Annotated in this window: 46 protein-coding genes (1 of these 46 cut by a window edge); 43 read left to right on the top strand and 3 right to left on the bottom strand. The window is 57.9% G+C overall.

Translation table 11 applies throughout. The annotated features are described in order from the left end of the window. From HW273_RS00730 to lepB, 5 genes are all read left to right on the top strand, one after another. Positions 1 to 3,952, top strand: the 3' portion of a protein-coding gene (locus HW273_RS00730; RefSeq protein ID WP_179009798.1) for an InlB B-repeat-containing protein. It extends 1,622 nt beyond the left edge of the window; the window shows 3,952 of its 5,574 coding nt (coding positions 1,623-5,574); its start codon lies off the left edge, out of view; its stop codon occupies positions 3,950 to 3,952. 129 nt (positions 3,953 to 4,081) lie between these two features. After that, a complete protein-coding gene (locus tag HW273_RS00725; RefSeq protein ID WP_179009796.1) occupies positions 4,082 to 5,146 on the top strand; it encodes a DUF7601 domain-containing protein in 1,065 nt (354 codons plus the stop codon). Positions 5,147 to 5,225: 79 nt separating this feature from the next. Further along, complete coding sequence (locus HW273_RS00720) at positions 5,226 to 6,017, top strand: Spy0128 family protein (protein ID WP_179009794.1); 792 nt, start codon at positions 5,226 to 5,228, stop codon at positions 6,015 to 6,017. 196 nt (positions 6,018 to 6,213) lie between these two features. Then, positions 6,214 to 6,960, top strand: a complete 747-nt coding sequence (gene srtB / locus HW273_RS00715; RefSeq protein ID WP_179009792.1) for a class B sortase — start codon at positions 6,214 to 6,216, stop codon at positions 6,958 to 6,960. 11 nt (positions 6,961 to 6,971) lie between these two features. Further along, positions 6,972 to 7,685, top strand: coding sequence for a signal peptidase I (lepB, locus tag HW273_RS00710; RefSeq protein ID WP_179009790.1), 714 nt, complete (start codon positions 6,972 to 6,974; stop codon positions 7,683 to 7,685). A gap of 105 nt (positions 7,686 to 7,790) precedes the next feature. Here lepB and HW273_RS00705 read toward each other — a convergent pair whose 3' ends face one another. Continuing rightward, complete coding sequence (locus HW273_RS00705) at positions 7,791 to 8,714, bottom strand: LysR family transcriptional regulator (protein WP_179009788.1); 924 nt, start codon at positions 8,712 to 8,714, stop codon at positions 7,791 to 7,793. A gap of 287 nt (positions 8,715 to 9,001) precedes the next feature. Between HW273_RS00705 and HW273_RS00700 the strand changes: the two genes are divergently transcribed. The 14 genes from HW273_RS00700 (at position 9,002) to glgB (ending at position 23,377) form a co-directional block, all read left to right on the top strand. Next, entirely contained in the window at positions 9,002 to 9,688 is a 687-nt protein-coding gene (locus HW273_RS00700; protein ID WP_179009786.1) for a F0F1 ATP synthase subunit A, read from the top strand. A 317-nt stretch (positions 9,689 to 10,005) separates the two neighbouring features. Beyond that, the gene (gene atpE, locus HW273_RS00695; protein ID WP_179009784.1) at positions 10,006 to 10,221 is read left to right on the top strand and encodes an ATP synthase F0 subunit C; all 216 of its coding nucleotides are present in this window, start codon (positions 10,006 to 10,008) and stop codon (positions 10,219 to 10,221) included. 44 nt (positions 10,222 to 10,265) lie between these two features. Next, positions 10,266 to 10,751 (top strand): ATP synthase F0 subunit B, encoded by a 486-nt coding sequence (locus HW273_RS00690; RefSeq protein ID WP_179009782.1) that lies wholly within the window; start codon positions 10,266 to 10,268, stop codon positions 10,749 to 10,751. A gap of 6 nt (positions 10,752 to 10,757) precedes the next feature. After that, a complete protein-coding gene (gene atpA / locus HW273_RS00685; RefSeq protein ID WP_179009780.1) occupies positions 10,758 to 12,794 on the top strand; it encodes a F0F1 ATP synthase subunit alpha in 2,037 nt (678 codons plus the stop codon). Continuing rightward, positions 12,781 to 13,686 carry an ATP synthase F1 subunit gamma gene (atpG, locus tag HW273_RS00680; RefSeq protein WP_179009778.1) on the top strand — a complete coding sequence of 302 codons (906 nt, stop codon included), beginning with the start codon at positions 12,781 to 12,783 and terminating at the stop codon, positions 13,684 to 13,686. Before atpA ends, atpG begins: the two co-directional genes overlap by 14 nt. A 14-nt stretch (positions 13,687 to 13,700) precedes the next feature. Further along, on the top strand, positions 13,701 to 15,092 hold the full coding sequence (gene atpD / locus HW273_RS00675; protein WP_179009776.1) for a F0F1 ATP synthase subunit beta: 1,392 nt from the start codon (positions 13,701 to 13,703) through the stop codon (positions 15,090 to 15,092). Beyond that, positions 15,085 to 15,501, top strand: a complete 417-nt coding sequence (atpC, locus tag HW273_RS00670; protein ID WP_179009775.1) for an ATP synthase F1 subunit epsilon — start codon at positions 15,085 to 15,087, stop codon at positions 15,499 to 15,501. The genes atpD and atpC overlap by 8 nt, the downstream gene beginning before the upstream one ends. 23 nt (positions 15,502 to 15,524) lie before the next feature. Next, a complete protein-coding gene (locus HW273_RS00665; RefSeq protein ID WP_179009774.1) occupies positions 15,525 to 15,722 on the top strand; it encodes a hypothetical protein in 198 nt (65 codons plus the stop codon). Then, on the top strand, positions 15,719 to 16,519 hold the full coding sequence (gene proC / locus HW273_RS00660; protein ID WP_179009773.1) for a pyrroline-5-carboxylate reductase: 801 nt from the start codon (positions 15,719 to 15,721) through the stop codon (positions 16,517 to 16,519). The genes HW273_RS00665 and proC overlap by 4 nt, the downstream gene beginning before the upstream one ends. Before the next feature lie 420 nt (positions 16,520 to 16,939). Continuing rightward, a complete protein-coding gene (locus tag HW273_RS00655) occupies positions 16,940 to 17,665 on the top strand; it encodes a hypothetical protein (protein WP_179009772.1) in 726 nt (241 codons plus the stop codon). 444 nt (positions 17,666 to 18,109) lie between these two features. Then, complete coding sequence (locus HW273_RS00650) at positions 18,110 to 18,592, top strand: Lrp/AsnC family transcriptional regulator (protein ID WP_179009771.1); 483 nt, start codon at positions 18,110 to 18,112, stop codon at positions 18,590 to 18,592. Then, the gene (locus HW273_RS00645) at positions 18,589 to 19,758 is read left to right on the top strand and encodes an aminotransferase class I/II-fold pyridoxal phosphate-dependent enzyme (RefSeq protein ID WP_179009770.1); all 1,170 of its coding nucleotides are present in this window, start codon (positions 18,589 to 18,591) and stop codon (positions 19,756 to 19,758) included. Before HW273_RS00650 ends, HW273_RS00645 begins: the two co-directional genes overlap by 4 nt. An 83-nt stretch (positions 19,759 to 19,841) precedes the next feature. Continuing rightward, positions 19,842 to 21,167: an alpha-amylase family glycosyl hydrolase gene (locus HW273_RS00640; protein WP_179009769.1), complete on the top strand. Its 1,326-nt coding sequence runs from the start codon at positions 19,842 to 19,844 to the stop codon at positions 21,165 to 21,167. 245 nt (positions 21,168 to 21,412) lie between these two features. Further along, entirely contained in the window at positions 21,413 to 23,377 is a 1,965-nt protein-coding gene (gene glgB, locus HW273_RS00635; protein WP_442950856.1) for a 1,4-alpha-glucan branching protein GlgB, read from the top strand. An 18-nt stretch (positions 23,378 to 23,395) separates the two neighbouring features. On the opposite strand, the gene HW273_RS00630 is transcribed toward glgB, so the two are convergent. Next, positions 23,396 to 25,165, bottom strand: coding sequence for an ABC-ATPase domain-containing protein (locus HW273_RS00630; RefSeq protein WP_179009768.1), 1,770 nt, complete (start codon positions 25,163 to 25,165; stop codon positions 23,396 to 23,398). A 351-nt stretch (positions 25,166 to 25,516) separates the two neighbouring features. Between HW273_RS00630 and clpB the strand changes: the two genes are divergently transcribed. The 11 genes from clpB to HW273_RS00575 all read left to right on the top strand — a co-directional run bounded on the left by clpB (position 25,517) and on the right by HW273_RS00575 (position 38,010). Next, positions 25,517 to 28,105 (top strand): ATP-dependent chaperone ClpB, encoded by a 2,589-nt coding sequence (clpB, locus tag HW273_RS00625; protein ID WP_179009767.1) that lies wholly within the window; start codon positions 25,517 to 25,519, stop codon positions 28,103 to 28,105. A gap of 546 nt (positions 28,106 to 28,651) precedes the next feature. After that, a complete protein-coding gene (locus HW273_RS00620; RefSeq protein ID WP_179009766.1) occupies positions 28,652 to 29,635 on the top strand; it encodes an AAA family ATPase in 984 nt (327 codons plus the stop codon). A 16-nt stretch (positions 29,636 to 29,651) separates the two neighbouring features. Further along, positions 29,652 to 30,812: a CpaF family protein gene (locus HW273_RS00615; protein WP_179009765.1), complete on the top strand. Its 1,161-nt coding sequence runs from the start codon at positions 29,652 to 29,654 to the stop codon at positions 30,810 to 30,812. After that, positions 30,778 to 31,545 carry a type II secretion system F family protein gene (locus HW273_RS00610; RefSeq protein ID WP_330603855.1) on the top strand — a complete coding sequence of 256 codons (768 nt, stop codon included), beginning with the start codon at positions 30,778 to 30,780 and terminating at the stop codon, positions 31,543 to 31,545. The genes HW273_RS00615 and HW273_RS00610 overlap by 35 nt, the downstream gene beginning before the upstream one ends. A 2-nt stretch (positions 31,546 to 31,547) precedes the next feature. Then, positions 31,548 to 32,927 (top strand): type II secretion system F family protein, encoded by a 1,380-nt coding sequence (locus tag HW273_RS00605; RefSeq protein WP_179009763.1) that lies wholly within the window; start codon positions 31,548 to 31,550, stop codon positions 32,925 to 32,927. 136 nt (positions 32,928 to 33,063) lie between these two features. Then, on the top strand, positions 33,064 to 33,315 hold the full coding sequence (locus tag HW273_RS00600) for a Flp1 family type IVb pilin (protein ID WP_179009762.1): 252 nt from the start codon (positions 33,064 to 33,066) through the stop codon (positions 33,313 to 33,315). Between the two features lie 104 nt (positions 33,316 to 33,419). Continuing rightward, the gene (locus tag HW273_RS11705; protein ID WP_179009761.1) at positions 33,420 to 35,459 is read left to right on the top strand and encodes a DUF5702 domain-containing protein; all 2,040 of its coding nucleotides are present in this window, start codon (positions 33,420 to 33,422) and stop codon (positions 35,457 to 35,459) included. Further along, complete coding sequence (locus tag HW273_RS00590) at positions 35,446 to 36,234, top strand: hypothetical protein (RefSeq protein WP_179009760.1); 789 nt, start codon at positions 35,446 to 35,448, stop codon at positions 36,232 to 36,234. The genes HW273_RS11705 and HW273_RS00590 overlap by 14 nt, the downstream gene beginning before the upstream one ends. Before the next feature lie 13 nt (positions 36,235 to 36,247). Further along, on the top strand, positions 36,248 to 36,730 hold the full coding sequence (locus tag HW273_RS00585) for a prepilin peptidase (RefSeq protein ID WP_179009759.1): 483 nt from the start codon (positions 36,248 to 36,250) through the stop codon (positions 36,728 to 36,730). A gap of 12 nt (positions 36,731 to 36,742) precedes the next feature. Beyond that, positions 36,743 to 36,994 carry a hypothetical protein gene (locus HW273_RS00580; RefSeq protein WP_179009758.1) on the top strand — a complete coding sequence of 84 codons (252 nt, stop codon included), beginning with the start codon at positions 36,743 to 36,745 and terminating at the stop codon, positions 36,992 to 36,994. 11 nt (positions 36,995 to 37,005) lie between these two features. Next, complete coding sequence (locus HW273_RS00575; RefSeq protein ID WP_179009757.1) at positions 37,006 to 38,010, top strand: DUF6382 domain-containing protein; 1,005 nt, start codon at positions 37,006 to 37,008, stop codon at positions 38,008 to 38,010. 165 nt (positions 38,011 to 38,175) lie between these two features. Here the strand turns inward: HW273_RS00575 and HW273_RS00570 are convergent, their stop codons facing one another. Further along, entirely contained in the window at positions 38,176 to 38,928 is a 753-nt protein-coding gene (locus HW273_RS00570) for an aminoglycoside phosphotransferase family protein (protein ID WP_179009756.1), read from the bottom strand. A gap of 339 nt (positions 38,929 to 39,267) precedes the next feature. Between HW273_RS00570 and HW273_RS00565 the strand changes: the two genes are divergently transcribed. The 13 genes from HW273_RS00565 (at position 39,268) to rfbH (ending at position 57,650) form a co-directional block, all read left to right on the top strand. Next, positions 39,268 to 40,644, top strand: coding sequence for an ABC transporter ATP-binding protein (locus tag HW273_RS00565; RefSeq protein WP_179009755.1), 1,377 nt, complete (start codon positions 39,268 to 39,270; stop codon positions 40,642 to 40,644). Beyond that, entirely contained in the window at positions 40,641 to 44,318 is a 3,678-nt protein-coding gene (locus HW273_RS00560; protein ID WP_179009754.1) for a glycosyltransferase, read from the top strand. Before HW273_RS00565 ends, HW273_RS00560 begins: the two co-directional genes overlap by 4 nt. Positions 44,319 to 44,455: 137 nt before the next feature. Further along, complete coding sequence (locus HW273_RS00555) at positions 44,456 to 45,166, top strand: nucleotidyltransferase family protein (protein ID WP_179009753.1); 711 nt, start codon at positions 44,456 to 44,458, stop codon at positions 45,164 to 45,166. Then, a complete protein-coding gene (locus HW273_RS00550) occupies positions 45,156 to 46,160 on the top strand; it encodes a GHMP family kinase ATP-binding protein (protein WP_179009752.1) in 1,005 nt (334 codons plus the stop codon). Before HW273_RS00555 ends, HW273_RS00550 begins: the two co-directional genes overlap by 11 nt. Next, the gene (locus HW273_RS00545; protein ID WP_179009751.1) at positions 46,145 to 46,756 is read left to right on the top strand and encodes a D-glycero-alpha-D-manno-heptose-1,7-bisphosphate 7-phosphatase; all 612 of its coding nucleotides are present in this window, start codon (positions 46,145 to 46,147) and stop codon (positions 46,754 to 46,756) included. The genes HW273_RS00550 and HW273_RS00545 overlap by 16 nt, the downstream gene beginning before the upstream one ends. Continuing rightward, positions 46,723 to 47,376: a D-sedoheptulose-7-phosphate isomerase gene (locus HW273_RS00540; RefSeq protein ID WP_179009750.1), complete on the top strand. Its 654-nt coding sequence runs from the start codon at positions 46,723 to 46,725 to the stop codon at positions 47,374 to 47,376. Before HW273_RS00545 ends, HW273_RS00540 begins: the two co-directional genes overlap by 34 nt. A 4-nt stretch (positions 47,377 to 47,380) precedes the next feature. Continuing rightward, positions 47,381 to 48,229, top strand: a complete 849-nt coding sequence (locus HW273_RS00535; RefSeq protein WP_179009749.1) for a glycosyltransferase family 2 protein — start codon at positions 47,381 to 47,383, stop codon at positions 48,227 to 48,229. After that, the gene (locus HW273_RS00530) at positions 48,226 to 50,523 is read left to right on the top strand and encodes a hypothetical protein (protein WP_179009748.1); all 2,298 of its coding nucleotides are present in this window, start codon (positions 48,226 to 48,228) and stop codon (positions 50,521 to 50,523) included. The genes HW273_RS00535 and HW273_RS00530 overlap by 4 nt, the downstream gene beginning before the upstream one ends. A gap of 77 nt (positions 50,524 to 50,600) precedes the next feature. Then, a complete protein-coding gene (locus HW273_RS00525; RefSeq protein WP_179009747.1) occupies positions 50,601 to 52,334 on the top strand; it encodes a hypothetical protein in 1,734 nt (577 codons plus the stop codon). 576 nt (positions 52,335 to 52,910) lie between these two features. Next, complete coding sequence (locus tag HW273_RS00520; protein ID WP_179009746.1) at positions 52,911 to 54,344, top strand: hypothetical protein; 1,434 nt, start codon at positions 52,911 to 52,913, stop codon at positions 54,342 to 54,344. A gap of 2 nt (positions 54,345 to 54,346) precedes the next feature. After that, entirely contained in the window at positions 54,347 to 55,129 is a 783-nt protein-coding gene (gene rfbF, locus HW273_RS00515; protein WP_179009745.1) for a glucose-1-phosphate cytidylyltransferase, read from the top strand. Further along, positions 55,111 to 56,253: a CDP-glucose 4,6-dehydratase gene (rfbG, locus tag HW273_RS00510; RefSeq protein ID WP_243206804.1), complete on the top strand. Its 1,143-nt coding sequence runs from the start codon at positions 55,111 to 55,113 to the stop codon at positions 56,251 to 56,253. The genes rfbF and rfbG overlap by 19 nt, the downstream gene beginning before the upstream one ends. A 41-nt stretch (positions 56,254 to 56,294) precedes the next feature. Next, complete coding sequence (rfbH, locus tag HW273_RS00505) at positions 56,295 to 57,650, top strand: lipopolysaccharide biosynthesis protein RfbH (protein ID WP_179009744.1); 1,356 nt, start codon at positions 56,295 to 56,297, stop codon at positions 57,648 to 57,650. Positions 57,651 to 57,671 lie beyond the last annotated feature (21 nt).

Below are 57,671 nucleotides of genomic sequence, written 5' to 3'. Positions count from 1 at the left end.
GGAGATCGTATCGGAGGAGCCGACGCTCATTCCGAATATCGATGAGATCAAAACCAATACCACCTTCACCGCACGTTTTGTGAGAAATGTCGAGATGCCGGCATTCCGGAAGACGTGGACGGGTGATCGCCTGATTGTCACGGTCGATGTACCGGAGAATACCTTCCCGAAGGGAACCGAGCTTCGGGCGCGTGAGGTCGGGGAGGAAGCCGCACGGGAGATCGTGCAGGCGGCGGCAGGATCGGAGCAGGAGATCTCCAGGGCAGTCGCAGTGGATCTGAGCTTTTTCTATGAGGGACAGGAGCTCCAGCCGGAGAACGGAAACGAGGTCAGGGTCACGATGACACTGAGCGGCGACCGCCGGATGGACGATCCGATCGTCGTGCACCAGCATGACGGCGAGGCTGCTGAGGCGATCACGGCTGCAGCGGAGATCACGCGAAACAGCCGCACCCAGACCCTCGAGTTCTCGGCAGAGAAGTTCTCGATCTACGGCATCGGCGATGTGAAGCCGGTCATGACCTACCGCTTCCATGATGCGGACGGCGGGCTCCTTGCGGTGAGCTATACGGATGCGGAGGACAGGCAGATCTCGCTCACGGAGCAGAAGGTCAAAAAGGGCGATACTGTCTACGCGCCGCAGAGCCCGGAGAAGGAGAAGCGTGTTTTCCTCGGGTGGAGCACGACGCAGGGAAAGACAGCGCTGGATATCTCGGCAGATGAGCTGCGCGGCGACAGGGCTGCATTTTGCCGCTTCACCATTACGACGGAAATCACGAAGGATAATGCCGAAGAGCTGGACTATTATCCGGTATTTACGGAGAAGCTCTATGTATTCTTCAAGGAGAGCGACGATCCGAATGCACGGACGATCGCAACCGTAGAGGGAGCGAAGGACACGGAAGTGATCCTCATGGAGGATGCGGGCGGCTATAGAGTGAGCAGGATAAAGGGGCTTCCCCTGCAGCTCACACAGTCGGTTACAGGCTGGCATAATGCAGCGGAAAATGTGCAGGATACCCAGGACAGGATCACGCTGACAGACCATGACATCACACTCTACCCGACGATAGAGGAGGGACATTACGTCTACTTCCATACCGGAGAGGGCGCGAGCTATGTAGAGCCGGAATTCGTGGCAGCGAATGGAACGATCCGAGAGCCGAAAGCGCCGAAACGGGAAGGGTATACGTTCGAGGGCTGGACGGCGACAGAGGGATCGACGGATAAGTTTAAGTTTAACAGCTTTAACAATGACTGGGGGACGGAGAATCGACTCGACCTCTATGCGATCTGGAAGAACGGAAGCGCAGAATATAAGGTATATTTCTGGAAGCAGAAGGCAGCGGATGCGAAGACGCCGGACGATTGGTCGGATAACGACTATGATTTCGCGGGAGTAGCGCTGACGAAAAAGGCAGCGACCGGAAGTACAGTTTCTGCGGATATCGCAGAGTACAGGAACTATCAGGGTGAGAAGAAGGACTTCCAGAGGGGCTTCGAATTCAGCGGGAAGAACGCCGGATCTGCCGAAACGGTCAAGGCAGACGGTACGACAGTGCTTAATGTCTACTTCGACAGGAAGTTGCTGACGATAGAGTTCCGCTATAATGAAAAAGGGAAGTATGCTTTTGATGCAAAAAAGAATTTCTGGGGGGATTATACCCATGACGGGGAAAAAGTAGATCGCTCAAAATATATTATAGGTGAGCATATAAAGGGGAGATGGTATAGAGTTTATCATAAGAGAGTAGATACGTATACGGGTCTCTATGGCTCCGGTTTTTCCGATCCGGCAAACCGGTACAGGTGGCCGGGAGAACATCTATGGAGGTATGCTGCGAAAGGAAGCACACTACTTTTGACATTACTTGATGAATTTAACTTTGACGAGCTGGGGTTGGATTCTGACGCGCTTTTATCCTTAACCGAGGAGGAGAGCGGAACGGCAGAGATTGTGCATTATTTACAAGGAGAGGAGGAAAAACCGGAAGACCATGACGAAAATGACTTCACTCTTGTGAAGATGAGCGCCGGACACTATTTCCCTAATAATAAGTACGGGGCGGGGTATGAGCTGCTCTATTATAAAAAGAACAGCGGTAACTGGAATAAAATGACCCGATCCGAATCCAATGGAACGGTAATATACGAGGGGAAGGGGATAAAGAATGGAGCAATTTCTATAAGGGAAAGGGATACTTTGTATTTCTGGTACCAGCGGAAGACCTTCACCGTCACCTTCGACAATCAGATCCCGGCGGGAGAGGCGGGGCATCAGTCGGTATCGCCCTCGAAGTCTGTGAAGTATAAGGACAGCCTCTCGGGACTGAGGCCGCAGACCGATCCGACCCGGACAGGCTATATCTTCGACGGCTGGGCGGCGGATAAGACCGAGTCCGCAGCGCTCTTTGACTTCAGCCAGTCGATGCCGTCGCATGACCTGATCGTATATGCGAGGTGGAAGCCGGCGGAATATCCTGTCTATGTGCATGACATGGACAAAGAGGAAGCGGCGCTGGATCTCGGGAGGTATCGGTATAATTCCTCCATCAGCCAGAACGATATGCCGAATGTGAAGAGCGGAGAAATCTCGATTTTTACCGGAAGCACAGAGAAGACCATAAATGTAGCTGCCGGAATGTCATGGGCAGGATGGACGGTAAAGGAGGGGGATCACTATAAGCCCTACAGCTTTGAAACACCGATCACCGGTGAGCTGCACCTCTATGCGAGGTATGTCAATACAGCGCCCTATAGGCTGGAGTACGATCTGACGGCCGGCGTACTCGGGAAAGCCGCGAATGAAGCCGATTTAAAGACCGCCTATCCGAATCCGATAGCGGATGACACGAGATATGGAGCGGGAAGCGTAGCGAAGCTGAAGGGCAGCGAGCTGCTTGCAATGGGAGCGGATGGGAAGGAAATCCTCCCGGAGATAGCCCGTCAGGAGAATGGAGCGGACGCAGGGACGAAACGGCTTCTGTTCCTCGGCTGGAGTACGGACAAGAATGCGACGACACCGTCCTGCTACCCGAATGACAGCTTCAAGATCACCGCAGACGAAGCGGAGACAAATGCAGAAACAGGAGAGCCTTTCATCCGACTGTATGCGGTCTACGGCGAGCCGGAGGATCTCGCAGCGGTGAAGTATCTGGCGAATTATCCGGAGCCGAAGGGACTGGGAGCTGAGCCGAAGCAGGAATATGTGCAGAGCAGCATTGCGAACAATGCGAGTCTTACCGCGATAGCATACAGCGCTTCCGGCTTCGCAGAGATTTCGGCTGAATACGGATACGAATTCAAGGGCTGGACGAAGGATAAGCTAAGTGCGGATGCTTTGAAGAACAAGGCGGAGGACGAGCTGAAAATAACGCTTCTGAAAGAGGGTGACCCGTTCCAGGTCGATAAGCCGGAAATCGGTGCGGACGACAAACCGATCCCGAACCTCCTCTATGCATACTGGGAGAGGAAACCGGCGGTAACGCTGACGATCCGGAATGTCATCAAAGGTACGATGGCGAATGCCGCAGACCAGTTCGAATACACTGTGACAGTGACGAAGCCGGGAGAAGCGCCAGCAACGCTTCCGAAATTCAAACTGGACGGACAGGCGGATACAAAGAGCTGGTCGGGCGATCCGATTCCCGTGGGAGCGAAGGTAGAGGTGGTAATGACGAAGATAGACCCGAACTACACGAGCTCCGCTGTAAAAACACCGAAGACGGCCGGGGATCCGGAGAAGTATGAAGAAAACAATGGTGCGGTAACCGTTGCAGAATTCGAAATGAAGGAGAACACCACCCTCACCTTCACCCATGAGCTGGACGCGGTTACTCCGACGGGTATCGTGAAGGACAACCTGCCGTTCCTCCTGATGCTGCTGGCGGCTGGCGGTATGGGCGCATACTTCCTGCTCGGACGCCGCAGAAGGGACGAAGACGAGCTTTGATGATTTGACGAACTCCATGAAACAGTCCGCTTCTCCGGGAAGGGAAGCCGAAGCGGCGGACAGAAAATAGAAAAATCACACATCACATAGTTCTCCCGGCAGGGAGGGGAAGAAAAAAGGGGTAGGGAAATGAGAAAGAATCAGAACAGACTTGCGACACTGGCACTCAGCATGATGCTCGTCGTCGGTATGGCAATGCCTGCATTCGCGGCAATGGCTCCGGATCCGGACTTCGGATTTGATAAGGTTATCGATATGTCTGCGGCAGAGAAAGCGGATGTGCCGAATGTGAGCTACAAATACGAGATCAAGCCGGGAGCAGGCGGTGAGAAGGACGCAGAGGGAGGGAAGAAAGTTCAGGTATTTCCGGGCGTGGATCAGGGGGTCGGGATCGGAGGGAATTCGGGAGCTTCGAATACTACCGTGAGCTTTACGGCTGCGAGCCTTATCGATGGGAACAATCAATCCAAGCAAAAGGTAGCGTTTTATGTAGATGCGCCGAAGTTTGGAAAGGCCGGTGTCTATGAATATACGGTCACGGAGACGAGACTGACGGATATTGACGGCTTGAAAGAGACTGCGGAAGCGCCGGTGACGCTTTATGTCACTATTCTCAACACAGACGGTGGCGGACTTAAGTATGGAGGAGCCGTATTCTCTAATGGGACGGCAAAGACGGGAGAAGCTGATTTCAAGGCGGACTATACGACGCATTCCCTCACCATCAAGAAGGCGGTTACCGGAGATCTGGGCGATAAGTCGATGATGTTTGACTTTGCAGATGCAATCACAGCGGCGAATGGGAATGAGGAGACATATTATATTGCCGACGGCAGCGGGAAGGTGAAAGCAGCAGATAAATTCCAATTGAAGGATGGCGATGCATACACCATCTACGGACTTTCCGAGAAGGATTCGGCGGCGATCACAGAGACCGTGGATGCGGCGCTCGGCTACACGACAACGGCAGAGGCAGTCGGAGCAACGCGGGAATTTGATGCTGTGGCGACCGGCGGCGGAAAAGCTACGGTGACAAGCTTTAAAGAAAATGCTACTCTTACTGTAACGAACAACAGAGAAAATATCACCCCGACCGGCATCGTGATGGATGCTGCGCCCTATGTGCTGATGCTCGGTGCAGCCGGCGGTCTCGGCGCAGGCTTCGTATTCCGGAAGAGAGAAGACGAGGAATAAAAAGAGCGCAGGGATGCCCGTGCCCGCTGCATCCCGCCGGGCACGGAAAGAAAAGGAGAGAGCAGGAGGAGGTTCTGAAATGAAGATACGGAAAATTTTCAGAGAAGGTACAAGGGCGGCATTCGCCACACTTCTTCTGGCTGGAATTCTTTCCTTTGCCGCGGCGGCGGAGGACTACGCCGTAGACAGTGCACCGATCCGTTTCAGCGTCTCGCACAGCGCGGACGCGCCGGCGGCGGAGACCTACAGAGTCGCGCTGGAGAGGGACAGCTCCGCACCGGAGGCTCCGCTTCCGGCGAAGACGGAGATGGACATTCCCGTAGAGCCGGGAAAGACAGTGGACGTCACGGATGCTTTCGGAGACATTCATTTCACCCATCCGGGTGCCTATGCCTACCTCCTGTACCAGAAGCCCGGTACGACAGCCCGCGTCCGCTATGACGATGCCCGCTATGTGATCCGCATTCTGGTGCGGAACGGAAAGCCGGGAGAGACGCCATTGGTTGCGGAGTTTATCAGCTACACCATAGCAGGCGGGACAGAGAAGGGCAGTGAGCCCGATCCGCCCTTCCGAAACGGCTATGATAAGCCGGGCAGCGGCGGAGGCGGCAGCAGCGGCGGAGGCGGAGGTGGGAGCGGCGGACCCCGCCCGACCGGCGGTGCGGTCAATCCGCTTCCGGCCGTCCTCGGCGCAGTGCGGGACAATCCTATCGTGCAGGCGGTCAGCGAGCTGCCCCGCGTGCTCGGCGCAGTGAGAGGTGCGGTCAGAACCGGCGATGAGAGCGGCTTGCTCCTCTCCAGTGCGGCGGCAGCCGCGGCGCTCCTCGGCCTCGCGGTCTGGAACCGGAGGAGACGGAAGAGGACGGCATAGCACAGCGCTTCGGCCGGAAAGAGAAGAGATTCTGCACGGGGCAGAATCTCTTTTTGGGTGACAGCGCAGGCTGGCGCGCCCCTTGCGCGGAGGAGACACGGAGGAAATCAGCAGCTCTCTGAGAGAAACGGAAGAAATGAGAGGGACGGCAGAAAGAGGAGCAGGTCGGGAAAACGGAGATTCGGAGGGCTGCGAGATGACCTTGGAACGCGCTGCGGGGCTTGCCCGCATTGGAAACAGAATCCTGTCGGCGGTCGCGCTGATCCTGATGCTGACGATGCTCAGCTACGGCGGCTACTCGCTCTGGGACAGCTATATGATGTTCCGGGGCGCGTTCGTGTCCTCGGAGCTCCTGAAGTACAAGCCGTCCCCGGACGGTACGTCGCAGCTCTCGCTGGAGGAGCTGGCGGCGATCAATGCCGATACCCGCGGCTGGATCACGGTGGACGATACGCATATCGACTATCCGCTGATGCAGGGAGAGGACGATATGCAGTATGTTAATGAGGACGTCTTCGGCGAGTTCTCGCTCTCGGGCGCGATCTTCCTGAGCAGCCGGAATGCAGCCGACCTGAGCGACCGCTATCTCCTGATCTACGGGCACCATATGGACAATGGAGCGATGTTCGGTGATGTGATGGAGTTCCTCGATCCGGACTACTTCGAGAAGCATCGGACGGGCAGGATCTATACGATGCGGCAGTCGCGGGAGCTGGAGCTCTTCGCCTGTCTGGAGGCGGACGCCTACGACCGGCGCGTGTACAATGTCGAGTCGCTCTGTGCGGACCGCGGGGAGCTGCTGCAGCTGCTCGCGGCGGAGGCGACGCAGTACCGGGACATCGGCGTGAAGGAGACGGACACGATCGTCGCGCTCTCGACCTGCGTTTCTGCGGCGACGAATGCGCGGGTGCTCGTCTTCGGGAGACTTCTGGATGCGGCATAAAGGGGGGAGCGATGAAGTGGATCGGAAAGGGGAAACGCGGCGCGGAGACGGATCACGCGGCGGGGAACGGACAGCCGGAGCAGAGAGCTGCTCGCAGCGGGCCGGCATTGAATGGAAGGGAAGTGGAGCCTGATAGGAAGCGGGGGGCAGAGAGGGAATCGGGCGGAGAAGCGGAGAAGCGGGGGACTGCGGAGGGTACGGAGGCGGCGAAGGAAGCGCGGCGGCGCAGACGGCAGCGGCGGGAGATCCGGAGCTTCTTCCTGCGGCTTGTCTTCCTGCTTGTCTTCCTCTATCTCCTCTTCTTCGTGCTCTTCGCGGTGCGGCCGATGCCGAACGAGGACATGAAGCCGCGGATCAGCGCCGGTGACCTGCTGCTCTGCTACCGTCTGGAGAAGCGATACTATCCGAATGATGTCGTGATTCTCCGGAAGGACGGGCGGGACTATGTCGCACGGATCGCGGCGCTGCCCGGGGATGAGGTAGACATCCCGGAGGAGGGCGGGCTCCGTATCAATGGCAATACCGTCATGGAGAGTGAGATCTATTATCCTACGAGGAGCTATGACAGTGACCGTGTCAGCTACCCTGTGCGGCTCGGCGCGGACGAGTATTTCCTGCTCTGCGACTATCGGAACGGCGCGAAGGACAGTCGCTTCTACGGTGTCGTGAAGCGTGCGGAGCTCGGCGGCAAGGTCATCACGATCCTCCGGCGCTCGAATCTGTGAGCAGGGCAGTCAAATTCATGATAATCGCATAGCAATCGTGTCTGTTTCAGCGAATTGCGGATGGGTTACCCGGAAGAGGAGACAGGAAAGAGCAGGAGCCGGCGCTTAACGCGTCGGCTCCTGCTCTTTCGGACAGCTCCGCAGACTCTCAAAGCAGCTGAGCAGCTTCTTCGCTGCGGGAGAGAGCGGCCGCGTCCGGTCTGTCACGAGACAAAACGCACGCTCGGGGAGCGGTTCCGTGATCGGGATCTGCACGACCTTGCCATGCGAGATCGCCTCGCTCGCGAGCTCCTCGGGGTAGAAGCCGATGCCGAGGTCGAAGGCGACCATCGGCAGGATCTGGTCGGTGGAGCTCGCTTCCAGCTCCGGGTGGAAGGAGAGTCCGTGGTTCATGAAATACTGGACATAGAGCTCGCGTGTGCCGGTTTCCCTGCCGACGGAGATCATCGGCTGCCGGGCGATCTCCCGGAGCGGATGCACGGTTTTCGCGTAGTCGAAGTAGCGGGGACCGCCAATCGGGATTTCCCGGAAGCTGTAGAGCTCCCTGGAGACGAAGTCCCGGGAGGAGCCCAGACTCAGCGGGGAGGCGACCACGGCGAAGTCGGCGAGCCCGTTCTGGAGGCTTCGAAGCGCCTGTGTCGTCGAGTGGTTGAAGATCCGGATGGCAATGCCGGGGTAGTTCTGCTTGAAGCGGCTGAGCTCCGGCAGCACCACGAGGCGGAGCGCCGTCTCGGAGGCGGCGAGCGCCACCTGCCCGCTCTGGAAGGAGAGCTCGTTCCGAAGCTCCTCCTCTCCCGCCTGGAGCTGACGGAAGGCGACTGCGACGTGCTCGAAGAGCTTCTGCCCGCTCGGGGTGAGGCGGATGCCGCGGTTTCCGCGGAGCATGAGCTGACAGCCCAGCTCCGCCTCGAGATTGTTCATGCAGCGGGAGATATTGGGCTGGTTGTTGCCGAGCTCCTTCGCTGCCTTGGTGAAGCTCTGATAGTAGGCGACATAGTAGAAGATCCGGTAATAGTCGAAGGTAATCATGGAAGCTCCTTTCTGACAGCGGACTGATCCGCCCGTTCCGTGTTTCCGGAGAAACGGCAGGATTGTCACGCGGGAAGCGGCTCCTCTCATAGTCCGCCCGGCATCTCCGGAGAAACAGCGGGACGGTCGGCGCGCTGCCACAGGGAAGTGTAGCATGATATCTGAAATTTGTATATCTGCCATATTAAAAATACTTCTTGAATATTATAAAAAGCGTTTTATAATTATGGGTTGTCTTTTATAATAAATAAACGAAGAAAGACTAAAACGGAAAAAGGAGGAAGAGCATGCAGAAACTTGCAGCAGAGCTGCTGGCAGAGCTGAACGTAGAGACGGTCTTCACGATTCCCCTGTTCGGCGGGATCGGCGTGTCGGAGTCTGTCGTCATCAGCTGGATCGTGATGGCGATTTTGCTGGCAGCGTCTGTGTATCTGGGATCTGACTTGAAGGTACGGAACCCGGGCAGACGTCAGCAGCTCGCGGAGATCATCGTGACGAAGCTGGACAGCTTCACGGACGGGATGCTGGGAGAGGAGGCGAAGGGCTATGGGAGCTATATCTCCGTCGTGCTTCTGTTCATCGGGCTCTCCAATTTGATCGGCATCTTCGGGCTGAAGCCGCCGACGAAGGATCTGAATGTCCCGATCGCGCTGTCTCTGATGAGCATCGTGCTGGTAGAGGCGGCAGGGATCCGGCAGAAGGGACCGTGGAAGTGGATGAAGAGCTTCACCCAGCCGATCGCGATCGTAACCCCGATCAATATTCTGGAGGTATTTATCCGGCCGCTGTCTCTTTGCATGCGGCTTTTCGGAAATGTCCTCGGCGCGTTTGTCATCATGGAGCTTATCAAGCTCGTTGTGCCGGTGGGGCTGCCGGCGATCCTGAGCCTGTACTTCGACATCTTTGACGGACTCATTCAGGCATACGTATTCGTATTTTTGACCTCGCTTTATATTAAAGAGGCGGTTGAATGAGCCCCGCAGTTTCCATCGGGGAAACTGCGGAGCGAACTGGCGCGGACGAAGTCTGCGTCCGCCGAAGGCGGATTCACCGAGGTCTACAGAACCGAGGTGAACCCGGCGTAGAGATTTCCCATCAGGGAAATCCGGAGCGTACATGACTACATCTCGAAGAGATGTACCTCCCGACTGCCCCGATCTTTGATCGGGAGGTCACGCGGACGGCAATCGCTTGAGATTGCTATTCGGAGGGAGGTCAGCCGAAGTCTCCCGGACGAGGCTGAGTCCTGAAAAACATTGACGGCCGCGGAGCGGCAGAATGGAGAAACATTATGACAGCAATCGGAGCAGCAATCGCAGCACTTGCATGTATCGGAGCCGGACTTTCTATCGGCATGGCGACAGGGAAGGCGGCAGAGGCCGTTGCGAGACAGCCGGAGGCGAGCGGTAAGATCATGACCATCCTCCTCCTCGGCTGCGCCCTCGCGGAGGCGACTGCCATCTACGGCTTCGTTATCGGAATCCTGATCATTTTCTTTCTCAGATAAACGGACGGAAGGAACGGTTTCCAGCGGATAGGAAAGGGGAGAAAATGCTCAGAGTTGACATCAATATTTTATTTACCGTAATCAATCTGCTGTTCCTGTACTTTCTGATGAAGCGCTTCCTGTTCAAGCCGGTGCGGGAGATTCTTGCCCGGCGGGAGCAGGAGATCTCTGCATCCTATAAGAATGCGGAGAATGCCAATGCGGCGGCGCAGGAGATGAAGAAGAGCTACGAGGAAACGATGGCGAACATCGAGACAGAGCGGCAGCAGAAGCTCGATTCGACCCGGCTCGCCGCCTCCAAGGAGTACGACGAGATTATCGCCAATGCCCGGGAGAAGGCAGGCAAGATCATTTCCGATGCCAAGATAGAGGCGCAGAAGGAGGCGGAGGCGAAGCAGCACGAGATGCAGGAGCAGATGGCGCTCCTGGTAGCACAGGCGGCATATAAGATCGCCGCGTCCAGAGATTCCAGCGAGAATGACAGCAAGCTCTATGATACCTTCCTGAGCGATGCGGAGAAGAAGGGGTAAGGACTTATGATTCAAAAGACAGTGGAGTATGCTGCGCAGCTGAATCGCATGAAGGTGCCGAAGAGCGTCATTGAGGAGACCACGAGAATCTTCGAGGTTTTGCCGGAAACCTCCTCACAGCTCGCCGACCCGACGGTTCCGCTGGAGCAGCGGCACAGTGTGATTAACAGCGTATTCCCGACAGAGGTGCGGGACATCCTGAAGGTGCTCTGCGATGACAATACGATCGGGACATGGCGGGAGATCGCGGACGAGTATATGCGTCTCGCCAGCGCGGAGGCGACAGTGCTCCGTGTGAAGCTGCGCTATGTGACGAAGCCGTCCGAGGAGCAGCTCATCAAGATCCAGAAGTTCGTCAGTGACAAGTACCGGTCCAACCATGTGCAGTTCGATCTGGAGGAGGATGCCTCCCTTGGCGGCGGCTTTATCCTTGAGGTCGGAAACGATCAGTTCGACTGGAGCACCAGAGGACGGAGAGAGCAGTTCATGGAGGAGATCCGGAACACCCGCTCCTCCCTTACGAGCGATGCGGACATCATTACCATCCTCCGGAATTCCGTCAATACCTTCGACCTGAAGGCGGAGAAAAAGGAGATCGGCTTCGTCGAGAGCATCGGAGACGGCGTCGTGATCCTGAACGGGCTGGATCATGCGATGTACGGCGAGGTCATTCAGTTCGATAACGGCGTCAAGGGCATGGTGCAGAACATCGAGCGGGATCGCATCGGCGTCATTCTCTTCGGCGACGAGGCGGATATCATCGAGGGCAGCCGCGGCATCCGTACCGGCAGGATGGCGGGCATTCCGGTGGGTGATGCGTATCTCGGGCGCGTGATCGACGCGCTGGGCGCGCCGATCGATGGCAGAGGCTCTATTCCTGCGGACGATTATCGCGCGATCGAGCAGCCGGCACCGGGCATCATTGACCGGAAGTCGGTCAGCGAGCCGATGCAGACCGGTATCCTCGCGATCGATTCCATGTTTCCGATCGGGCGCGGACAGAGAGAGCTGATCATCGGAGACCGGCAGACGGGCAAGACCTCGATCGCGATCGATACCATTCTGAACCAGCATGACAAGGACTGCGTCTGCATCTATGTCGGCATCGGGCAGAAGGAATCGACGCTTGCCGCGCTGGTGGACAATCTGAAGAAGCACGGTGCGATGGATTATACCTGCGTTGTCGCGGCGACGGCGGCAGATCCCGCGCCGATTCAGTATATCGCGCCCTATGCGGCGACCAGTCTTGCCGAATATTTCATGTACAAGGGCAAGGATGTCCTGATCGTTTATGACGACCTCTCGAAGCATGCCGTGGCATACCGCGCGCTCTCCCTTCTGCTGGGACGCGCGCCGGGGCGTGAGGCGTATCCGGGTGATGTTTTCTACCTGCACAGCCGGCTGCTCGAGCGCTCCTGCCGTCTTTCGGACGCGCTGGGCGGCGGCTCGATCACCGCGCTCCCCATCATCGAGACGCAGGCGGGGGATGTGTCGGCATATATTCCGACCAATGTCATTTCCATCACGGACGGGCAGATCTTCCTGGAGAGCAGTCTCTTCTTCGAGGGGCAGCGGCCGGCGGTCAATGTCGGACTTTCCGTATCCCGTGTGGGCGGCGCTGCGCAGGCGAAGGCGATGAAGAAGGCGTCCGGCTCGCTCCGTATCGACCTCGCACAGTATCGGGAGATGGCGGTATTTACGCAGTTCTCCTCGGATCTCGATGAGAATACGAAGGCGCAGCTCACACAGGGCAGGGTACTGATGGAGCTCCTGAAGCAGCCGCTCGGCCGACCGATGTCGCTCGGGGAGCAGGTCGTCACGCTGGTGGTCGCGCTGGACAAGCTGATGATGGACGTTCCGCCGAAGGAGGTCAAGCGGTACCAGGGAGAGCTTCTCTCCTATTTCCATGAGAAGTATCCGGAGATTGAGAAGAACATCGAGATTTCAAGGCTCCTGACGGACGACAGCCGCGAGAAGATCCGCGCGGTCGCAGAGGAGTTCCGCGCGACATACCAGAAGGAGGCAGGCGTTGCCAACAACTAGGGAATTAAGAGATCGGATCCACAGCATTGACAATACGATGAAGATCACCAATGCCATGTATCTCATTTCCTCGACGAAGATGCGGAAGGCAAGGGCGGATCTCGCGAAGACGGAGCCGTACTTCTATACGCTGCAGGCAATGATGGCGCGCGTGATCCGTCATCTGCCCGCAGGCTACAAGCACCCGTTTCTGGATCTCAGGAAGGCGGTGAAGCAGGGGACGGGAACTGCCGCGGTGATCTGCATCACGGCGGACAAGGGGCTCGCCGGTGCGTACAACCACAATGTGCTGAAGCTGACGGAGGAGCTGCTTGCGAAGCAGAAGCGCTTCAAGCTCTTCGTGGTCGGGGAGATGGGACGCGTGTTCTTTCACAGCAGGCAAATCGAGATCGAGGAGCAGTTCCACTACACGGCGCAGAATCCGACGCTGCACCGTTCCCGCACGATTACGCGGAGAATGATGGAGCTGTATCAGAACCGCGAGATCGATGAGCTCTATGTGGTCTATACCCGCATGAAGAACTCTCTGGAGATGGAGCCCTCCGTGGAGCAGCTGCTGCCGCTGGACCGGCTGCACAGCGTCTTCACCGAGATTCCTGTGGTCTCGAACTTCGAAGAATTCCGCATTTTCCCGAGTCCGGATGCCGTGATCCAGAATATTGTGCCGGACTATGTCAACGGCTTCATTTACAGTGCGCTCGTGGAGGCGTTCTGCTCGGAGCAGAATGCCCGTATGACCTCCATGGATGCCGCGAACCGGAACGGATCGGAGCTGAAGCAGCGGCTCCGGGTTCTGTACAATCGGGTGCGGCAGGCGCAGATCACGCAGGAAATCACGGAGATCGCGGCGGGCGCGAAGGCGCAGCGGGCGGCGCGGGCGAGGAGATCCTAGAAGGGGGGATGAGAATGAAAACGGGTAAAATCGTACAGGTCATGGGACCTGTCGTGGACGTGGAGTTCGACAAGGGGCCGCTGCCGATTTTGAAGACGGCGATGGAGGTCGACAACCACGGGAAGCGTTCTGTCATGGAGGTGGCGCAGCATCTCGGCAACAATACCGTCCGCTGCATTATGCTGACCGCGACGGAGGGACTCGAGAGAGATATGACGGTCGTTTCGACCGAAAAGGGCATCACCGTGCCGGTCGGCACGGAGACGCTCGGCAGGCTCTTCAATGTGCTGGGAGATGCCATCGACGGGAAGGAAGCGCCGAAGACAGAGGAGCGCTGGGAGATCCACCGGAAGCCGCCTGCCTTTACGGAGCAGTCTCCGGTGCAGGAGGTACTGGAAACCGGCATCAAGGTCATCGACCTGCTCGCACCGTATTCCAAGGGCGGCAAGGTCGGACTCTTCGGCGGCGCGGGCGTCGGCAAGACTGTGCTGATTCAGGAGCTGATCCGGAACGTCGCGACCGAGCACGGCGGTTATTCCATTTTCACCGGCGTCGGCGAGCGTTCCAGGGAGGGAAATGATCTCTACAGTGAGATGACGGCGTCCGGTGTCATCAAGAATACCGCGCTCGTCTTCGGGCAGATGAACGAAGCGCCGGGCGCGCGGATGCGGGTAGCGGAGACGGGACTCACGATGGCGGAATATTTCCGCGACGTGGAGCACAAGGACGTGCTGCTCTTCATTGACAATATTTTCCGTTTCACGCAGGCGGGCTCGGAGGTCTCCTCCCTGCTCGGCAGAATGCCGTCGGCGGTGGGCTACCAGCCGACGCTGGCGACGGAGATGGGACAGCTGCAGGAGCGGATCGCCTCCACGACGAACGGCTCCGTCACCTCCGTGCAGGCGGTCTATGTGCCGGCGGACGATCTGACCGACCCTGCGCCGGCGACGACCTTCGCGCACCTCGACGCGACGACAGTGCTCTCCCGTAAGATCGTGGAGCAGGGAATTTATCCGGCGGTAGATCCGCTGGAGTCCTCCTCCCGTATTCTGGAGGCGGATATTGTCGGAGAGGAGCACTATGATACCGCGCAGGCAGTCCTCCAGATCCTCCAGAAGTACAAGGAGCTGCAGGACATCATCGCCATCCTCGGCATGGAGGAGCTTTCCGAGGAGGATAAGCTGACGGTGTACCGTGCGCGGAAGATCCGGAACTTCCTCTCGCAGCCCTTCTTCGTGGGAGAGCAGTTCACGGGCATACCTGGGAAATATGTCCCGCTGAAGGAGACGATCCGGGGCTTCAGGGCGATCATCGACGGCGAGATGGACGCGTACCCGGAGGCGGCGTTTTTCAATGTGGGAGATATCGAGGACGTGAAGAAGAAGGCGGAGACATTACATGGCTAAGACCGATTTATTCAGCCTGCGCGTCATTGCCACCAACCGTGTGTTCTATGACGGCAAGGCGAAGTATCTGAATATCCGTACGCTGGACGGACAGCTCGGGCTGATGGCACATCATGCGCCGATTGTCGCTGCGGTGGAGATCGGGCAGCTCGACATCCAGAAGGAGGATGACGAGTGGCTGCACGTCGCCGTCGGGCCCGGTATCCTGAACTTCGCGAACAACCGGCTGACACTGCTGGTAGACACGCTGGAGACGCTGGAGGAGATCGACATCCGAAGAGCGGAGGAGGCGAAGGAGCGCGCGATGGAGCAGCTCCGACAGAAGCAGAGCATACAGGAGTATAAGACCTCGCAGGCGAGCCTCGCGAGGGCGCTGACGAGGCTGGAGCTTCGGGAACGCTACATCTGATCGTGATGGCAGGGAACTTTCGCGTGAAATGTCTGCAGGGCGGTGCGTGGGTGCTCCATGGTATGAAGCGCCGCATAGGGAGCGCGGAATGCGGGGAGCCGTGCGGCAGCGGCTGCTGCGGGAGCATGGAATGCGGGAGGAATGCGGCGCCCTGGAGCGATCGGGAGCAGAAGGGGAGGGGGGCTTCGCCCCTCGCAGCAGAGTGGAATGGAGTAGTATGACAGAGATCAGGAATTTGAAAATCGGATTTATCGGCTTCGGCAATATGGGCTCCGGGATCGCGGAGGGGATGCTCGGCTCCGGGCGGATCGCCGCCGTACAGCTCTATGCCTGCGGTGCGCATTTTGAAAAGTGTGAGAAGCGCTGCGCGGAGCTCGGCGGGATAAATGCGCGGAAGACGCCGGAGGAGGTCGTACAGGAGGCGGAGCTGCTCTTCCTCTGCGTGAAGCCGAATCTCGCGGAGAGCGTGCTCTCCTCTCTTAAGGAGAGGCTTTCGGGAAAGGTCATCGTCTCCATTATCTGGGGCTATGAATTCGACCGTCTGTCTGTACTGCTTCCGGCGGATGTGCAGCTGCTCTGCACCTGCCCGAATACGCCGGTGTCTATCGGAAGAGGCATATTCGTGGTGGAGCGGAAGCATTCTCTCCGTGATGCGGAGTTCATGGAGGTGACAGATATTTTGTCCGCGATGAGCACGATTGTGATGGCGGAGACTGCGCAGATGGGGATTGCAGGCATCCTGTCAAGCTGCGGAGCGGCCTTTGCGGATCTCTTCATGGAGGCGCTGGCAGACGCCGGAGTGATGTACGGACTGCCGAGAAAGACTGCCTATGCACTTTCGGCAGGGATGCTGGAGGGAACTGCAGCGATGCAGGAGGCGACCCGTCTGCATCCGGGCGTCATGAAGGATGCGGTCTGCTCTCCGGGAGGTGCGACCATCCGGGGCGTGGCGAAGCTCGAAGAAAAGGCGTTCCGTTCAGCGGTCCTCTCTGCGGTGCAGGCGATTCAGGAGGACTAGGGAAAGGCTGGTCAAGTCCGGGAAGCGATGTACCAATGGGCGTGATGCTTCAGGGCGTGCGAAAGCACGGCAGAGGTGGTCTTGCGCATCCCGTGGAAATGGGGTAAAATGCAACGGTGTTATGTTCTGAGGAAATGCTGATGAAATCGGGGAAGCTGCTGTCAACGGGTGTGCGTAATAAATCAGTGTTTCTCTAATCCAAAGGGAGAGTCTTTTATGATGAGTCCGAAGCAGAAAAAAACCATATCCGCAGTTGTCGTCATTGCGATGGTTGTAGTCATGGTGCTGGCGATGGTGATCCCGCCGCTTCTGTCTATCCTGCGATAGCATGCGGCGTCACAGAGGAGAGCGGCAACGAATGTCCGAGGCGGAACCGAGGCGTGCGTTGCCGCTTTTGCTGCGAGGAGAGAGGAGGGAAGGATGGCAGTATTGTCAGGAGAGCTGGAGCTCCTGCTCGTAGGCTATGCCGGAACCCGCGGGACGGAGCGGATTCTCTCGGAGAAGAAGGAGGAGCTCCGGGCGCGCTTCGGAAGGGCGTATCTCACGGAGGAGCTCCTCGGAATGCGGGAGCTCCCACGGCTTAGCTTCACGGAGCAGGGACTCTCGGCACGCCATATCCTCCTGTTTACGGAGAGCGGAAAGCCGGTTCCGGAGGGAGAGCCGGATTTGGAGGCGAAGAGGAATGCGGGGGAGATCGTGTTTGGAGACAGCGAGGATCTGCTTCCGGATCTTTGCTGCCGCTACGGCGTCCGTAAATGGAGGTGCGTCGGGGCAGGCGGGGTACTTGCCGCGCTCTGGGATTTCCTCGAGGAGGAGAGCAGAGACGAGGAGGGCAGGCGGATCGGAAAGCCGTTCGGATGCGAGTTCCGCTGCGATTGTATTCCGCTTCGTTCGATAACCTTGGAGCTCTGCGAGCTTTTTGGGCTGAATCCTTACCGCCTCTTCTCGGAGAACTGCTATTTGCTCGCGGCGGAGCGGGGCTATGCGCTTTGCGAGGCGCTTCGCGCGTGCGGGATATGCTGCGCGCTCTTCGGACGCACCGGCACAGAGCCGCAGAGGATTCGGGTAGACGGGCGTGAACGGAGCTTCCTCGAGAAGAGCCATGAGGATGAGCTTCGGAAGCTTTTTCCGGATTCCCTTGCCTGATTGCATGAAATTCGATACAATTAGTGCATAAGTCCCTGTCAGGCGACAGAACAGCCGCCGTGTTAACACGAGCGGCTGTTCTGACATCTGACAGGACAACAGGAATGAGAGCGTAGAAGTCTGCCATTGGGCAGACTCGGAGCGCACATGACCACTTCTCGAAGAGAAGTGCCTCCCGAAGGGAGGTCGGTTGAAGCCTCCCGGGCGAAGCCGAGTCGCACAAAGTGCAGCGAAGCGGCACGAGAGTGCGAATTCCTGTCGGCACTGCGGGAGCTTCGAAGAAGCGGAGCAGTGCGAGGACTTATGCACATTTTTTGGAGCTCTAGCAGTGCTGGGGCTTATGCACGGTTCGGCGAAGCACCGGACAGACCGGCAGGCAGAGTGGTAGTGCTATAGCGCCGCGCGGATTTCCGCACGGAGAAAAATGAGGAGAAGCGGGAAGCTATGAGAGAGAAGATTCTTACCATCATTGAGAAAAATGCGAAGCTGAGCGTGAGGGATATCGCGGCGATTCTGGGAGAGGATGAGGAGAAGGTCGCGGCGGAGCTTGCGGCGATGGAGGAAGAGCATATCATCTGCGGCTACCACACTCTGATCAACTGGGACAGGACCGACGACGAGCGGGTGGATGCACTGATCGAGGTGAAGGTCACGCCGCAGCGTGGAATGGGCTTCGACTCCATCGCCGAGCGGATCTATCAATACGACGAGGTGGACGCGCTCTATCTGATGAGCGGCGGCTACGACTTCACGGTGATGATCAAGGGCAAGACGATGAAGGAGGTGGCGAACTTCGTTTCTATGAAGCTGAGCCCGATGGACTCTGTGCTTTCCACAGCGACGCACTTCGTGCTGAAGCGCTACAAGGATCATGGGACGAGCATCGAGAAGCCGAGACAGGATGAGAGAATGAAGGTATCGCCATGAGAAATCCATTGAATTCGAAGATTACAGAGATACAGCCGAGCGGCATCCGCAGGTTCTTCGATATCGTTGCGGAGATGCAGGATGCGATTTCCCTCGGCGTCGGCGAGCCGGACTTCGATACGCCATGGCATATCCGTGAGGAGGGAATCTACTCGCTGGAGCGCGGCAGAACCTTCTATACCTCGAACTCGGGGCTTCGGGAGCTGAAGGAGGAGATCTCCGCCTATCTGGAGCGGCAGTATGAGGTGCGCTATGATCCCGGCAGCGAGGTCATGGTGACAGTCGGCGGCTCGGAGGCGATCGATCTCGCAATGCGGGTCATGCTGGAGCCGGGCGAGGAGGTGCTGATTCCCCAGCCGAGCTATGTTTCCTATGTGCCCTGCGCGGTTATGGCGGGCGGCACCCCGGTGCCGATCGAGCTTTCTGAGGAGGATGAGTTCCGTCTGACGCCGGAGAAGCTCCGGGAGAAGATCACGGAGCGGACGAAGCTGCTCGTGCTGCCCTTCCCCAACAATCCGACCGGCGCGATCATGGAGTGGGAGGATCTCGAGAAGCTGGTTCCGATCATTGAGGAGCATGACCTCTTTTTGCTGACGGATGAGATCTACGCGGAGCTCAGCTATAAGGGGAAGAGCCGTTCCATCATTGAATTTCCGGGGATGCGGGAGCGCACCGTATACATCAACGGCTTCTCCAAGGCGTACGCAATGACAGGCTGGCGGCTCGGCTATGCCTGCGCACCGAAGCGGATTCTGCAGCAGATGCTGAAGCTGCATCAGTTCGCGATCATGTGTGCGCCGACGACCTCGCAGTATGCGGCGGTGGAGGCGCTCCGGAATGGCGCGGAGGATGTGGTGAAGATGCGCGAGGCGTATAATGAGAGACGGCGCTACCTCGTGTCGAATCTCCGCCGGCTCGGCATGGACTGCTTCGAGCCCTACGGCGCGTTCTATGTCTTCCCGTCCGTGAAGCGTTTCGGGATGTCGAGTGAGGCGTTCGCGACGCAGCTGCTCCGGGAGGAGAGGGTTGCGATCGTTCCGGGCACCGCCTTCGGCAGCTGCGGAGAGGGCTTCATGCGGATCTCCTATGCCTACTCGATCCAGAACCTGAAGAGGGCGCTGGAGCGAATCGAGCACTTTGTCGGCAGACTGGAGAAGAGAGATTGAGCGGCGGCAATGTGATGCGCTGAAGCGTGCTTTCGTTGGTGCCGGGAATCCGGCGGCTTTTGTCTGGGGAGAGAGGGTAGTGCATGGCATGGTATGACAGTGCGGTCTTTTATCACATTTACCCGCTGGGACTCGTCGGCGCGGAGAAGCGGAATACGCTGACGGCGCCCCGCCACCATTTCGCGGAGCTTCGCGCCTACCTTCCTTATCTGAAGGTGCTCGGCGTAGATGCGGTCTATATCGGGCCGCTGTTCCAGTCCGGCACGCATGGTTACGACACGACAGACTATCGGACGGTTGACTACCGTCTGGGGGACAATGAAGACTTCCGCAGCTTCGTACGGGATGCGCATAACTGCGGCATCCGCATCATTGTGGACGCGGTCTTCAATCACACCGGGCGAGGCTTCTTCGCCTTTCGGGACATACAGGAGCGGGGAGAAGCGTCTCCGTACCGGAGCTGGTACCGGGGCATAGACTTCGGCGGGAGATCTGCGTTTGGCGATGCCTTCCGCTACGGCTGCTGGAGAGAGTATCCGGAGCTTCCGGCATTGAATTTCAATGAGGAGGCAGTGCGGAAATACCTGATCGAGACGGTGCGCTATTGGGTTTCGGCGTTTGACATCGACGGACTGCGGCTGGACTGCGCGGACGTGCTGGATCTGTCCTTCCAGAAGTCGCTCCGGTACTTCACGAATCCGATGAAGCCGGACTTCTTCCTGCTGGGAGAGGTGATTCACGGGGAATATGCCCGTTGGGTCAATGCGGAGACACTGCATTCGGTGACGAACTATGAGCTGCACAAGTCCATTTACTCCGGCTTCAACGATCACAATTTTTTTGAGATCGCGCACAATCTGAACCGGAATCTCGCAATCGCGAGGGAGCTTTATACCTTTCTGGAGAACCATGACGTAGACCGGATCGCTTCGAAGCTTCGGGAGCCGGAGGATCTGCGGCTCTGTTATATGACGCTCTTCACCCTGCCGGGGCATCCGTCCATTTACTACGGCGGAGAGTTCGGCCTGGAGGGACGGAAGGAGGGCGGCGACGACAGCCCGCTCCGTCCGGCGATCGACCAGGAACGCATGAAGCCGAACGAGCTTACGAGCTTCGTGGCGAAGCTGGCGGAGATCCACGGCAGGAATACGGAGCTGCAGATCGGGGAGTACAAGGAGCTGTACCTCCAGTGCAGGCAATGGGCGTATGCCAGATATGACCGGAACAGCGCGGTGATCACGGCGCTGAATAACAGCAGGGAGGCAGCGGGCTTCTATGTGACGCTGCCGGTTCAGGGGCGGCTCGTCGTGGATCTTCTGAGCGGAGAGGAGCTCCGGCCGGAGGGGGACAACCGGCTCTTCATCCGCCTCGAGGCGAAGGAGGGGCGGCTCATCAAGGTGAAGATCTGACGGACTGCCGCGGTGCGGCAGAGTCGTTGGCGGAATTTTCTGGAAGCGCTGATTTCGGAGAGCCTGCGCGGGACGGAAAGCAGGGGGCATTTGCATACGTTTTCCGGAGCAAAGCAGGGGAAAGGCAGCGTTTCTTTTCGAAGAGTGCTATGGAGGAAGCGGCTATGAACAAAAGGATGGGGAAGAAGCAGGCGAAGCTTGCCGCGGGCAGGAGAGTGGCAGTGGAGAGAGAGCAGGCACCCGCGTTGGCGCAGGAGAAGCCGACGGCTTCGAAGCCGGCGCTGGATGCGGACGGCAATCCGCTGGATCCGGTTTTTCTCACTGAGCTGGATCGCTACCTCTTCGGGGAGGGACGGCATTACCGGATCTATCAGAAGCTGGGCGCGCATCCCGCCATGCTGTCGGGAAGAAAGGGGATGCATTTCGCCGTCTGGGCGCCGCACGCACGGGCGGTCTCCATCGTATCGGACCGGAACGGCTGGAACCCGGACGCGAACTATATGCTGCCGCTGGAGACGAGCGGGATCTACGAGGGCTTCATTCCGGATATGGGCTTCGGCGAGATCTATAAGTATGTGATCCATACGGGCTCCGGCGATTTGCTCTACAAGGCGGATCCCTATGCCTTCTCCGCCGAGTTCCGACCGGGGACCGCTTCGAAAACAGTGGACATTTCAGGCTATCGCTGGGGCGATTCGGCATTTCTCCGGAGGAGAGCCGAGGGAAGCACCTTTGAGAAGCCGATGGCGATCTACGAGGTGCATTTCGGCTCATGGCGGAAGCTGGATACCGAGGAGCGGAACGGCTTCATGAACTACCGTGAGCTCGCGGCGCAGCTCGCGGAATACTGTACGGATATGGGCTATACGCATGTGGAGCTGATGGGGATTGCGGAGCATCCGCTGGACGCCTCCTGGGGCTATCAGGTGACCGGCTATTATGCGCCCACCTCCCGCTACGGGGAACCGCAGGATTTCATGTATCTCGTGGACTACCTGCACCGCGCCGGAATCGGCGTAATCCTCGACTGGGTACCGGCACATTTCCCGAAGGACGCGCAGGGGCTCGCGGATTTCGACGGCACGCCGACCTACGAGTATCCGGATCCGCGGATGGGAGAGCATCCGGACTGGGGAACGAAGGTATTCAACTATTCGAAGAATGAGGTGAAGAATTTCCTGATCGCGAACGCGCTTTACTGGTACGATGAGTACCATATCGACGGGCTGCGTGTGGATGCGGTCGCTTCGATGCTTTATCTTGACTACGGAAGGAAGGAAGGACAGTGGGTGCCGAACCGCTATGGCGGAAACGGAAATCTGGATGCGATGGAGTTCTTTAAACACCTGAATTCTATCGTGGCAGGCAGGAAGGACGGTGCGATCATCATTGCGGAGGAATCGACGGCATGGCCGAAGGTCACGACCAGACCGGAGGACGACGGGCTCGGCTTCACCTACAAGTGGAACATGGGCTGGATGCATGATTTCCTCGACTACATGAAGCTGGATCCCTATTTCCGGAAGGACAATCACAATAAGATGACCTTCGGCATGAGCTACGCAACGAGTGAGAAGTTTATCCTCGTGCTCTCGCATGATGAGGTGGTGCATCTGAAGTGTTCGATGATCAACAAGATGCCGGGAGAGCTGCCGGACAAGTTCCGGAACCTGAAATGCGGCTACTTCTTCATGTTCGGGCACGCCGGCAAGAAGCTCCTGTTCATGGGACAGGACTTCGGGCAGTTCCATGAATGGAATGAGAATGTGGCGCTGGACTGGTATCTCACCGAGGAGCCGATGAACCGGAACCTGCAGAGCTTCCTCCGGGATCTGCTGCATCTCTACCGGCGCTATCCGGCGATGTACAAGAAGGACGATTCATGGGACGGCTTCCAATGGATCAATGCGGACGATGCCGAGCGCTCGATCTTCAGCTTTGTCAGAAAGGACGGCACGGGAAAGAATTCGCTTCTCTTCGTGGTAAATATGACGCCGGTGGAGAGGCCGGACTATGTGGTCGGCGTACCCGTGAAGGGGAAATATACGCTGCTGCTTGACGAGAACGGTGCGGTTTCCGCGAGGGCGCGGAGCACGGCATTCACCGCGAAGGAGGGCGAGTGCGACCGTCAGCCCTACCGGATTGCTTACCCGCTTCCGGCATATGGCTGTGCAGTGTTCGCCTTTGACGAAAAAGGGAAGGAGAAATAAAGGGGAAGATCTGTCCTGTTATTTCCCATGCCGGATCTTCAGCCCCCGGTACCGGTTCAGGGCAGCACAAAATTCCTGCTTTCTGGGGAGAGCCAGATTGCCGGGGTGCCCCGTATAGGGGGAAATGCTGTCCAGTCCCTGCTTCTCGATCTGGGAATAGAGCTTATCTGCGGCACGGGAGAGACCCAGCCTGTCATCCAGAATCTTCTTATTGAAATAATCCAGCATCACCGCCAGTGCATTGACCTGCTTCTCATCCACCAGCTGCTCCAGACAGGACACATCGATGCTTTCTCTGTCGTAGGAAATGCTTTCCTTTCCCCTTGCCTTCCAGCGATCCTCTCTTCCTCGAAGGGGAAAGCTTTCCTGCAGCGGGATCCGCTCGGCGACGGCACCGAAGTGCTCCTGCGGGGCTTCTCTTTTTTCCCCGCTTTCTGCTGCAATGGCGAGGGCTTCTTCTGTCACATCTCTCGGCATATATTCGTCCATCATAATGACCCGGTCTGCCACGGCGAAATAATCTCCGCAGCCGCCGACGATCAGTATGGTGGAGACTCCCAGATCGCGGTATAGAGCTTTTACCTTGTCCACAAAGGGTGTAATGGGCTCCTTGTCCTTTGCGATCAGCTTCTGCATTTTGCAGTCGCGGATCATGAAATTGGTGGCGGAGGTATCTTCGTCGATTAACAAAAGGGAAGCCTTGCTCTCCAGTGCTTCTATGACATTGGCAGCCTGAGAGGTGCTGCCGCTGGCATTTTCCGTGGAGAAGCGCTGCGTATCCCTTTTTCCGGGAAGGTTGTTGATGAAGGGGCTGATGTTTACCCCTTCTACACTTCGCCCGTCCTCCGCCCGGATCTTCACGGCATCCGGACAGGTGATGACAAACTCTCTGCCATCTCCGGAAATATGGTGGTATACTCCTCTTTCCAGCGCATTCAGCAGGGTGGACTTTCCATGATAGCCGCCGCCGACGATCAGGGTGATTCCCTTTTCTATTCCCATCCCTGAAATCTGCTTTCCGCTGGGCAGGGTGAAAGAAAGCTCCAGATTTTTGGGGCTCTGGAAGGGAAGCCCTTCCGGGAGGATGCTGTCGTCGACGCCGCTTTTTCTCGGCAGGACAGAGCCGTTGGCGATGAATGCGACCAGATTCCTTTCCGCCAGAGAATTCTGTATATACTCCTGATCCAGATAGAGCAGTACCTGACGCTTCAACGCCGCCTGGTCTATATTGGCATAGAGACAGGAGCTTTCCACCAGTCTTGGCAGGAGCTTCTGGAAGATCACATTGGCCTCCCTGCCCAATATTCTCCGTCCCGCAGCGGGAAGCCCTGCTTCCAGCCGGATTTCCACCTGATGCTCCTTGATCAGTACCGAGGTTCGCTCCAGAATTTCCTGCCCGCAGCGGTCAATGAAGATCTGATTGCTGTTTCCGGTGGAGGAGGGGCTGTCCTCCCCCCTTTTTCTGCCATAGGCTCTGGCATAGGGATTCTCTTTTTTTTCCTCCTTTTTCGGCAGATTCCGCAGATTCCGCCGGAAGCTTCTGGTCAGAAAGTCCGAAACCGCAATCCGTTTGGATTTGCTGTCTATCAGATCCTGCGGCAGCCCCACGGTTTTATCCTCTAAAACAATCCGGATTTTAGAGGGCGGCGCAAAGGGATCCACCTGCACATGGTCGATACAGAGAATATATTGGGGAAAACGGTAGTCTCCCTGAATTCTTTTATAAGAAGAGTAGCCCTGCTGATCCAGAGAAAGCAGTTCCCGTTCCAGCTCCTGTTCGCTTTTCAAATCACACCTCCTGTCAGGGAATCGCTGCTTTCTTCATGCTTTACGTCCATGGTACGTGCGTCATGAATCAATCAGTGTTTCCATTGGATATCGTTTTTTTGCGTGCTACCTGACAGCGTACTCATAACGGATGCGTATGTCAATGGGGATATGGATTTTGAATGGGAGGAAAGGGAACAAAAAGGAAAAGAGATTAAAGAAGGAAGGGAAAAAATTTGAAAAAATTAGCACTCAACTCTTTACAGTGCTAACAATCATGCTATAATATAATCCATAGGCCGGAAGAAAGAACCGGAGAGAGTAGGGAAGAGCAGAGCGGGTATGCAGCAGAGCCGCTGAAAGGAGTGGGTTATGAACATTAATAAATTTACGCAAAAGGCAGTGGAGGCGATCAATAATAGTCAGAAAATCGCGATGGACTACGGGCATCAGGAGCTAAAGGAGCTGCACCTGCTGTACAGTCTTATGACAATGGAGGGAAGTCTGCTCGCGCAGCTCTTCACGAAGATGGGTGTGGATCCGGAGCGCTTCCGGGGCGCAATGGAGGAGGAGCTTCGAAAGCTCCCGAAGGTCAGCGGAGCGGGGCAGCAGTATTTCTCGCAGGATCTGAATCGCGTCGTGATGCATGCGGAGGATCATGCGAAGGCAATGGGGGACGAGTATGTGTCTGTGGAGCATCTCTTCCTCTCGCTTCTGCAGGAGGCAGACAGCAGCCTGAAGGCACTGTTCAGGGAATATCATATTACGAAGGAGGCGTTCCTGCAGGCGCTTTCCGAGGTACGGGGCGGACAGCGGGTCGTCAGCGACAATCCGGAGGCGACCTATGACGCGCTGAACAAGTATGGCTATGAAATGGTGGAGCGCGCGAAGCAGCAGAAGCTCGATCCGGTGATCGGCAGAGATGAGGAGATCCGCCATGTGATCCGGATTCTTTCTCGGAAGACGAAGAACAATCCCTGTCTGATCGGCGAGCCTGGCGTCGGCAAGACTGCCGTCGTCGAGGGGCTGGCGCAGCGGATCGCTGGCGGAGATGTCCCGGATTCGCTGAAGGACAAGCGGGTCTTCGCGCTTGATATGGGTGCGCTGATTGCCGGGGCGAAGTACCGCGGCGAATTTGAGGAGCGGCTGAAGGCGGTATTGGATGAGGTGAAGAAGTCCGAGGGGCAGATTCTCCTCTTCATCGATGAGATCCACAATATCGTCGGCGCAGGGCGGACGGAGGGCTCGATGGATGCCGGAAATCTGCTGAAGCCGCTGCTGGCAAGGGGAGAGCTGCATTGTATCGGAGCGACGACGCTGGATGAGTACCGGAAGTATATCGAAAAGGATCCGGCGCTGGAGCGGCGGTTCCAGCCGGTGCAGATTTCAGAGCCGAATGTCGAGGATACGATCTCCATTCTCCGTGGGCTGAAGGAAAAATACGAGGTCTATCATGGCGTGAAGATCACAGACGGCGCGCTCGTCGCGGCAGCAACCCTGTCCGATCGCTATATCAGCGATCGTTTCCTGCCGGATAAGGCGATCGACCTCGTGGACGAGGCGTGCGCGCTCATCAAGACTGAGATGGAGTCTATGCCGGAGGAGCTCGATGAGCTGAACCGGAAGATCATCCAGCTGGAGATCGAGGAGAAGGCGCTGGAGAAAGAGGATGATGCGCTGTCGAAGGAACGTCTCACGGCGCTTCGGAAGGAGCTTTCGGAGCTGCAGGATCGGTTCAAGGCGCAGAAGGCGCAGTGGGATAATGAGAAGAGCTCTGTCGGGAAGCTGCAGGGTCTTCGGGAGCAGATGGACCGCCTGCATTCCGAGGTGGAAATCGCGACGAGAAACGGAGACTATGAAAGAGTCGGCAAGCTCCGCTATCAGGATATTCCGGCATTGGAAAAGCAGATCGCGGAGGAAGAGGAGCGGACGCAGGGCAGCGCGGCTGCGCAGCTCGTGCAGGATCGGGTCAATGAGGAGGAGATCGCAAAGATCATCAGCCGCTGGACCGGTATTCCGGTCTCTAAGCTGAATGAATCCGAGCGCTCGAAGGTGCTGCATCTGGATGAGGAGATTCACAAGCGTCTGATCGGGCAGGATGACGCGGTGGAGAAGGTGACGGAGGCGATTCTCCGTTCCAAGGCGGGGATCAAGGATCCGACGAAGCCGATCGGCTCCTTCCTCTTCCTGGGGCCGACCGGCGTGGGGAAGACGGAGCTCGCCAAGGCGCTGGCGGAGAACCTCTTCGATGATGAGAACGCGATGGTGCGGATCGATATGTCGGAGTACATGGAGAAATATTCCGTCTCCCGGCTGATCGGTGCAGCGCCCGGCTATGTTGGCTACGAGGAGGGTGGTCAGCTCACGGAGGCAGTCCGCAGGAAGCCATATACGGTCGTTCTCTTCGACGAGATCGAGAAGGCGCACCCGGATGTCTTCAATATCCTTTTACAGGTGCTGGACGACGGCAGAATCACGGACTCGCAGGGCAGGACGGTGGACTTCAAGAACACCATCATTATCCTGACCTCGAATCTGGGGGCACAGGATCTGCTGGAGGGCATCGACCGGGACGGCAACATCTCGGAGGAAGCGAAGCGGCTCGTGATGGAGCAGCTTCATGCGGCATTCCGTCCGGAGTTTCTGAATCGTCTGGATGAGATCATTCTCTTCAAGCCGCTGAGCAGGTCGGATATCGGCAGAATCATGGATCTGATTCTCGCAGACATCAATCACCGGCTCGCCGACCGCCGGCTTACGATCCGGCTGAGTGAGGAGGCAAGAGGCTTTATCATGGAAAACGGCTACGATCCAAGCTTCGGCGCGCGGCCGCTGAAGCGCTTCATGCAGAAGAATGTGGAGACGACGGTGGCGCGGATCATCCTCGAGGATCGGGTGAGGGAGGGGGATTCCATCCTCCTCACGCTGCGGGACGGGAAGCTCAGCGCAGAAGTGGAATGAAAGAAAAGCATATCCTTATGAAGACAATGTCTTCATAAGGATATTGTCTTTTTATAGGGACTATTCGCGGAGAAAAAAGAGAGTTATACTGACGGCATCAAAGAAAGAAGGTCGGCGGCGTGCATAGACGGAGCGATTCTTCTTCATCTTGTCTTTTTGGCGGCCTGCGGCTATCTGCCTCTATCTCTTTCGAAAATCCAAAGTACCTTCCTTTTCACCGCCCTTATCTTGTGGCATCAGAGGGTTCCTCGGCGGCTGCCGTCTGCGGCGGCTCCGATCGGAAACAGACCTTCCGGTCTTCAGCAGTTCTTTGCGCGCTTCTGCCGCGCTGCCGCCTTTTTTCTTTCCTTTTTCTTTTCTTTTTTTCTGAACTTTCATACTATCCCTTTAGCTTTTCGTCGACTGCGGCAGAGCCCGCAGACCTTCGGTTCGGTACTTTTCGGGGATGCCGGGAAGTGCTGTCCCTTTTTCTTCGCCGTTTCGGCGCGGTACTCATTTTTTGAAATCTCATTTTTTGCTTTGTGTTTTCTGTCAGGAGGTGTCGAGATGGAAAAGGTGCTTGCGGTCTATGATCGGGATCGGCTGTATATAGAACGGCTGGGAAATTTTCTTCGGCAGCGAAGGGAGCTTCCCTTTCAGGTCTACGGCTTTTCCGAGGCAGAGGCGCTCCGGCAGTTTTCCAGGAAAAAGGAGATCGATATCCTGCTCTATGCGGAGGAGGAGCCGAGGCTTCTGAACGGAATCCCCGCGGCAGATCGAATTCTGCTCTCGGAGGAGGGGACGCAGGATATGGAGGGAGGTGCGATCTATAAGTATCAGGCGGGAGACAGCCTGGTTCGGGAGCTGCTGCAGCGCTATGGAGAGGTGCGCGCCGAGGCGGGAGGGCAGGGCGCAGGGGGCTCGGAGCTCTATATGGTGTTCAGTCCGATCGGGCGCAGCGGGAAGACAGGCTTTTCGTTGGCGCTCTCGAGGGTACTCTCCGAGGACCGGCGGATCCTTTTCCTTTCACTGGAGGAGACAGGCATGCTTTTTCCCGCGCCGGCGGGGGAGGGCAGGAAGGGACTTTCCGAGGCGCTGTATTATTTCAAGGAAGGGAATCTCGATACGGCGAAGCTGCTTCCGCTGCTTCGGGAGGAGCAGGGATTCTGTGTTCTGCCGGGGATGAAGAACCCGGATGACCTTTCCATCCTGAGTGCACAGGAGCTGGCCCGGTTTCTCCGGCTTCTATCCGAGCTTGCGCCCTGCGACGCGATTGTAATCGATACCGATCCGGTGATTTCCCGTTTTTATGAAACCTTTTCCCTTTGCCGCAGGGTTTTCGTCCCGATACGGGAGGATGCGGCGAGCAGCAGGAAGCTCGCAGTATTTCAGCGCTTTCTGGAAAAAGAGGGGACGCAGGACGCGGCGGGCTTCGTAAAGCTGCTTCTGCCTTGCCCGGACAGGGATATTTCGGAAAGCGGATTCGGTGACGGTGCGGACGGTGGACTGCGGGAATATACGGAGGCGGTTGTGCGGCGGTATATTTTGTGAGAGGAAAAGCAGGAAAATGAATCTGAAGGAGCTGAAAAAGCAGATCAAAACAGAGGTACTCGATGGAATGTCCGCGGAGCAGCTTTCGGATCGGAGTCTCTATGAAAAAATCGACGGGATTCTCTTTTCCTATGAGGGACTTCGCCTGAAGGAGCGGCTGTATCTAAGGGATGCGGTCTTCAACAGCTTCCGGAGGCTCGATCTCCTGTCGGAGCTTCTGGACGATCCGTCGATTACGGAGATCATGATCAACGGGAGCCAGAATATCTTCGTGGAGCGAGAGGGACGGACGGCGCGCTGGACACATGGCTTCGAGAGCGCGGAGCAGCTGGAGGAGCTGATCCAGCAGATTGTATCCCGGATCAATCGGGTGGTGAATACCAGAAGCCCGATCGTGGATGCCCGACTGGAGGACGGCTCGCGGGTGCATGTCGTACTGCCGCCGGTCAGCCGGGAGGCGACGGTGACGATACGGAAGTTTCCGGAGCCGATCACGATGGAGCGCCTGATCGCCTATGAGTCGCTGACAGAGGAGGCGGCGGAATTTCTGAAGGGACTGGTTCGGAATGCTTACAATATCTTCATTTCAGGCGGCACGAACAGCGGGAAAACCACCTTCCTGAACGCCCTTTCCCAGTTCATTCCCGAGGAGGAACGAGTGATCACGATCGAGGATTCCGCAGAGCTGCAGCTTCGGGGGATTCCGAATCTGGTCAGTCTGGAGACACGCAATGCCAATGCGGAAGGGGAAGGGGAGGTTGGCATTTCCGCGCTGATTCGGGCGAGTCTCCGGATGAGCCCGAATCGTATCATCGTGGGAGAGGTACGGGGCGGGGAGTGTCTGGATCTCCTGAATGTCCTGAATACGGGGCACAGCGGAAGTCTCTCCACCGGCCATGCCAATTCCGGCAGGGACGCGCTGTCCAGAATGCTGGTCATGGTACTGCAGAGCGGAGCGGATATCCCGGTGGAGGCGATCCGCGGGATGATCGCCTCCGCAGTACAGGTCATCGTGCATCTGGGACGGACGAAGGATCACAGACGGAGAGTGCTGGAGATACTGGAAATTACGGGGATGGAAGATGGAGAGATTCAGACGAACTGTATATTCGCTTATAACGGCACAAGGCTGGAGAAGGTGGGTGCGTTGGAAAATACGAGAGGATTTTCCCATTGACTACCGGAGCTACCGGCTCTCGCCGCCGGAATACCTGCGTTATCTTCTGCAGGGAATGCTTGCCGCTGCGGTCTTCGTATTTACCTTTTATCGGAGCCGGACACTTTTTCTTGCGAGTCTGCCGCTTATGCTCTTTTATCCATTTTTGCAGTGCGGGAGGCTTGCGAGACGGCGGCAGCAGCGGCTTCTCCGGGAATTTCAGGAGGCGCTGGGCGTACTGCATTCCTTTCTTTCCGCAGGCTATTCCGTAGAGAATGCCTTTCGGCGCGTCCGTCCGGAGCTTTGGCAGCTTCTGGGGGAGGATGCGCTCCTTCTCGGAGAATGGGATATTTTTCTGAAAGCCATGGAGCTGAACCAGCCGCTGGAGAATGCACTTCGGGATTTCTCTCTCCGCTCCGGACTGGACGACATTCAGAATTTCTCGGAGGTCTTCCTGCTTGCCAGGAGATCCGGCGGGGAGCTGTCACGGATACTTGGAAATACGACCGGTATCATCCGGGAGAAGCTCATGGTGGCGGAGGAGGTTTTGACGATGAACGCCGATAAGCGCTATGAGCAGAAGATCATGAATCTGATCCCTTTCCTGCTCATCTGGTATATGAATCTCTCTTCACCGGACTTCTTTTCGGTGCTTTATTCGACATTGGCGGGACGGATCTGCATGACGCTTTGCCTGCTGCTCTATCTTCTGGCGTGTTATCTTTCCGAACGGATTCTGGACATTGAGGTATGAGAATGAGAGGAAGGACATATTTGCGGACGCTCTGCGGGAAGCTGCAGAGGCGGCTTCGCGGCGTGAAAAAGAGGCTTCTGCGGCAGCAGTTTCTCGCCGTACTGCTTTCTCTTCTGCTCTCTGCCCTGCTGTATTTACAGGGGCTTTCGGAGACGGACATCCTACCCGGGATGCGCCTTCTCAGGGAAGAGCCGGGGCGCTCGGAGAAGAGCTATCAGCTGGAGGTGAGCGGTCTTTCGGAGAAAACGCTTCCGATGGAGGTCAGGGTCTCGCCGCGGCGGTACCGGGCGGAGGAAGCGGAGGCGGTTTTTACGGAGCTCTATCAGAGCATGGAGCACCGGATCACCGGAGAGACAGAGAGTCTGGATGCAGTTACGGAAGACCTGCATCTGCCGTCTTCCTTTCCGGAGCTCGGGATTCGGGTGAGCTGGGAATTCTGTCCGGAGCCGGAGGGGAAGACACAGCAGGAGAGGGATGTGTATGAGCGGAAATACGGGTCTCTGATCGAGGAGGACGGTACAGTGCACAATGAGGACTTCTCGGAGGGAGAGTCGGTGTCCGGGCATCTCCGATTCGTATTGAGCGCAGATGTCGTGCCGGACAGCGCGCATCCGGAATATCTGGATCGGCGTTATCATTCTCTGCCGTATTCTCTGTTTGTGACAGTGCTGCCGCGGCGCTATACCGTGACGGAGAGCCTGCAAAAGGCGCTGGAAAAGGAGCTGCGCCGTATTGACAGCAGCACGCTGGCGGAAGCACAGTACCCCCTGCCGGAGCAGCTGCTCGGGCACAGGATACGCTTTTCCATGCCGAAGAACCGCAGCTATCTCTATCTGCCGCTGCTGGGAATTCTCTTTGCTGCCGGACTCTACTTCCGGGAGCAGGAGAACAGGAAGCAGGAGAAGCGGAAGCGGGAGCGTCAGCTCCTTCTGGACTATGCGGAGCTGGTGTCGAAGCTGAATGTCTATCTCGGGGCGGGGCTCACGATCCGGAATGCTTTTTCAGAGATCAGCAGCCACTATGACGTGCTGCGGGAGAGCACGGGAGGAGAGGATCGCTGGCTGTATCGGGAGCTTCGAGAGATTCCGCGGAAGCTTCGGGAGAATATTCCCGAGTCGGAGGTTTATCGGGCGTTCGGCGAGAGCATTGGGCTGCGTCCCTATACGAAGCTGGTCAGTCTGATCGAGCAGAGCCGGAAAAACGGTTCCGGAGAGCTGCGTTCCCTGCTTTCACTGGAAATGGCGGATGCCTTCGAGCTTAGGAAGACGGAGGCACGGAGACGGGGGGAGGAGGCGGGGACGAAGCTGCTGCTGCCGCTCCTGCTCCAGCTTCTGATCGTGATGCTCGTCATCGTCGTGCCTGCCGTTACCGTCTTCCGATAGGGGTGTGGGAGATGTGTCTCCCGCAGGACGTATAGGATTGGCGTTGCCGAAGTTTTCGGCATGAGAGTTTACTGGAAGACGCGGGGGAGAAAGGAATTCCTCTCGTTTCCGAAGACAAAAGAACAGGAGGAAAAAAATGAAGAAAAAGTATTGGGAAAAGGTGGAAAGAATGAAAGAAACGGGAGTATGCACAGTACGGCGGCTGCTGCGGAGAAGCGGAGCGCTTCTGCGGGATGAATCCGGAATGGGAACGATAGAAATGGTGCTTCTGATCGTCGTACTGATCACACTGGTACTGATCTTCCGTACGAGGATCTCGAAGGTATTGGATAAAATACTGGATCAGATCAACAGCTCTGCGAGTGGCGTCTGGGAGAACTATGTCTGAAGGGGAGGGGTAATCTGCCGAATATGCGTTCGGTGGGAGAGAGCTGCCCGTCTCCCGTCTCGGAACGCGAGCAGTACAGGGATCCTATGGAGAGGAGGCGGAGAGTGCCGCGAAGAGCTTCTATCAGTATATTTTTTTCCTTGATTTTCGCCATGATTGCGGCGTTGATCCTGACGATTACGGAGTCTGCCCGCAGCTTCTCGCAGCGCTTCTATATGCAGGTCGCACTGGATTCTGCCATGGAGTCCCTGTTCTCTCAGTATCACAGAACGCTCTGGGAACGGTATCGGATACTGGGTCTGGAATACCGGGAGGACGGAGACCTGATGGATGAGCTGCATGGCTTCCTGCTCCCCTACCTTGACTGCAAGGATCTCTTTCCGGTGCGTCTGGAGAGGGAGGATCTGCTTTTTGACGGGCACAGCCTGCTTTCTGAAGGAAATGCGATGGAGGAGGAGATCCTCGAATATATGCAGTTCGGACTGGTGGAATCTGCGATTCGATTTGCGGAGCAGGAGTGCATGGCGACGGATCTGCCCGGAGAGCTCCGGCAGCTGTGCTGCCATGCAGGAGAAAGTGAGCCGATGGAGACAGTGCAGCGTGCCTATCAGGTGGACAGCAGGTCACTGCAGGCGATCGAGGATGCGCTGCTGGAGATTTCGAAGCTCTGCAAAGAGGAGCAGAGCGTGCATGAAAGCGCGCAGCGCTGCCTGTCGGCGGAGGACGCGGACGGGTTTTACCGTGCCGCAGAGAAGCTGCAGGAGCTCTGGAAGAAGCATAGGGACGCAGTGCGGAAATTTCAGAAAGCCGCGGATCGCCTCTCGGAGCAGGTTGCTGGACTTCGGCAGCGCTATGAGGCAGAGAAGATATCCTTAGGGGAGGAGAGTGCAGAGCTTGCAGAGGCAGAGATCCGGGAATATGAGAGCTATATTTCGGAAAAGGGTATACTGCGGGAAGAGATCGGCGGGATGAGCGCGCAGGCGGAGGGTCTGTCGGCGGATACGGACGGACTGGTACAGGAGGTACGGGAGCTTGAGGCGTGGGCGGAGGAAGCGCTTTCGGAGCTGGATGAGGAGGACGAGGGAGAGGAGGAGATCTATGAAGCAGTTCATCGCTTCTACAGCTCTGCGGAGCGGCGCTGGAGCGCGCTTTCCCTGCTCCGCTATGAGGCGGAGGCTTCGGTGATACATGCGGAAACGAAACGAAGCCTGGACAATGTTCGGGAGCTCTGGGAGGGGAAGCTTCTGGAGCGCCTGTTTCCCTCCGGCGCGGCGATGCCGTCCCGGGAGGCGGTATTCACGGAGGATGCGACGCTTCGAGCGGTATCTGCGGCATCGCCGCTTGATATCGCGGTACTGGGAGAGTATAGCCTGCGGTATTTCGGCCTCTTTCATCCTGCACCGTCTTCGGGACCGCTGCCGCCGAGTGATTCCGCACAGCCGCTGCCGCCGAGTGGTTCCACACAGCTGGAAGCAGAATATCTTCTTTCGGGAAAGGATAACGATTATGAGAACCTTTCCGAGGTAGTTCGGCGGCTTGTTTTGCTCCGAGAGCTGATGAATTTGCTTTTTCTCTATCAGACGCCGACGAAGCGGGCGGCGGCGCGAGGGTTTGTGACGACGATGCTCTGTGTGACAGCGAATCCGATTCTGATTTCTGTGCTGACCTTCTTCGTACTGGGGGTATGGGCGTACGGGCAGGCGCTTCTGGATGTGCAGATGCTGCTCGAGAACGGGAGAGTTCCGTTTCTTCATACAGAGGAGAGCTTTCGACTGTCCTTGGAGGAGCTTTTGTGGATGGGGAAGGAAAAAAGTCTGCCGCCAAGCGGGGGAACATGGCAGGGACTTTCTTACCAGGATTATCTTCGCATATTTCTTTTTGGAGAGGGACTGCGGGGACAGGATCTCGTCCTGCATCGGATGCAGATCGCCATGCAGCGGAATCTGCGGAAGGTCGGGGAGGATGCCTCCCGCCGCTTCGGCTTTTCACATTGTCTGTATGGCGTCTCTGCGACGGCGGATCTGTCCTCCAGACATATTTTGGCGGAGCAGAGGATCGTCGCTCTGTTGAGGGGGAAAAATGATGAGCAGAGTTATTCCTTTGCGCTCCGGAGCAGCTACCGATACAAAAATGATACGATGTAGCCGCGGCTCCATCACGGTGGAGGCGGCGTGCTCTCTCAGTATCCTGCTCTTCTGTATGCTTATCCTGCTGACACCTATGCTTGCGCTCCGACAGCAGCTTCATACCACGGTGGTGCTGGAAAGAAATGCGCGGCAGCTCGCGAAGTGGAAGTATCTGGAATATTACGGGAAGCGTACGGGCAGGCTGAAGCTTTCCTCCGAAACGGTCTCCGCGGCAGAGACAGGGCTTTCCATCCTTAAAGTACGGCAGGAGCTTCAGACAGAGGGGATGAAACGGCTGGATCTCCTGTCCGAGAGCAGGATCGGGGAGGAGGAGATCCTGCTCGTACTGAATTACGCGGTTAATATTCCTTTCCCGTTTCTGCACAGGAAGGGCTTTACGGGGCAGGTGGTTGCGAGCCGGAGGGCGTGGATCGGGGCGAGACCCTACCGATTCTCGGAGGAGGATGAGGAGGGGGAGGAGCAGCTGGTCTACATCGGCAGCCGGAGCGATGCCGTCTACCATACGGATCGGAACTGCTCCTATCTCCGCAGCAGCTTTCAGAGCGGCAGTGCGGCGGAGCTTGCAAACATGCGGAATCGCTTTGGAGAGCGGTATCAGCCCTGCCATTGCTGCAAGCCGGAGAAGGATGCGGCGCTGGTGTATTTCACGGAGGGCGGGAAGCGCTTCCACAGCGCAAGCTCCTGCCCTGCGATGCAGAGCCATCCGCATATCATCACATTGAAGCAGGCAATTGCGGAGGGGCGGCATGGCTGCTGCCGCTGCGCCGCCTGAGAAAGGAGAAGTTATGCCGTCGCTCTTGACGAGTATTGTGCTTTGCTTCTATCTGCTGAGTTTTTTTCTCTGTATCTGTCATGACATCTGGAGCCGGACGCTCCCCTCCTATCTGCTTTTCGGGCTTTTTCTCTTCGGGGTTCCGGCATTTCTGCTCCGGCTCGTCAGTATCTCCGAGCCGTTCTCTTTTCGCGGGATCCTGCAGCTGATGCTCTCTTTCGCACCCGGGGCGCTGCTGCTCCTGCTGGGTCTTTTTTCCGGAGAAGCAGTGGGGTTTGGGGATGGACTCTTCTTCCTGCTGTCCGGCTGCTATATTCCGGGGCTGCCGCTCCTTCTGATTCTGCTGCTGGGGCTTTTTACCTCTGCACTCGTCAGCATCGGACTGCTTGCCTACGGGAGGTGGAAGGGAAAGAGTATGCGGAAGCGAAGCATTCCCTTTCTGCCCTGCCTGATTCCTGCGCTGCCGATTCTGCTGCGCGCGTTTCCGAGCCTTTAGGAGGAATTCATTATGTATACAATCGAGCTCAGCTATGTGCTGGCGATCTCACTGGCGGCAATTTTTTATCTTCTGAACGGGACGATACAGTATCATCAGGAGCTCTATCATTTCAGCACGTTTCATATCGAGGAGGAGCAGAAGGGTCATAGTCCGGAGGAAGAGAAGAGCTTATTTCAGCCGGAGAAATTCATGCGGGGCATGACCATACTGGAGGATCGGATCGACACAGCGAAAAATGAGCCATGGTTTGAGTGTGGCTGAGAGGAGGGAATATGGAAGAGATCCGCTGCCGGATGGAGAATTCGCTTCGGCACAGTCTTTTGTGCATGGAAACGGAGCTGACAGAGGAGGAGGTCTTCGGGTGTTATGAGAATAAGATGCTTCTCAATACGGAGATTTCGGGCGTACTGCCGGTCAGCTTCCGCGCGGCAGATGGGAGGGGCTGCTTCTGCTATGATGCCTCGAACGCGGTCAGTCTGGAGCAGTTCTTCGAGAATCGGAGTATCGGAGAGGACTTTCTCAGGCGCTTCGTTGAGCAGCTGAATTTACTGCTGGAGACGCTGGAGCGGTATCTCCTTTCGGAGGAGCGTGTACTATGGGAGCCGTCTTTGATTTTCTATGAGGAGGGGCGGATGAGGCTGCTGTTTGCGCTGCTGCCGGGAAAGCAGGAGAGCTTTCTTGAGGGACTTCGGCGTTTTTTTCGCTGGGTACTGGAGCATATCGACTATGATTCTGAGCAGACGATCGTACTGGCATACCGGCTGCTCAGGAAGCTCTCGCGGGAGAGCTTCAAAATCGGAGATTTCCTGCAGGTAGTACGGCAGGAGAGGGAGGAGATGTGTGCGGAGTCCGCAGAGACGGATGGCGTCTTCCGTTTTGTCGGGATGGAGAGAGCCTTATCTCCGGCGAGTCCGGAACAGGAGCCGGGAGGAGCAAGTGCAGCACCTGCTGGGATCAGAGAACGGGAGGACGCCGCGGAAACGGTGGGAGACAAGGAGAGTGAGAAGGTACTGCAGCCGGAAAGCGGCGCCGAGTACGAGATCGACCTGCATGCGGGGGCGGAGAAGCCCTGCGATCTCCCGGCATGGCTTGCCCGATACGGGAAGCTGCTTCTGGGCGTTCTGCTTCTTACGGGAATTCCGGGCGGGCTCTTTCTGCTGGAGGGAAGGGAGTCGCTGCTGCATTTTCTTCCGCTGGTGCTTCTGATCGACGGCGGGATCGTCCTTTGCCTGATCATGGACGCGATGCTGCTGCGCTTACCGGAGACGGAATCCTAGGGAGGTGCTGCTTTGAGCCCGGCAGCTTCCGCGATCAATTGCAGGCGGGACAGGATCGGATCGAAGCAGATAAGATGGGAGCGAAGAAAGAGAGCCCCTGCTGCGAAGCTTCCTTCGCAGCAGGGGCTCTTCGGATGAGCAGGATAGAAAATATTTCGGCAAATCCTACATATGATCCGCGATATTCAGCCAGCTCTCGAGGAGCGCAGTCTCCTCCGGACGTTCCTTCGTCAGATTGGCGGCGGCAATCACCGGCAGCCATTTGTTGACGTAGGAGGAGTCGGTATGCGTCTTCGCGCAGAAGCAGTTGTAGTATTTCTTCGCGAGCGTCTCATCCTCCAGATAAAGGGTGATGTAGGTTCTCGCCACATCGCCGGAGGCGTTGCCCTGTGTTGCGTGTACCCAGTCGATCAGGTACATGCTGCCGTCGTCCCGGACGATGATATTGGAGGGGCGGAAGTCTCCATGACAGAGCTTGAAGTGCTTCGGCATCGATTCCAGCCGTGTCAGAAGCTCATAGCGAGTGGAGGCATCGATGGTATTCAGACCATTGATCTGATAGGTGATCTTGTCCTTCATCTTCTGGAGCAGCGGCGCTTTTTTGGAGAAGACCAGCAGCTGGAGCTCGACCATTTTTTCGATGTACTCGTCCTCCCGCTCCGGATGCGCCCGCATCAGCTCGAGCAGCGTCTTCCCCGGGATGTATTCCTTCTCGATGACAAAGCATCCCTCCTCATCCGTAGAGATGCCCAGAATCTTCGATACATTCAGACCGTCGATCTGCTCTACTCTGGCGGTGACAAACGCCTCGTGGAGCACCTCATCCTTTGGGAAGCCCTTCTCAAACACCTTGTAGACTCTGTCTCCGTCCACGTAGATACTCTTCGGTCCGTTTTTGGAAATCAACTCTTTTGCCATATTCAACTCCTTTGGGTAGCGTCCATACAGGACAAAAACCACCCTAACTGATATTCATATTTTACACGATATTGAGGGAAAATGGAATAGAGATTTTGTGAAAAACGAACAAAGCGGGAGGAAAAGTGGAAAACCTGCGCAGGAATGCGCGCCAATGGCGCGTAAAGCAGGAATAAATCAGTACAGCCATAAGTAGTGCGCTGGACGGAAGCGTATGCTATACTGTATAACAATGCGAGGGGCGGATACGGTATGAAGGAGATGTGTCTATGGACAAAATCCGGGTACAAACCGTGCGGTATGCCCTTTCGACGGCATGAGAAAAATAACAGGGAATTTATGACAGAGCAAAAAACGCGGGAGACAATGATACAGGTCTCCGATATTACGAAAATATACCGGCTTTACGACAGGCCGATTGACCGTTTGAAGGAATCCGTCAGCCTCACGCACAGAAATTACCATCGGGATTTCTATGCTCTCCGGAATGTAAGCTTCGAGGTGCGGCGCGGAGAGGCGGTCGGGATCATCGGAACCAATGGCTCAGGGAAATCGACGATGCTGAAGATCATTACCGGCGTGCTGACCCAGAGCGCGGGAACACTTCGGACAGAGGGGACGGTCTGCGCGCTGCTGGAGCTGGGAGCAGGCTTCAACCAGGACTATACCGGCATTGAGAATATCTATATGAACGGGACGATGATGGGCTTTACGCGGGCAGAGATGGACGCGAAGCTGCAGGACATTCTCGATTTCGCGGACATCGGGGACTTCGTATACCAGCCTGTGAAGTCATATTCGAGCGGTATGTTTGTCCGCCTTGCCTTCGCGCTCTATATCTCTGTGGATCCGGATGTGCTGATCGTGGACGAAGCGCTCTCGGTCGGCGATGTCTTTTTCCAGGCGAAGTGCTATCATCGCATGGACGAGCTGAAGCGGAGGGGCACGACGATCCTGATGGTGACGCATGATCTGGGCTCGGTGATGAAATACTGCGACCGCGTGGTTCTTCTGAATCGCGGGGAGAAGGTCGCGGAGGGGCGTCCGGGCGAGATGGTCGACCTTTATAAGAAGATTCTGGCGGGGCAGTATACCGGCAATGAGGATTTCGTAGACGGACAGGACTTCGGCGTAACGTCGGTCGGCGCGGCAGGACTTCCGGACGGAGGACAGGCAGGAGACAGCGCTGCGGGAGAGAAGCGGGAGGACAGCGGGGAGGATGCGCCGGGAGAGCTGATGCAGTCGCGGCTTCCGGTCAACCCGAATGTGCAGCATTACGGCAACGGCAAGGCGGAGATTTATGATATCGGGATCCGGGACGCGCACGGGAAGCTGACGAACGTGCTGCTGAAGGGGGAGGAGTTCTCCATCGTGGAGAGGATCCGCTTCCATGCGGAGATCGAGAGCCCGATCTTTACCTTCACGATCAAGGACAAGCGCGGCATGGATCTCTCCGGGACGAATACGATGTTCGAGGGACAGGATATCGCGCCGGTTCGCGCCGGAGACGAGTATGTTTGCACCTTCCGGCAGAGGATGACATTGCAGGGAGGCGAGTACCTCCTGTCGATCTCCTGCACGGGCTTCGAGCAGGGAGAGCATACGGTCTATGACCGGAAGTATGATATTCTGAGTCTGACGGTGCTTTCCAACAAAAACACCGTGGGAATCTATGATATGGAGTCGGAGGTGACTCTGGAAAGGCATGAAGCATGAGTTTTGTGCAGCATAGAAGCAATCTGATCGAATGGATCTACTTTGCGCGGGCGGAGAGCGGTCTGGAGCAGGCGGCTTCGGTTCTGCTGCTGGGAGACCCTGAGGAGCTGCGCCCGTTTCAGGAGCTGCTCGAGAAGCGGGTTCGCAGTGTTTCCGTGCAGATGCTCGACGGGAAATATGATTATATTGTCATACCGTATCTCGAAAAGCGGGTGCTGCATCTGTTCGGCGGAAAGCCGGAGCGGATGCTGACAGTACTTTCGGAGGAGCATCTGAATCCGGGCGGAGAGCTCGTGCTCGGCATCGCAAATCGCCATGAGCCTGAGCGGCTCGTCAGCGGGATCTATGAAGAGCGGCTTTCGTACCTGAGCTACGCGGAGCTCGCGGCGCTCCGGGAGAGTCTTCGGCAGCGTTTCCCGAATTCTTCGGAGAGTCTGTATTTTCCGATGCCCTCGCTGGAGCTGCCGCTGCACCTTTACTCTCCGGACAGGCTGCCGCTTCCGGGCGAGGAGGATACGGCGACGGATGCGCTGCTGTCCGCGGGGAGCTTCCCGGCGTTTGCGCCTGCCTATCTCTACCGCTTCCGTCCGGTGCAGCCGAAGCTCGTGCATGACTGGGGCTTCCGCTCCTGGAAGCCGTTGTATATGAAGTACAATTCCAGCCGCAGAGAGGAGTTCCGCATCAAGACGGAGATTCTGCGGGATGAGAAGGGGATGCGTCATGTCCTGAAGGAGAGCCTCTCGCCAGTGGCGAATGCACATATCGAGGCGCTGCCGGAGCGCGCTGCCATGCTTGCGGCGGCGAACCCGCAGCTTCGGGTGCTCCGGGAGGAGAAGCAGCGGACGGCGTCGGGCGGCTGTGCTTCTGTGTTGTACCCTTATATTGATGGAAAGAGCGTCGGTGAGCTGCTTGCAGAACGGATTCGGGACGGTGCCGCGCCGCTTACGGAGCTTACGGAAACAATGTGCCTGCTTCTCGGAAAGGAGGAGGGGGAGCTTTCTCCGGCAAATCTGGACTGTCTCTTCGAGAATGTCCTGCTGCAGGACGGTGTGCCGATGCTGATCGACTGCGAGTGGGTGACAGCGGAGAAAACGAGTGCAGAGTTCCTGCGTTATCGGATGCTGCGTTACTGGTATGAGCGCTATCGCTCCAGGCTTTCCTATCCGGAGCTTTCGGATTTTCTGCGGCTCTTCGGCTTCCGGTCGGTTTCGATCCGGAGCTGTGCGGCGCAGGAGGAGAGGCTGCAGAGCGGGATTCATGGCGAGGGAGAAGCAGGTAATGTCTGGGCATACCGGCAGTCACAGATCAGTGTGAAGAACTTCGAACGGCAGAAGACGGAGCTTCGGCACAGCATAGAGGTGATCGAGGAGCTGAAGCGGGAGCTTTCTGAGCGGGATATTACGATCAGGAAGGAACGAGAGGTGCAGCGTCTCACCAACATTCATGTGGGAAATCTGGAGAAGGTCATAGAGACGCATGAGACGGATATCTCCAGCCTGCAGCGGGATCTCGCCTACTATCAGGCACACCAGAGTCTGCCCTCCCGCATCCGCTGCCGTATTCGGGAGGGCTATAACCGGAGATTTCCGCTCGGCTCCCGGAAGCGAAAGCGGATGGGCTATGTACTTCGTACGCTCCGACATCCGCTCCGGATGCTTCCGATGTATTTTACCGCCTCCGGCAGAAACCGGATTCGTGGCGATTTCCGGATCGGGGAGGATTATCTCCGGGAGGGGATGCTCTGCTTCGAGCGGCAGGAGCAGCCGCTGGTGTCAATTGTCATTCCCTGCTATAATCAGATCGGCTATACCTACCGCTGCCTTTCCTCGATCCTTCGGCATACGGATCAGACAGAAACGCCCTATGAGGTCATCATCGCGGACGACGTATCTACGGACGCGACCAGAGATCTCCGGGAGTATACAAAGAACCTTGTGATCGCGAGAAATACGGAGAATATGGGCTTCCTGAGGAACTGCAATCAGGCGGCTGCGCTCGCAAGGGGCGAGTATATTTTCTTTTTAAACAATGATACGACCGTATCGGAGGGCTGGCTCCGCCCTCTCACGGTGCTGCTGCAGCAGGATGCGACGATCGGCATGGCGGGCTCGAAGCTGGTCTATCCGGACGGGCGTCTGCAGGAGGCGGGCGGCATTATCTGGTCGGACGCATCCGGCTGGAATTATGGACGTCTGCAGAATCCGATGGATCCGGAGTATAACTATGTGAAGGAGGTGGATTACATCTCCGGTGCGGCGATCCTGATCCGGCGGCGGCTCTGGAAGGAGCTGGGCGGCTTCGATGAGAGGTTTGCGCCGGCATACTGCGAGGACTCGGATCTCGCTTTCTCGGTACGGAAGCTGGGCTATCGGGTTGTTTACCAGCCGCAGTCTGTCGTGACGCATTATGAGGGGATCTCGAACGGGACGGATGTGAACGGAACGGGGCTTAAGCGCTACCAGCTCCTGAATCAGGAGAAGTTCCGTGAGAAGTGGAGGGAGGAGCTCAGGCAGCAGTATATCAATGACGGCAGCCCGAATCCCTTCAAGGCGCGGGAGCGCGGCAGGGACAAGAGATATATCCTGGTTGTAGATCACTATGTTCCTACCTGGGACAGGGACGCCGGCTCGAAGACGACCTTCCAGTACCTGCAGATGTTCGTGCGGATGGGCTATCGGGTGAAGTTCCTCGGGGACAACTTCCTCTCGGAGCAGCCCTACACCGGAGTGCTTCAGCAGATGGGGATCGAGGTGCTCTGCGGGCAGAAAATGCAGGCGGATATCTGGGGCTGGATCGAGCGGAACCGGGATATGATCGACATTGCCTATCTGAACCGTCCGCATATCACGGCGAAGTATATTGACTTCATCCGGGAGCATACGGACTGGAAGTGTATTTTCTATGGACACGATCTGCATTTCCTGCGGGAAATGCGGGAGTACGCGCTCACGAAGGATCCGGCGGTGCTGGAGGATGCGGAATACTGGAGGGGCGTCGAGCTCTCCGTGATGAAGAAGGCGGATATCAGCTATTATCCGTCGGAGATCGAGGTGGATGCGATCCGTGAGATCGATCCGAGCATCCGTGTGAAGGCGATTACCGCTTATATCTTCCCGGAGGCGGCGGCACGCAGGACTGACTATGCGAAGAAGGAGGGGCTGCTCTTCGTCGGCGGCTTCGCGCATCCACCCAATAAGGATGGCGTGCTCTGGTTTGCGCGGGAGATTTTCCCCGAGATCCGGCGGCAGATCCCGGACATCGTGTTCCGGATTGTCGGCTCGAAGGCGGATTCGGAGGTGAAGGCGCTTTCGGAGCAGGAGGGGATAGAGGTGCTCGGCTTCGTCAGCGACGAACGGCTCTCGGAGCTGTATCAGGAGGCGCGGCTCGTGGTGGTTCCGCTCCGTTACGGTGCAGGGGTGAAGGGCAAGGTCGTAGAGGCGCTGCATGAGGGCGCAGCGATTCTGACGACCTCCTGCGGTGCGGAGGGGATTCCCGGCGTCGAGCAGGCGCTGATGATCGCGGATCAGGAGAAGGCCTTCGCGGAGACGGCGGTGCGGCTCTACCATGATCTTCCGGCGCGGAAGCGGCTGTCCGAGCAGGCGGCTGCCTTCGTGAAGGAGCATTTCTCCGTAGAGGGTGCCTGGAGCAGGATTGCGGACGACTTTTCAGCATAGCAGTCTGCCGGGTTCTGCGAGCATTTTCCGGGGCGCACGTCAATGGCATGTGGGCTGCGAACATTAAGTGCAGAAGTCTGTCGAAACCCGGGAATATGCGGCACGGCAGCGATGCGGCAGATACGAGGAGGGCTGTTTTGCAGGCAATACTTTTATGCGGCGGGCTCGGAACGAGGCTGCGGCCGGTGGTCTCTGACAGACCGAAGCCGCTTGCCGACATTCACGGCAAGGCGTTTATGGAATATGTGACAGACGAGCTGCGGGCGCAGGGCATCACGGAGCTGATCTTCGCAGCCGGCTACAAGGGAAGGATGGTGGAGGACTACTTCGGGGACGGCAGCCGCTTCGGCATCACGGCGCGATATGCCTATGAGAAGGAGCCACTGGGCACCGGCGGGGCGCTCCGCAACGCGCTGCCGCTGGTGCATGAGGAGGAGGTCTTCGTGCTGAATGCCGATACCTTCTACCGGATCGACTACCTCGCATTGAAGCGCCTGTTGGATGCAGGGAAATTTTCCATGGCACTCTATACGAGAGAGGTGCCGGACATTTCCCGCTACGGGGAGGTGAAGCGCCGGGGGAACCGCCTGCTCTCGTGGAATGAGAAGTCGGAGGAGCACAGGAGCGGGGAGATCAACGGCGGGATCTACCTCATCAGGCGGGCGCTCATCGAGCGGATCCCGGAGGGGAAGCGCAGCCTCGAGAACGAGGAGATCCCGGCATGGCTCGCGGCGGGAATCGGCATCGGCGTGAAGAGGTCGGAGGGCTACTTCATTGACATCGGTATCCCGGAGTCCTACCGACAGTTCTGCGCGGACGCAGAGAAAGGATGCTTTCATGGTTTATAGAGGCAGAGCGCCGCTTCGGATCTCGTTCGGGGGCGGCGGAACGGATGTCGCACCGTTCTGTGAGGAGCAGGGCGGGGCAATTCTCGGCAGTACCATCAACAAATATGCGTACTGCTCCATCGTGCCGCGGGAGGATGAAGAGATTATCGTGCACTCGCTGGACTTCGACATGACGGTGCAGTTCAATGCAAAGGAGAACATTATCTTCGACGGTAAGCTGGATCTCGTCAAGGCGGCGATGAAGGCAATGGAGGTAAGGGAGGGCTGCGAGGTATTCCTCCAATGCGATGCGCCGGCGGGCTCCGGACTGGGGACGAGCAGCACCGTAATGGTGGCGATTCTGAAGGCGATCGCGAAGTGGCAGAATATCGAGCTCGAGGGCTATGAGCTCGCGGATCTCGCCTATCAGGTGGAACGGCTGGATCTCGGGATCAGCGGCGGCTATCAGGATCAGTACGCGGCGACCTTCGGCGGCTTCAACTTCATTGAATTCCACGGCAGGAATCGTGTCGTCGTGAATCCGCTCCGCATCAGGAAGGAGATCATCAACGAGCTGCAATATAATCTGTTGCTCTGCTATACCGGCGGTATCCACGTCTCTGCGCGAATCATCGACGATCAGGTGAGGAACTATGCGGATCGCTCTGCCTTCGAGGCGATGTGCGAGGTGAAAACACTCGCCTATGACATGAAGGACGCGCTGCTTCGGGGAGAGCTGAATACCTTCGGTTCCCTGCTGAACGACGGCTGGCAGGCGAAGAAGCGGATGTCCAGAAAGATTACGACCCCGCAGATTGATCGGCTCTATGAGGAGGCGAGAGCAGCAGGGGCACTTGGCGGCAAGCTGCTCGGCGCGGGCGGCGGCGGCTTCCTGCTGATCTACTGCCCCTACAATGTCCGGCATATCGTAGCGCACAAGCTGCTCGACGCGGGCGGGCAGCTGACAGACTGGGTATTTGAACTGAGAGGGGCACAGAATTGGCGCGCAAGGTGATATTTCTGGATCGGGACGGAACAATCAACGAGGAGGTGCGCTACCTGCACCGTTCGGAGGAGCTTCGCATAATCCCGGGCGTACCGGAAGCGCTTCGGCGGCTTCGGGAGCTTGGCTTCCTGCTGGTGCTGGTCACGAATCAGGCGGGCATCGCGCGGGGCTACTACGCGGAGGCGGACTGTGAGCGTCTGAATGCGTATCTGAATGAGACGCTCCGGAGGGAGGGCGCGGGACTTGACAGGGTTTACTACTGCCCGCATCATCCGGAGAAGGGGATCGGCGTTTACCGGCGGGACTGTGATTGCCGGAAGCCGAAACCCGGGATGCTCCGGAGAGCGGCGGAGGAGCTGCAGCTGGGGCGCTTCGAGAATATCCCGGCTGGGGAGACAGTAGACCGGGCGCACAGCTATATGCTTGGCGACAAGCGCATCGACACGATCGCGGGGCACAATTTCGGGATACAGGGAATCCTGCTCGGAAGCGGCTACGGCAGAACGGAGCGGGAGCTTGCTGCGCCGGGAGACTATGACGCATACTTTGAAAGCATGGGGGAGGCAGTCGGATGGATAGAGAAGAGAGAGCGAGACGGCAGCTAGAGATCCTGCTCGAGCGCTACCCGGCACTTGGGACAGTATCCGGACAGATCTGGGAGGCGTATCAGATCCTCAGGGACAGCTACGACCGGGACGGAAAGCTGCTGGTCTGCGGGAACGGCGGCTCCTGTGCGGATGCGGAGCACATCGTCGGCGAGCTGATGAAGGGCTTCTGCAGGAAGCGGAAAATTGATTCCACGCTCCGGGAGCGCCTTTTGGAGATCGACGCAGCGGACGGGCTGCGGCTTGCGGAGAATCTTGAGCAGGGGCTTCCGGCGATTGCGCTGACGGCGCAGACCGGTCTCAGCACGGCGTTTGCCAATGACAAGGATCCGCTGATGACCTTCGCACAGCAGGTGCTCGGCTATGGGAAGCCGGGAGACGTGCTGCTGGGGATCACGACCTCCGGCAATTCGCAGAATGTGCTTTATGCGCTGGAGGTGGCGGCGGCGCTGGAGATCCGCACCATCGTGCTGACGGGAAAGGACGGCGGCAGGGCGGCGAAGCGCGCGGACTGCGCGATCATCGTCCCGTCCATGGAGACCTATCGGATTCAGGAGTATCATCTCCCGGTCTACCATGCGCTCTGCCTGATGCTGGAGGATACTTATTTCGAGGAATGAGACTTTGGGAGAGAATGTGAGAAAGGCGGGGGAAGCGGGAAGGGCGGAGCATATCTTCGCACTTGCCGCCTATGGGGAATCCCCATATCTGGAGCTGCAGATACAGGCACTCCGGGCGCAGACCGTCCCGTCGGAGATCCTCCTCTGCAGCGCGACGGAGAATCCGCAGCTTCATACGCTCGCGGCGCGTTACGGGCTTCCGCTCCTGCTTCGGCAGGGGGAGCCGAATCTCCGCGACGACTGGAATTTCGCTTATGAGGAGGGCAGGAAGCGGGCGAGGCTCGTCACAATTGCGCATCAGGACGATTTCTATTATTCGAATTATACGGCGGAGCTCCTTCGCGCGTATCGGGAATTTCCGGATATGTCCGTCTTCTGCTGCCGCTATGATACGATAGACGGCGCAGGCAGGAGGATTCCGGGGAAGGCGGAGTGGGTGAAGCGGCTGCTCCGGTTCCGTCTCCGAAACCGGAGCAGGGCAGATCAGACTGCTGTGAAACGGAGCGCGCTTCTCTTCGGGAACGGGATCGGCTGTCCGACCTGTACCTACAATTCCGTGCTCTGCGGCGCGCCGCTGTTCCGGAACGACTATCGCTTCATTATCGACTGGGATACGCTGCTTCGGCTCTCGGCGCTGCCGGGGCGCTTCATCTGCGTGGAAAAGCCGCTGATGGCATACCGTGTGCACGCCGGAGCGGAGACGATGCAGCAGATGAAGAGTCATAACCGGGAACGGGAGGAAGAAGAGGAATTCCGGAAGCTGCATGGGCCGCTTTTGGCGAAGCTGCTGCTGCGGCTCTACCGGAGCTCCTATTCGACGTACCGGAGGAAAGGAGGAATCGGAGAAGGGTGAGCTACGAAAGCGGAGCGGCAGAAAAAAAACAGGGCAGAAGAGAGGATGCTGACAGGAGCAGCAGTCCTCTTCTTTTCCTGTCCTGTATTGGCGCGCTGCTGGGCTTCCTGCTCTTCTACCCCCTGTCCGGGAACTGGGAGCGGCTGCTGGAGCCGAAGAACCTTTCTGCGGCAGCGGAGCTTTCTTTCGTTACGGCGCTTCTTTTCCTGCTGGAGGGTTCCCTTTTGCACGGACGGCTCACGCGGCGGTGGTACGGTGCTTTGGTCTCCCTGCTTTTTTCGGCGGAGCTCTATCTGCACAGGATGCTGCTGCCCTTTCTGCTTTCGGGACTGTACTTCGCCCTGCTCGCCCTCCTCTTTCTTTGGATATTCGGAGAGCTTGGGGCGGTGCGGGATATGCTCCGGCGTTTCCGGGACGGTACGGGCAGGAGCGCGGCGCGGGGCGGCGCGGCAGCGAAACGGCAGGGAGTGCGGTACGGGCAGGGAACGGAGAGAGAGGCATATGGCGTTTATCGCCTGAGCTATGCACTGCCCTTTCTGCTGATCCAGTTGAATCGGATGAATATCGCGGCGGACTATGATTCGCTCCGCTACGGGCTCCGCTCGCGTTATGTTCTCCTGAATGGAAGCTTCTTCTCGGCGCTGGGGCAGGTCAATGCGGTGTACAGCTATCCCAAGGGGCTGGAGCTGCTGCTCGCCCCGATCAGCAGCTTTCCCTGCTTCGCGCTGCCCTTTATGCTTCAGTTCTGGACGCTGCTGGCAATCGCCCTTCTGGTCTGGCTTCTGAGCCGGCAGCTTTCCGGCAGCCGTCTGCATGCGGATCTGGCAGTGCAGATCCTCCTCATGCTGAGTGCCGTCACCAATATGTCGCTTACGGCGAAGACGGATCTGCTGACGCTTCTTTTCCAGCTCCTGCTGCTCTTTTATTTTCTGCGGGAGAAGCCGTGGAAGGGGCTTGCCGCGGGGATCTTCAGCTATTCGCTGAAGCCGACGGCGGTGGTTTTCACGACCCTTTCTCTGCTCGTGCTGTCGGGAGAGCTTCTCCGGGAGCGCTGCCTCGCGCGAGGGAGGGAGGCGGGCGGCAGGAGAGATGGATTGTTCTGTGCCGATTCGGAAGCGCGGGGCGCGGCAGGGGGAGCGGAAACAGGGGTGGAGCAGAGTGCCCCTCGAAGCGCTGCTGCGGCAGACTTCCGAAGCGCACTGCCGGCGCTGCTCTTCTGCACTGCCTTCACGGGACTGGTCACACTGCGGACGCTCTGTATCACCGGCGTGCCGGTTTCCACGACCTTTACGGCGCTGTTTCAGCGCATGGGATTCCGGGTGAACTGGCCCTTCAATCTGGACGCGCATATCGATTACAGCGGCGCGCGCAGTCCGGGTATTGCCCTTCTGTCCCTGCTTCGCCGCCTGTTCCTGCTGCTGTTCTGCCCGGTCGGAGAGGATATGCTTCATGTCGCGATCGCCTGGGGCGGCGTCTGGATTCCGCCGCTGCTCGCGCTGCTTTTCACGGAACGCCGCAGGGAATGCGTGGCGGGGATCAGGCTCTCCGGGGAGAGAAGACTGCTCTATGCGCAGCTCTTCACGGTTGGCGCCTTTTCGCTCCTGAGCCTTGGGATGCTCTGGCAGGTGGATGGCAATTACTACATTCTCTTCGACTGTCTCCTCCTGCTCGCCGCGCTGTCGGGGAGAATCCTGCCGCCGCGTCCGGTATTCCGGCTCCTCTTCCTGCCGGCGCTCGCGACGACGCTGATTACGAGCTGGGCAGGGGCGGTGGGCTTCACCCCTATCGATCTCGTGAATCGGGGTTACTATGACAATATCGCGGTAATCCGGGAGGAGGAGCAGGCAAAGGGAAGCCTGCGTTTCTGGGAGAAGCTTTCCGAGAATCCGAAGACGCGGGTGCTCAGCTTCTCGGAGACACCGGATGCTTACCGGCTGCTCTGCAATGTACAGGCGATTACGGATGTGGAGGGCTCCGGCGGGAGCCCCGGGCTCTATGACGAGCTCCGCTATTTCGAGTGGTTCCTCTATTGGGCGGAGACGGATTATGTTTATCTCGAGCGGCGTTTCCTGGAGAAGCCGGAATCGGAGCGGAACCGGCAGCTTCTGCCTGCATTGCTCTCGGACGGGATGCTGCGGGAGATGGACTGCGAGGGCGGCTATATGCTGCTCTTGGTGGATCGGGAGCGGCTCCGCTATGTCTGGGAGGGGCTTCCGAAACCGGAACTTTCCCGGGAGGAAACGGAGCGGCAGCTCCGGCGCTATCAGAGCTGGCTTCTGGAAGGTGCGGAGTAAACTCGTATGAAGCAAATTCGCGTTACATTTGCCTGTATGACGGAAGAACCTATTTAGAAGAGGAGGGATCGGAAGAAATGCAGTATGGGAAAAACAGAACAGAGCGGAGGCTGCACCGGGGGTTGCAGGACAGCGCTGTCCTGCTCCTGCTGCTGCTCCTCGGCTTCTATGTGAACCGGCATATTCACATCAAGGGGCTGTACATGGACGACCTCTATATGTGGTCCTGCTATGGCGAGCAGTCCTATCTGGAGTTTGCCTTTCCGTTCCGGAGCTCGACCCGCTTCCGTCCGGTCTACTGGACGCTGACCTACCTGGAAATGATGATTGTCCGGAATCACCCGTCACTCTTCGTGCCTGTTAATATCCTGCTGAATGTCGGGCTTGCCTTTTTCCTTTACCGCTTTTCCAGACGTCTCTCCGGACAGAGCCTGCTGAGCGGTCTCATGACGGGGGCTCTATATCTGATTTCGCACTTCGCCTACTATCAGATCGCGCAGGCGCTGGGGCTTCTGGAAACCATGTCGCTCTTCCTCGCGGTGCTGCTGCTTTTCCTCCTGCTCCGTTATCTTCGGGAGGGACGGAATGCGGACTTCCTTGCCGCCTGTCTCTGCTATTTCCTGCTGGTTTTCTCCCATGAGAGGTATCTCGCGCTTTTTCCGCTCTTTTATCTCGCGCTGTTCGGAGGGGGAGAGGGGAAGGAGAGCAGGACTTCGGCTGTGCTGCCGGGGAGAAGCCGTGCGAGAGGGCAGAACGGCAGACGTGCCGCTATGGAACGAGCCCCGCAGCGGTTCGCAGCGCTTGGGATCGGGCGGAGATGCTTCCTTCCGCTTCTTCCGCTTCTGGAGCTTTTCGGCATTATTCTCCTGCGGCGCTTCTTTATCGGAAGCGCGCTTCCTGCGGGGACAGGGGGCACTGAGGTAACGGAGACCTTTTCCATCCGGCAGGCACTTCATTTCTCCGTGCAGCAGCTCCTCTATCTTTTCGGGATCAATGTAGGGCCGGAGTATCTCGCGGGGATCAGCTGGACGGATGTCGCCCCGGGGATACGGCGGCTGGTATTTCTCTCATGGCTTCCCCTTTCCGGTATTGTCCTGGCCTATCTTTTCTGGAGCGTCCGGAGGCGGGCATGGAGGGAGCGGCACTTTCTCGCCGAGAACCTGCTCTTCCTCGGCTTCCTTGCGCTCTGCATCGGCTGCTCCGCGGTAACGATCCGCGTGGAGCTGCGCTGGGTCTATGTGAGCTATGCCGGCGCACTGCTCTACCTCTCTTATATGATCGGCAGGCTGGGGGACTTCCTCGGCGCGGCGCAGTCGAAGCTTCGGTATCGGTGCATTGCAGCGAAGGACAGTGAGAAGGTGCTGCCGCTGGATCGGGAGAGGGCGAAGCGGGATTTCGGAGAGCGGCTCGGACGGCGTGCGGTTCTCTTCTTCTCCGTGTTCTTCCTGCTTTACGGGATGCTGCTCGCGCCGGTTGAACGCTATTACCGAAGCTTCTACAGCCGGATCTATTTCTGGGAGGATCAGGATCGGATGAATTCCCTCGCGGAGGAAACTGTGGAGAAGTACGGGATAGACGGGGTGCTGGGAAAGCAGGTCTATATCATCGAGAACAGCTATCGGATGACGGAGTTCTATGGGAGAACCTTCTTCAAGGTCTATGACCCGGAAAAGACGGGACAGGGGACGGTGATCCGTTTTCTGCCTTCACTCGCGGCACTTCCGGCATCGGCAAACGCGGAGAATTCCATCGTGCTCCGGGAGCTGCCGGAGGCGCGCGGCTACCGGGACATCACTGCGGAGGTCTTTTAATGTATAAGCTCCTGTGCAGCGACGGAGCGGCGCCATGCGAGCATGGGCGGAAGCTCCGTCATTGCACAGGGCAACAGGTATGAGCAAAAAAGCGATGCGAACATAGTGAGCAGCGCGATTTGCGAATAGCTGTCAGCGGCACGAGAGCAGCGAAGCGGCGAAGTGACGCGTAAGCTTATACATTAAGCAGAAGCAGCGACGGAGCGGCGCCATGTGAGCATGGGCGGAAGCTCCGTCATTGCACAGGGCAACAGGTATGAGCAAAAAAGCGATGCGAACATAGTGAGCAGCGCGATTTGCGAATAGCTGTCAGCGGCACGAGAGCAGCGAAGCAGCGAAGTGACGCGTAAGCTTATACATTAAGCAGAAGCAGCGACGGAGCGGCGCCATGCGAGCATGGGCGGAAGCTCCGTCATTGCACAGGGCAACAGGTATGAGCAAAAAAGCGATGCGAACATAGTGAGCAGCGCGATTTGCGAATAGCTGTCAGCGGCACGAGAGCAGCGAAGCAGCGAAGTGACGCGTGAGCTTATACATTAAGCAGAAGCATAAGCATAAGGGCGGGAGAGAGACGGGATGGAACAGAGCGCAAAGAAAATGAAGAAATACAGAGAACAAAGTGCATGGCTGAGGACGTGGGGCTTCTGTATCCTGCTGCCGCTGTTCTTTTCCCTCCTGCTCGTCCTCTATATTCTCACGGGCTCTGTCGATATCGTGAGCACGGACTATATCCGGCTGGTGAACGCCTATCTGCCGGATACGCTGAATCCCGCGAAGCTTTTCATGCCGGACATCCTGACGCGCATCCCGCTTACCTACCTCTTTCGTGCGCTGAACGTATGGCTCTTTCGTTATTCCGTGAACTTCGACCGGCTGCTCGGCGTGCTGGGACTCTTCCTTTCTGCCGTTGTCGTGCTGCGCTACGCACAGAGGATGCGGATTCCGGCAGGCTTTTCTCTTTTGCTGCTCGTCGTGCTGTTCAGCCTGAACAAGTGGGAGCTTTTGCTGAACGGCTCGGGCTACGCCCATTTCCTCGCCTTTTCCCTTTTTTACCTGCATTTCCTGCTGCTGGAGCGCTGGTATCAGGGGACAGCAGGCGTGCGGATACGGCGCGGGCTCCTGCTGCTGCCGTGGCTTGTGCTTCTCGCGGCGGGGCCCTATCTTCTGGTCTATGCCGTCTGCCTGCTGCTCTGCTATTCGTACTGTGTTATTTCCGCGAACCGGAATGTGCGTCGCGGAGACTGCCTGCATTTTGGCCTGAGCGCGCTCGCGACGCTGCTGCTCTATCTTCTGAGCAATCATTTCGCAGTCTATGAGTACGCGGGAGCACAGTCCTTCGGGCTCGGCACGCTGATCCGGGACTATCCCGCATTTTCTCTGCACTTTCTCTGGAACGGGCTTGCGTCCATGCTCCTCTCCGGGGAGCTTCTGGAAGCGCTTCTCGCGCGGGGCGCCCTGACGATGCGTGGAATTTACGCGATCGGCATCGGTGTCGCCCTTGCTTATGCCGCCGCGTTTTTCCTTTATTTCCGAGAGGGGCTGTGCCGCCGGACGATCTTTCCGGCACTGCTCCTCCTCTATGGGCTGGGCAGTCATTTCGTCGTGCTGCTGTCCCGCTATGTCTTCCTGCGGGAGAGCTATGCATGGCAGAGCCGGTACAGCCTGCAGTACCAAAGCGGGATCCTCGGAATACTGCTGGTATTTGCACTGTATTTTTCGGAGCGACGAAAAAAAGGCGCCGCTTCGCCTGCCCTTCGCTTCAGGAAGGCGGGAATCCTCCTGCTTTCCGTGGCATTTCTGCTCGGAAACTGCTATACTAGCTACGCGGAAATGAAGAAGCTGCCCTACCGGAGAGCGCGCTATGAGGAAATGCGGGCTGCCGCGGAGCAGCTTCAGAGCTACACGGATCCGGAGCTGGAGGAGCTTTTCGAGTACCATCATGGCGGGGAACGGATCCGTGCCGCATATCGGATACTGGAGGAGCGGAAGCTTAACATATTCAGGGAGTGAAGATGAAGGTTTTAATTCTGGCAGGCGGGTTCGGCACGCGGATCTCCGAGGAGTCGCATCTCAAGCCGAAGCCGATGATCGAGATCGGGGAAATGCCGATTCTCTGGCATATCATGAAGTATTATTCATCCTATGGGCTGAATGACTTCATCATACTGGCGGGCTACCGGCAGTATGTCATCAAGGAGTATTTCGCGAACTATTTCCTGCACAATGCCGACATTACCTTCGATATGTCGAACAACCAGATGGAGGTGCACAGCAGCGCCTCGGAGAACTGGCGGGTGACGGTCGTGGATACGGGGCTCCGTACCATGACAGGCGGCAGGGTGAAGCGGGTCAGGGACTATGTGAAGGATGAGCCCTTCATGCTGACCTATGGGGACGGTGTCTGTGATGTCGATCTGGACGCGCTGCTCCGCTACCACCGTTCGCATGGGAAGATCGCGACCATTACGACAGTGAACCTCGCCCAGCAGAAGGGCGTGCTGGATATCGCGGAGGACGGCAGCATCCGGAGCTTCCGGGAGAAGGAGGAGATGGACGGCGCCGCCATTAACGGCGGCTTCATGGTCTTCCAGCCGGAGCTCTTCGAGTATCTGGAGGGAGACGAGACGGTGCTGGAGCAGGAGCCGATGCACCGTCTCGCTGCGGACGGAGAGCTGATGAGCTTCTATCACAGGGGCTTCTGGCAGTGCATGGATACCCAGCGGGAGAAGAGGCTGCTGGAGGCGCTCTGGGAGAGCGGGAGGGCGCCGTGGAAGAGATGGAAGGACGAGAGATGAATTTTGAAGAGCTGGAGAGCTTCTACAGAGGGAAACGGGTACTGCTGACGGGACATACCGGCTTTAAGGGGAGCTGGCTCTCGCTGCTGCTTCAGCTTCTGGGTGCGGAGGTCTACGGCTATGCCCTGCCCGCACCGACGGAGCCGAATCTCTTCTCGATTCTCGGACTGGAGGAGCAGATGCATTCCGAGCGGGGGGACATCCGGGACTACGAGCATCTCCGGCGATATTTCGCGGCGGCGCAGCCGGAGCTCGTGCTGCATCTCGCGGCGCAGCCCATCGTGCGGGATTCCTACCTCTTCCCGCGGGAGACCTATGAGACCAATGTGATGGGGACGGTCAATCTGCTGGAATGCGTGCGGCAGAGCGGGAGCGTCCGTTCGCTTCTGAATGTCACGACGGACAAGGTTTACGAGAATCCCGAGCTTGCGGGGCATGCGTTCCGGGAGGAGGAGAAGCTGGACGGCTTCGACCCGTATTCGAACTCGAAGTCCTGCTCCGAGCTCGTGACGCACAGCTATCAGAGGTCTTTTTTCCCGGAACCGGGGGAGAAAGCGGACGGCGTGCGGATTCCGGCGGTCTCCACGGCGCGCGCCGGCAATGTGATCGGCGGCGGAGACTTCGCGAACGACCGCATTATCCCGGACTGTGTGCGGGATACGATCGCCGGACGGCGGATTCATGTGCGGAATCCGTACTCGACGAGACCATACCAGCATGTTCTGGAGCCGCTGCTCGCTTATCTCAGCCTGACCGCGCTGCAGGCGGGCTTCGATCCGGCGCGGGATGGGCTGGACGATGAGAGGGGCAGGCAGTACGCGGGCTGCTATAATGTCGGACCGGACGAGGAGGATGCGATCACGACGGGCGAGCTTGCGGATCGCTTCGTCCGGTGCTGGGGCGGCGGCGCTGCGTGGGAAACGCAGGCGGAGGCGGCTGCGCCGCATGAGGCGAGCTATCTTCGGCTGGACTGCACGAAGCTTCGGGAGAAGCTCGGCTGGAGACCGCGCTGGCATGTCGCGGAGGCGGTGGCGGAGACGGTGCGCTGGTATCGGAGCTGGAAGGACGGAGAGGATATGCTTGCCTTTACCGAGCGGCAGATTCGGGAGTTCTGCGGAAAATAGCAATGGCGAAGAGACAGAGAATAGAAGGACGGGAGAGGAAAATGGAGAATCACAACTGGCAGTCGGAGCAGGAGGCGCATGACGAGATCCTCGGTATGGTCGCGGAGTATGCGCGGAAATATAAGCTGCGGCGGGACGTGTACCATGAGGGAGACCGCATTCCTTATGCATCCCGCGTATTCGATGAGCGGGAGATGTGCAATCTCGTTGATGCCGCGCTCGAGTTCTGGCTGACCTCCGGTCGTTATACGAGGGAGTTTGAGCAGAAGCTCGGGACGTACCTCGGGGTGAAGCATGTGAGCTTTGTGAATTCCGGCTCCAGCGCGAACCTGCTTGCTTTTATGACGCTGACCTCTCCGCTGCTCGGCGAACGGCGGGTGAAGCGCGGGGACGAGGTTATCACCGTCGCAGCGGGCTTCCCGACCACGGTGACGCCGATCATCCAGTACGGCGCGGTGCCGGTCTTCGTGGATGTTACGGTGCCGGGCTATAATATCGATGTGACGAGGCTGGAGGATGCGCTCTCCGAGCGGACGAAGGCGGTGATGATAGCGCATACGCTCGGGAATCCCTTCGACCTGTCTGCGGTGAAGGCATTTTGCGAGAAGCATGGGCTGTGGCTCGTGGAGGACAACTGCGACGCGCTCGGTTCTGAGTATGAGCTGGATGGGGAGAGACGGCTGACCGGCTCGATCGGCGATATCGGGACGAGCTCCTTCTATCCCCCGCATCACATGACAACAGGAGAGGGCGGCGCCTGCTATACGAACGACGCGCGGCTGCACCGCATCATGCGCTCGATCCGGGACTGGGGGCGCGACTGCTGGTGTGATTCCGGCAGGGACAATACCTGCGGGCACCGCTTCGACGGACAGTACGGGGAGCTGCCGAAGGGCTATGACCACAAGTACGTCTATTCCCATTTCGGCTACAATCTGAAGGCGACCGACCTGCAGGCGGCGATCGGTGTGGCGCAGCTCGAGAAGTTCCCGGGCTTCGCAGAGAGGCGGCGGCGGAATTTCGCGAGACTGCGGGAGCTGCTCCGTGCGGGGAATGCAGAGGAGAGGCTGATCCTTCCGATCGCGACAGCGCATTCCGACCCGAGCTGGTTCGGCTTCGTGATGACCGCGCGGGAGGGCGTGAGCCGGGAGAAGCTCGTCCGCTATATCGAGGAGCAGGGTGTGCAGACCCGGATGCTCTTCGCCGGAAATCTCATCAAGCATCCCTGCTTCGACGTGCTCCGGCAAAGCGGCGAGGGCTTCCGCGTCGTCGGAGAGCTGACGAACACGGATCGTATCATGGAGGATACCTTCTGGGTCGGGCTCTATCCGGGCATGACGGAGGAGAAGCTCGCCTACATGGCAAAGACGATCCTTGCAGGGCTTAAGACGGCGTGAGGATGCGCTTTGCGCCGCACG

It is taken from the genome of Oribacterium sp. oral taxon 102 (genome assembly GCF_013394775.1).
Taxonomy (GTDB): Bacteria; Bacillota; Clostridia; order Lachnospirales; family Lachnospiraceae; genus Oribacterium.
Note: the sequence above shows the minus strand (reverse complement) of the source record. Positions and strands in the feature narration are given on the sequence as shown.

Coding starts and splice junctions, on each gene's coding strand:
- atpE (WP_179009784.1), top strand. CDS start 10,006: ATGACAGCAATCGGAGCAGCAATCGCAGCACTTGCATGTATCGGAGCC.
- HW273_RS00705 (WP_179009788.1), bottom strand. CDS start 8,714: ATGATTACCTTCGACTATTACCGGATCTTCTACTATGTCGCCTACTAT.
- HW273_RS00560 (WP_179009754.1), top strand. CDS start 40,641: ATGAGTTTTGTGCAGCATAGAAGCAATCTGATCGAATGGATCTACTTT.
- HW273_RS00570 (WP_179009756.1), bottom strand. CDS start 38,928: ATGGCAAAAGAGTTGATTTCCAAAAACGGACCGAAGAGTATCTACGTG.
- atpD (WP_179009776.1), top strand. CDS start 13,701: ATGAAAACGGGTAAAATCGTACAGGTCATGGGACCTGTCGTGGACGTG.
- proC (WP_179009773.1), top strand. CDS start 15,719: ATGACAGAGATCAGGAATTTGAAAATCGGATTTATCGGCTTCGGCAAT.
- HW273_RS00615 (WP_179009765.1), top strand. CDS start 29,652: ATGAATCTGAAGGAGCTGAAAAAGCAGATCAAAACAGAGGTACTCGAT.
- HW273_RS00725 (WP_179009796.1), top strand. CDS start 4,082: ATGAGAAAGAATCAGAACAGACTTGCGACACTGGCACTCAGCATGATG.
- HW273_RS00550 (WP_179009752.1), top strand. CDS start 45,156: ATGGTTTATAGAGGCAGAGCGCCGCTTCGGATCTCGTTCGGGGGCGGC.
- HW273_RS00525 (WP_179009747.1), top strand. CDS start 50,601: ATGCAGTATGGGAAAAACAGAACAGAGCGGAGGCTGCACCGGGGGTTG.
- HW273_RS00620 (WP_179009766.1), top strand. CDS start 28,652: ATGGAAAAGGTGCTTGCGGTCTATGATCGGGATCGGCTGTATATAGAA.
- HW273_RS00590 (WP_179009760.1), top strand. CDS start 35,446: ATGATACGATGTAGCCGCGGCTCCATCACGGTGGAGGCGGCGTGCTCT.
- HW273_RS00540 (WP_179009750.1), top strand. CDS start 46,723: ATGGATAGAGAAGAGAGAGCGAGACGGCAGCTAGAGATCCTGCTCGAG.
- clpB (WP_179009767.1), top strand. CDS start 25,517: ATGAACATTAATAAATTTACGCAAAAGGCAGTGGAGGCGATCAATAAT.
- lepB (WP_179009790.1), top strand. CDS start 6,972: ATGAAGTGGATCGGAAAGGGGAAACGCGGCGCGGAGACGGATCACGCG.
- srtB (WP_179009792.1), top strand. CDS start 6,214: ATGACCTTGGAACGCGCTGCGGGGCTTGCCCGCATTGGAAACAGAATC.
- rfbG (WP_243206804.1), top strand. CDS start 55,111: ATGGAAGGACGAGAGATGAATTTTGAAGAGCTGGAGAGCTTCTACAGA.
- HW273_RS00690 (WP_179009782.1), top strand. CDS start 10,266: ATGCTCAGAGTTGACATCAATATTTTATTTACCGTAATCAATCTGCTG.
- HW273_RS00645 (WP_179009770.1), top strand. CDS start 18,589: ATGAGAAATCCATTGAATTCGAAGATTACAGAGATACAGCCGAGCGGC.
- atpA (WP_179009780.1), top strand. CDS start 10,758: ATGATTCAAAAGACAGTGGAGTATGCTGCGCAGCTGAATCGCATGAAG.
- rfbH (WP_179009744.1), top strand. CDS start 56,295: ATGGAGAATCACAACTGGCAGTCGGAGCAGGAGGCGCATGACGAGATC.
- HW273_RS00565 (WP_179009755.1), top strand. CDS start 39,268: ATGACAGAGCAAAAAACGCGGGAGACAATGATACAGGTCTCCGATATT.
- HW273_RS00605 (WP_179009763.1), top strand. CDS start 31,548: ATGAGAGGAAGGACATATTTGCGGACGCTCTGCGGGAAGCTGCAGAGG.
- HW273_RS00600 (WP_179009762.1), top strand. CDS start 33,064: ATGAAGAAAAAGTATTGGGAAAAGGTGGAAAGAATGAAAGAAACGGGA.
- HW273_RS00580 (WP_179009758.1), top strand. CDS start 36,743: ATGTATACAATCGAGCTCAGCTATGTGCTGGCGATCTCACTGGCGGCA.
- HW273_RS00585 (WP_179009759.1), top strand. CDS start 36,248: ATGCCGTCGCTCTTGACGAGTATTGTGCTTTGCTTCTATCTGCTGAGT.
- HW273_RS00640 (WP_179009769.1), top strand. CDS start 19,842: ATGGCATGGTATGACAGTGCGGTCTTTTATCACATTTACCCGCTGGGA.
- rfbF (WP_179009745.1), top strand. CDS start 54,347: ATGAAGGTTTTAATTCTGGCAGGCGGGTTCGGCACGCGGATCTCCGAG.
- HW273_RS00520 (WP_179009746.1), top strand. CDS start 52,911: ATGGAACAGAGCGCAAAGAAAATGAAGAAATACAGAGAACAAAGTGCA.
- HW273_RS00575 (WP_179009757.1), top strand. CDS start 37,006: ATGGAAGAGATCCGCTGCCGGATGGAGAATTCGCTTCGGCACAGTCTT.
- atpC (WP_179009775.1), top strand. CDS start 15,085: ATGGCTAAGACCGATTTATTCAGCCTGCGCGTCATTGCCACCAACCGT.
- HW273_RS00700 (WP_179009786.1), top strand. CDS start 9,002: ATGCAGAAACTTGCAGCAGAGCTGCTGGCAGAGCTGAACGTAGAGACG.
- HW273_RS00720 (WP_179009794.1), top strand. CDS start 5,226: ATGAAGATACGGAAAATTTTCAGAGAAGGTACAAGGGCGGCATTCGCC.
- HW273_RS00650 (WP_179009771.1), top strand. CDS start 18,110: ATGAGAGAGAAGATTCTTACCATCATTGAGAAAAATGCGAAGCTGAGC.
- HW273_RS00655 (WP_179009772.1), top strand. CDS start 16,940: ATGGCAGTATTGTCAGGAGAGCTGGAGCTCCTGCTCGTAGGCTATGCC.